A 50,210-nucleotide genomic window follows, 5' to 3' on the forward strand; every position below is an offset into this window, starting at 1 on the left:
ATTCTTCCCTCCAAGAGCTTTCGCAGGAAAATGCGCCTTAACGGAGCCGCCTGATTGTCGGTTGGCGACATCGATACGCGTTTTTTCTCCAATTACAATCACTGTGCATGGCGCTAAATCGATATAACCCCGAGAATTAGAATAACGTTTACGTACACGTAAGAAAGTAGCCTGACAAGACCTCTTCGCAGATGCGGCAACGGTGTTTTTCTCCGGTCGGGAAACGACAATCAACCCTTTGAAATAATAGGAAAACTGCGGTGCGCGCGCTGTCCAGCTGACGATTTCAGGCCGTTGGGCGACCCCACGGCGTCGGCGGTTTGCGCGTTTCGGGCAGGGGTTGTGGCAGGACGACGACGGACTCAACCTTGTGTTCGACGGCGCGCGGCGTGACGATCGTGCGGTCGAACAGGGGCACGCCGCGGCGTCGCAAAACGACCACCAGCGCGAGCCCGGCGACGATGCCGCCGACATGGGCGCTCCAGGAGACGCCACTACCCGGATCGACCACCAGCATGAAGAATTGCTGGCCGATCCAGAAGGCGAGTGGAATGGCCGCCGGCAGGGGCAAGGGAATGCGGAAAAACACCAGAACCCAGACGCGCACCTTCGGATGCAGCAGGAAATAGGCGGCGACCACGCCGGAGATCGCGCCCGAGGCGCCGATCAGCGGCGCTTCCGATGCCGGGTCGAGCAGGCCGTGCGCCAGGGCTCCGGCAGCGGCACAGGCGAAATAGAACACCAGAAAGCGAAAGTGCCCGAGCGCATCCTCGACATTGTCACCGAACACCCAGAGGAACAGCATGTTCATCGCCAGATGCATGAAGTCGCCATGCAGGAAGGAGTAGGTGATGAAGGTGAAGCCATCGGGCACGATGATCAGCGACGGGTCGAGTTGGGCATAGTCGAAGACGAGTGCCGGTATGTAGCCGAAACCCAGGAGCGTCGCATTGGCGAACTCTTCGGTGGCGATCGGGCCGGTTATCAGCCAGACGGCGATGTTGATGACGATCAGGCTGATCGTCACATACTGAACCTTGATGTACTTCAGGGTGTTCTTATCGTGAAGCGGTATGAACATGCGGTCTCCCGAAGCGTGATTCCCTGGACGTTATCGGTTTTTTCCGGGAATCCATAGGACGTCGGCTTGACCCTTGTCGTTGGCCCAGCGGGCGGCCACGAACAGGAAATCCGACAGCCGGTTGATATAGGCGATCGCCTCACGGCTGACGATTTCTGTCTCGATCTGCGCCAGCGCCACCATCTGCCGCTCGGCGCGGCGGGCAACGGTGCGCGCTACATGGAGTGCGGCCGATGCGGCGCTGCCGGCCGGCAACACGAAGGAGCGTAGCGGTTCAAGGTCGGCGTTCAGCCGGTCGATTTCCGTTTCGAGCCAGTCGACCTGGCTTGCGACGATGCGAAGCGGTTCATATTCCGGCTTCTCGCCGGTATCGGGCGTGGCGAGATCGGCGCCGAGGTCGAAGAGATCGTTCTGGATCCGCATCAAGGTGGCATCGAGATCGGGCACGTCGGCGGTGTATTGCCGGGCAGCGCCGACAAAGGCATTTGTCTCGTCGACAGCGCCATAGGCATCGACCCTGAGGTCGCTCTTCAGGCGGCGCGGGCCGGCGACGAGCCCGGTGGTGCCGTTGTCTCCCGTCCGGGTGTAGATCTTGTTGAGCTTGACCATGGTGTCGTCAGGTTCCTTAAGACGGGCGGCCGCCGCCGGTCAGCCACAGCGTCAGCATGATCAGGGCGATGGCGACTGCCTGCAACAGGACGCGCGCCTGCATAAGCTTGTTGGAGGTGTTGCCGCTGCCGCCCTTGGCCATGTTCACGAGGCCACGGATCAGGACGATGACGACCAGGCCCATGACGAGCAGGGTCAGGCCGGTGAAGAAACTGGACATCGAATGCTTCCTTGCGTTTACGATCAGCCTAGGCGGCCGATTATGCGGTAAAACAATGCTGCCGGCAGGAGCTTCTTCAGGAGCGCACCCTGCCTGGCGGGCCTTGTTACAATATAGTGCGGCTTGGGTCTTTTTGCCGTCAGCGCATGCTTGAGCACGGCATAGACCGCCTCCGGGCCGAGCTTGCCGGCGGCCGGCTTGCTTTCGCCTTTCAGCCGTCGCAACTGCCGTTCGTATTCGACCCGGTGCACTGATGTCTTCAGGTCGATGAAGCGCTCGATATAGGTCACGGCATTGGCGGTAAACCTGGAGGCGATCGGTCCCGGTTCGATCAGGCTGACCTCGATGCCGCTGCCTGCGAGCTCCATCTTCAGCGTCAGCGACAGCCCCTCGATCGCGAACTTCGAGGCGTTGTAGGCGCCGCGCCAGCGATAGGGCACGATGCCGAGAATGGAGGAGCATTGCACGATGCGGCCGCTTCCGCGGGCGCGCATGGCGGGGATCACCCGGCGCGTCAGGTCGTGCCAGCCAATGACGTTGGTTTCGAGCTGCAGCCGCAAGGCCTCGGTCGGCAGATCCTCGACGGCACCGGCCTGGCCATAGGCGCCGTTGTTGAACAAAGCATCGATGCGGCCGCCCGAACGCGCCATCACGGCTTCGACCAAGGCAGCGATCGTTTCCGGCTGGGTATAGTCCATCAGGAAGGTTTCGATGCCCTCGTTTTCTAGGGCGCTGCGGTCGTCTTCGCGGCGGACGGTGGCGAACACCCGCCAGCCGTCGGCCTTGAGCGCACGGGCGCAATGGGCGCCGATCCCGGATGAACATCCGGTGACAATGATTGTGGGGCGATCGGACATCCTGTCGATTCCTGTAGAAATCCTGCCCCCGTTTCCCATATTCATCGGCGGGATACAATTGAATTGCGCGAGCCCGAACCCGTGTACGTTGTCGCGGTTGGCCGAGCGCCAAAGCCATGGAACGGCATCGGAGGCCCCGCATGCGAATGCAGGTGACCCTGGTGCCACTCGGCCGGAGTGGAAATGCCATCGTTTATACGCATCACCTGGAAAGTCGTGTTCGATGCGCTATGGCACTTCAGTCTGGACGACGGCTGGGCCATGGCGAGCCATGTGGCGCTCTCCTCGCTGCTTGCCGTCTTTCCGTTCCTGATTTTCGGCACGGCGCTCGGTAGTTTCCTCGGGGCCGATCAGTTTGCCGAGACCGCCGTTCATCTCATTTTCGACGCCTGGCCGGAATCGATCGCCACCCCGATCGCCAACGAGATCGTCCAGGTGCTGACCATTCCGCGTGGTGGCCTGTTGACTGTTTCGGTGCTCGCGGCCGCCTATTTCGCCTCGAATGGCGTCGAGGCGCTGCGGGTGTCGCTCAACCGCGCCTATAGGGTGACGGAAAGCCGCTACTGGTATGTGACGCGCCTGGCGAGCCTCGGCTTCGTGATTGCAGGGGTACTGATCCTGGCAGCGCTCAGCATCCTGCTTGTCGCGGTGCCGCTCGCACTTCGCTATGCCGGCGAATGGCTGCCCTGGCTCGACGGGGTGCTGGCGACCGTCGACAACTGGAGCCTGCCGCTGGCGCTGGTCGTGGTCACGGGCGGGCTCTTCATGTCGCATCTGTGGCTGCCGGACGGGCATCGCAAGGTGATCGACGTGTTGCCCGGCATCTTCTTGACGCTGCTCTGCTGGACGATCGGGGGCTATACCTTCGCCTACTATCTTTCGACCTTTGCGACCTATGTCTCGACCTATGCTGGCCTTGCCTCGATCATGATCGTCTTGGTGTTCCTGTATATGGTCGCGGCGATCTTCATCATCGGCGCCGAGATCAACGCGGCCATCCTCAAGTACCGGGTCAAGCGCATGGTGCGGCGCAGCTTCCAGGGGCAGCGCGCGACCGGGGATTAGGTTCGCCTAGAGGATCAATGCCCTGATGTCCGCCGGTGTGCGGCCAGCCTCGCGGAAGGCCTGGATGCCGGTGTCGCGATTGCTCTTGGAGAGTTTCCGGCCGTCCGCGCCGAGCAAAAGACGGTGATGATGGTAGACCGGCTCCGGCAGGTCGAGGAGCCGCTGCAGCAGGCGATGCACCGCAGTTGCATGATAGAGGTCGCGGCCACGCACCACATGGGTAATGCCTTGCAGCGCGTCGTCGACGACGACGGACAGATGATAGCTTGACGGCGCATCGGAGCGCGACAGGATGACATCGCCCCAGGCCGCCGGATCGGCCGCTATGAGGCCCGTCTCTCCCTCCGGCCCGTGGCCGGTCTCCTGCCAGGTCTGGGGCGTTGCGCCGGCCGCAAGCACGGCCCTTTGCATGTCAAGCCGCCAGGCATGGGGTTTGTTTCCGGCAAGAATGGCGTTGCGCGCGTCGCGGCCCAGATCGCGCTCGCGTCCGGGATAGAGTGGTGCGCCATCCGGATCGCGCCGCCAGACAAGGCCCCGCGTTTCGGCATCGGCAACCGCCGCCTTGATCTCGCCGCGGGACATTGCGGAGGGGTAGACGAGGCCCATATCATTAAGCCGTTTCAAGGCGGATGCATAGACGTCGAGGTGATCCGATTGTCGCCGCGCCGGCTGTTCCCATTCAAGTCCGAGCCATGCGAGGTCGTCGACGATTGCCGTTTCGAACTCGGGGCGGCAGCGCGTCCGGTCGATATCCTCGATGCGCAACAGGAACCGCCCGTTCGACGCTTGCGCCATATCGTGGTTGAGCATCGCCGACAGCGCGTGGCCCAGATGCAAAAGTCCGTTCGGGCTCGGTGCAAAACGGAAAACGGGTTGTGCGGATGACGTGTCTGCCATCGTTTCCCTTTGACATGGAAGCGGTATAAAAATCATCCGCTTTTTGGAGGCGCCATGCGGATCATCCGGACACATGAGGACATCGAGGCGGGTCTTGCCGGCCTGGTGATGCTCGACGCCCGTCTCGAACATGTCGTGGCCAGGGCCGGCCCCGTGCCGCTCAGGCGAACGGATCCCGGCTATCGCGGGCTTGCCAGTATCATCGTGTCGCAGATGGTCTCGAAGGCGAGTGCCGCGGCGATCTGGAAACGCATGGAAGGTTCGCTCGGCGAGATTACCGCGCCTGCCGCGCTCTCGCTCAGCGACGAGGATTGCCGTGCGATCGGGCTTTCCCGCGCCAAGGCCGATACACTGCGGCGGGTAGCGCAGGCGGTCGTTGCCGGCGATATCGACCTCGACGCGATCTGCAATGTCGAAGCGCTGGACGCGATCCGCGAGCTGACGATGATCAAAGGCGTCGGGCGCTGGACGGCGGAGGTCTATCTCTTGTTCTGCGCCGGACATCCGGACGTCTTTCCATCCGGCGACGTCGCGCTGCAGAACGCCATCGGCCACGGGCTCGGCCTCGAGCTTCGCCCGACCGCCCGCGAGATTGATTCGCTGGCCGCGCACTGGGCGCCGTGGCGCAGCGTCGCGGCGCGTCTGTTCTGGGCCTATTACGCGCAGGAAATGCGCCGGGATGCCGTTCCTGTGACACCTTGAAGGAAAAAGCGAATCCAAGGTTCGCTTTTTTCTTTCCTGCTTCACAATCCTGTTGCAACGGGCCTAATATAGAAGGTGCAGATGCCGAATCGATCAGGAGAATACGCTTGACGATTGCAGTCTCACCGCAGGCCTTACCGGCGCTCGTCTTGAACGCTGACTATCGGCCGCTGAGTTATTACCCCTTGTCGCTCTGGTCCTGGCAGGACGCGATCAAGGCGGTCTTCCTTGACCGTGTGATTATCCTTGCGGAGTACGAGCACTCGGTCTCCTCGCCCAGCTTCTCTATGCGGTTGCCGAGCGTGGTTTGCCTCAAGAGCTACGTGCAGCCGTCGCGTCATCCGGCGTTCACCCGGTTCAACGTCTTCCTGCGCGACAAGTTCGAATGCCAGTATTGCGGCACGCCCGACGACCTGACCTTCGACCACGTAGTGCCGCGCGCCCATGGCGGTCAGACGACCTGGGACAACGTCGTTGCGGCCTGCTCGCCCTGCAATCTGCGCAAGGGCAGCAAGTTGCCAAAACAGGCAGGCATGGTCCCGCACCAGAAGCCCTACCAGCCGACGGTGCAGGACCTGCACAACAACGGGCGGCTATTCCCGCCGAACCACCTGCATGAAAGCTGGATGGACTATCTCTACTGGGATGTCGAACTGCAGCCCTGAGGTCTTTCGGCTGTCGGCCTGTGGGCGTAGCGCCTCGAACGCCGGGGCAAAGCCACGCCGCGTGAACCTCTTCACGCGGCCGTCCCTTCAGGCGAAAGGTGATTTTACGTCTCAATCAGGCCTTGGCAGCGCCGCGCAGGGCAATCGCTGCAAAGATCAGGCTGGCAATGACGTTCCAGCCGGCAAAGGAGAGGCCGAGCACCCGAAGCGCTGCTTCCGTGCAAGAGGGACCATGCTTGGAATCGAGGTCACCCAAGAGGTCGCCGACATTGGACGATACGCCCTGCGCCGTTGTCGCGCAGGTCGACGGCCCTTCCCAGAAGCCCCATTCAGCGCCCGAGTGGTAGACGCCCATGCCGGCACCTACGAGCATCAGGATGCCGATCGCCAGAAGCAGCGTGCGCGTCGTCCAGGCCGGCAGCTTCAGGGCGCTGGTGATGACGGCCAGAATGCCGAGCGGGATGCCGTAGTAATAGGGGTCGCGCTGCAAGAGGCAAAGCGCGCAGGGGATATAGCCGCCGATATGCTCGAAGCCGAGTGCGCCGCCAACGGTCGCCGCCATGCCGAGCGTCAGGAGAACGGCGATGACGAGGTGGTGGCGGGAAGCGGTGGAAGCGTCGATCATGCGTACCTCACGCGGGAAAGCATAGGGATCAGGGTCCGTATATGCTGCATTGCAACTGAATGATGGCCTTCTTAGGTGCGACGGCGCGCGCTGTAAATCGTCTCGCCTGCGTCGTCTCTGCACGCTTTCGTGATTGTTGCGGAGCAAGTTGAAAATGATGGTTGACCGCAGCAAAAACCTTCGTGTAAATCCGACCCGCTGATATCTTATATCCCTGAGCCCCATTGGCGGAATTGGTAGACGCGCTCGACTCAAAATCGAGTTCCGAAAGGAGTGCTGGTTCGACCCCGGCATGGGGCACCACTCTTAAAAACAAGTGCTGTTTTTATTGAGCTTTTTCGCTGTTTTTGCCCCACATTTTCGCACCCCGGAACAATCTCGCTGCTTACAATTCCTCACTGGGTCCAGTGGGAGCGCCCGCTAAACAGAACATGAAGAAGCCTAGGCGGCCAACCGGTGCGAGTGCAGACGTGCCGGCGCAGTTGTTTAAGGTTTTCACGGAAACTGGACGACGGCGCGATTGGAGCGCTGTTTCAGTGCCGTGTGGGACTGATAGGCGCATGTAATTCCGGTTCAGGGTTTCGAAAAATCATCGGACATACGGTCCGAATGGAAGCGCAAGTCTGCGGCTGCGGATCAAAGTGGAGGGGTCAATGCCTCATCATCGAATTTGCGGATTTCAACTAGTCCTAGTCCGGACTTAAGCTTAACTCCCCACGGCCCAGTGCGCATTTTTACAATTCGTCCATCGTCATGCGTAATCCAAAAATCCACTTTAGAGACCTGCGGCAACTCATGACGGATAGCTGAATAGTGCTTTGCTGCGAGACCCAGGTGACTCTCATCACCCTCAAATACACAGTCGGTTATTTTCGGGCCAGATTGGTCCGCTGAAACCCACTTTGTCTGTGGGTACCGGATCCATTGCTTTCGCGTTGAGTCTTTCAGATAATTAGTACCTGACTGGGTTCGCAAATCGGCAGTAAACACTAAAGATCCATCGTCCTGCTCGGCATAAACCGTCACGCTCGACCGGGTAGCGTTCATGGTTGCCGCGAATGCTAAGTTGACGATTTCACAAGATTGGTCTTGGCCATTGTCACTGTTGGCTTCCGCCGGTTGAGCTGCGCTAATGACGACCAATGTCGCTCCCGCCAATCCCATCAAAAGTTCAGAGATGCACTTCATGAATCGCCCCTATCTTGACGGCCTCACCATGTAGTCAGATGAGTCTGATGCAAAGCTAGAATGAAGTGCAATTTGAGCGCTGTTCTGCCACTTCACTCCAGATGGTTCATTTCCTTTCTAGGTGGGACATGAGCGAGAGAAAAGATAACAAAACGGCGCTCGCTTGATGTGTCTCACAAACTGGTAAGCCACTGATGCCGCTCGTTTGCTGTGGCATGGGGCACCACCACTCAAGCTTTTCCGCACGGCGTCCCAGCGTGGTTTCCCGTCGTCGACAGCACGCCGATCAAGCGCTTCGTGCGCAGTCTCATCTCATCGCTCACGTCGCCAGGTCGCTGCCGATTTGTCGCAGTGACTTCTGATTCGATTTCGGCAACAAACAGAATGATCTTTCTGTTTTGGATTTGACGATGCTCGATCTGATTCTTCCCTATTATCTCTGGGTCAAGGCGGCGCATGTCGTCTCGGTCGTCGTCTGGCTCGGTGGGCAATGTCTGCTGGTCGTTCTGCTTGGCAGCCATCGGCAGGTGCTGGCGCAGCAGGACAATGCTGACCTGTTGAGTGCGGTGGAGCAACGCTGCCTGCGTCTGGTCGTCAATCCGGCGATGCTTGCGACGCTTCTCTTAGGCGCGACGCTGTTCTTTCTGCGTGGGCCGGAAACGCTCGGCGAGCTCTGGTTCCAGCTCAAGCTTGCCGGCGTCTTCGCGATGACTGGCCTCCACGGCGCCATCGCGGCAACCGTCGCCTCGCTGCGCCACGGCATCGTCCCCGCCACCCGCATCCGTGTGCTGCAATTTGCGGGGCTGGCGCTGACCGTCACCATCGTTTCCCTCGCCGTCATCAAATAGGTATGGCTATGCCCGAACTTAAAACCAATCAAAAAGTCTCCCGTCTGCTGCGTATCGCAGCGATCGCAGAGGGCACGACCTTGCTGCTCCTCGTCTTCGTCGGCGTGCCGCTGAAGCATGGCCTCGGCTACGGCGAGGTGACGCGCTTCCTGGGGCCTTTGCATGGCCTTGCCTTCCTCACCTATATCTGGGCCGTCATCAACGAACTGTCCTTAGGAGATCAGCCGCGCGGTTGGGCCTTCAAGGCGATGCTGTTCAGCTTCGTGCCGGGCGGCACCTTCTGGTTCTTCCGTCGATCGATCGCTTCTGCGAGCTAGGGCATCATGGGCTACGACAAGGGGCTGAAAACGCGCGAAGAAATCCTCGATGCCGCTGGGCGGCTGATTTTCGTTCGTGGTTATGCCGCCTCCTCCTTTTCCGAGATCACCGCCGCGCTCGGGATCTCGCTCGGCAAGATCACTCACCATTTTCCGAGCAAGGCCGCGTTGTTCGAGGCGCTGTTCGAGCAGGCGGTAGCGCATTTCCGAAAGGAGACGCTGCCGATCTTCGAAGCGCCTGAACTGATGCCATTGCAGCGGATCGAGCGGGTGTTTTTCCGCATCGAGACGTTCTACGCAGCGCAAGGGGAAATCATCGGTTGCCCGGTGGGGCAGACGATGGTCGATCCCGTTGCCACAACCGTGGCTATGCGCGAACTGGCGGCGGCGTTGCTTGGTGATATCGAAAGATTGCTGGCGCGCAATCTCGTCGAAGTGGGTTGGTCGCCGGCGCAGGCGGCGTCGCGAGCAGCGATCGTGACGGCTGCATGGCAAGGTGCGGTGGTAATCTCCCGGGGTGGGGGCGGGGTCGATGGTTTCAGGCGTATTCTCGGTCACGTCAGAACGCTTCTCGCCGAAGAGCCGCCGCGCTGACGTGAGGAATGCGTGGAGGCGACGAAAGAGGAAGCTCGTGCCTGTCGGTGGATAGCCCGCGTCGCGCTGGCGATTGAACTGAGGCCGACGAAGATGTTAGGTGCAGTGCAGCAGAAGTCTGTCGCGGCGGGGCCATGTTACCGACAATCGAAAATTACGACGAACTCTACCGCGCGTTTGAGTGGCAGATCCCCAAGAAGTTCAACATCGGTGTCGCCGTCAGCGATGCCTGGGCCGCGCGTGAGCCGGAGCGCATCTGTCTTCAGCATTTCAACCCGGACGGCGATCATCGCACACTGACCTACGGCGCTTTCTCGCGGCAATCCTCCGCCTTCGCGCGCGGGCTTGAGCGCCAGGGGATCAAGCCGTGGGACCGCGTGGCGATCCTGCTGCCGCAGGGGTTCGAGGCCGCCATTGCGCATGCCGCCATCTACAAGCTCGGTGCGATTGCCCTGCCGCTCGCCCTTTTGTTCGGGGTCGAGGCGCTGGAATACCGTCTGCATGACGCCGGTGCCGCTGCGATCGTCACCAATGCCTTCGGCCATGAGCGCGTCGCCGCCATCCGCGGGCGGTTGCCGGGGCTGCGGCTGGTCGTGTTGAGCGGTGCCGAGCCCCGGCCAGGGACGCTCGACTTCACTGAGCTTGCCTCTGGGGGCGCCGACGGCTTCGTCGCCGCCGACACCAGGCCCGACGATGCAGCACTGATGATCTACACTTCGGGAACGACAGGGCCGCCCAAGGGCGCGCTGCATGGCCATCGGGTGCTGCTCGGCCATCTTCCGGGGTTCCAGTTTCACCACCATTTCCTGCCGCAGCCTGATGACCGGATGTGGACGCCCGCCGACTGGGCCTGGGCTGGCGGCTTGCTGAACGCGCTCCTGCCCTCGTTGCTGCTCGGCGTTCCCGTGGTTTCGTCGCCGGCGCAAAAATTCGACCCGCATACCGCCTTCCGGATTCTGGAAGAGATGGACGTGCGCAATGCCTTCATTCCGCCGACGGCGCTGCGGCTGATGAAGGCGATCGACAGGCCGCGCGAGCGGTACCGTCTCAATCTCAGAACCATCGGTTCTGCCGGCGAGGCGCTCGGGCGGGAAACCTTCGAATGGGCCAAGGCAGCCCTCGGCCTCGAGGTCAGCGAGTTCTACGGCCAGACGGAGTGCAACATCGTCATTTCGTCGGCCGCCGATCTCGGCGTGGTCAAGCCGGGCTCGATGGGCAAGGCGGCTCCAGGCCACCGGGTGGCGATCATCGACGGTGACGGCCAGGAATTGCCGGCCGGAACTGTCGGCCAGGTGGCGATCCGCAGACCGGATCCCGTGATGTTTCTCGGCTACTGGAAGAACGAGAAGGCGACGGACGCAAAGTTTATCGGCGACTGGATGACGACCGGCGACCAGGGCGTGATGGATGGCGAAGGCTACTTCACTTTCTTCGGGCGCGATGACGACGTGATCACCTCATCAGGCTACCGCATCGGTCCTGGAGAGATCGAGGACTGCCTTGCCGGACATCCGGACGTCCAGCTTGCCGCGGCCGTCGGAAAGCCAGACGCGCTGCGCACGGAAATCGTCAAGGCCTATGTCGTCCTGAGGCCCGGCGTGGCTGGCGACGAAGAAACCGCACAATCGATCCGCGACTGGGTGAAGACGCGTCTGTCGATGCATGAATATCCGCGGGAGATCGCGTTCGTCGACAGCCTGCCGCTGACGACATCGGGCAAGGTTATCAGGCGGTTCCTGCGCGAGCAGGCGGCGGCGGAGCCGCCGCACGCGCCCATCTGAGGACGCCGGTCAACGGCCGGCGAGCGCCTTGATCTTTTCCCGCAGCATCCGCGCCATGTTGCGGGTGTTGCGATAGAGGTGCAACTGGGCTGCGACCTGGCGAACGTCGCGGTCGCGGGTCTGCTGCAGGCCGATGACGAGCGTGCCCATTTCTTCCCGCTGTTGCCAGAACCGGCTCATGATCGGGTGGTCGGGAACGGCGCAGGAATCCGAACGGGCGATGTTGGCGTCGTCGAGGTGCCATTCGGTCAGTTCCGCCAAAAGCAGCTTGCCCGGAGAGAACTTCGCGTATTGCTCATTGTAGGCCGTCTTCCACGTATAGGCTTCGCCCGACATCAGGAAAACGACCATGGAGGCAATGGCCTTTCCGTCGAGGTCGAGTGTGTGGATACGAACGCTGTCGGCTTCGGCGAGGTTGGTGATCGCCTCGCGCGCGAAGGCCGCGCGGAAGCGGTCGAGCACCATGGCGCTGCGTTCGCGGCCCTTCCAGCCGGACGCTTCCAGCGCAAGGAACTCTTCCATGCGAATGCGGATCTCGCTCGGCTGGCGCGCGACGGAATAGGCGAGTTTCCCGCGCTTTTCCAGCTGATTCCATTGGCGCCGCAATTCGCGGAAATGCGCCGGGCTGATCGCCTTCTTCAGATAGGTCGGGCCATCGAGCAGGCTTTCGAGCATCGGCCGGCTGAACGTGTCAGTCACTGTCAGCGGTAGGTTTCGGCCGATGGCGACGGCACGTGCCAGTTGCGCGAACTTGCCCTTGAGGCGCACATCCGGCAGCACCAGAACCGGAGGAAGGCTTGCCGACGGATTGGTCAGGGCTTCAAGCAGGTTGTCGATTGTTTCGGCCGCATCCTCGGCATCGAGCAGCGGCACGCCAAGCGGGCCGAAGGGATTGGACCAGGCGCGGATAATCGGTGCGCCGATCGAAAAGCCGGGCTTCTCGATCGAAAATGGCATCAGGAAGCGCATGCGGCTGCGGCGCTCGTTGTTGTCCCTGATGATGGCGAGCCGGATCACGCGTTCCTCGAGCCTGGGCATCGCCGGCGCCAGGAAACGGCCGGTGAAGAAGACGTTCGGCTCAAGCGCCCGGTTCGACAGGAAGTCGAGTTCGCCCTGCAATTCATAGCCGGCCTTGGCCGGGTAGATAGCGAGATGTCGTCCGGGGCGTCCGACCGCAAGCATGTGCTCCGCCTGGGGATGGGAATGGCCCATCGGTGCCAGCCCGCCAAGGATGCGGGCAGCTCTGTCGTCTGCGTCACCGGGAAGATTGGTATTGCCGATCATGGATGGATCGCCCCGTTGTTGTCATGGTTCGAACGCCCGCTTGCGAAAGCGAACAGCGCGAAGCCGAAGGTGCGCCTTACGGCGAAGTGAAGCAGCATTGCCTCGACGAACATAGCACCGGCGGTTGCAAATGCAGCACCAATCAATCCGAAAAGAGGAATGAGGCTCAAGTTCAGCGCGAGGTTTGCCACCAGAGCGCCGCCGTACAGGATCACGCACAGCGTCTGTTGGCCGGCCATCGTCAGCAGGATTTCGGCGGGCCCGATGAAGGCCTTGGCCATGATGCCGGCAAACAGGATCGCCATCAAAGGCCAGCCGCCGACGAAGGCAGGGCCGAACAGCGAGAGCAGGATCGGGCCGGCCGCCAGGACGACTGCACCGAGCACCAGCGACGGCCAGAACGCCCAGCGGGCGCTTTCGATGGCGATCTCGGCCAATTGCCTGCGGTCTTTTGCGGCCATGGCTCCGGCAATCCGCGGACCTGCTGCCGCCTTGACGGAGAACATGACGAAGTGAACCAGCGCCATCGTCTTGGCGGCGGCGAAGTACACGGCGACATCGTCCGGCTTCAGGTAGAAGCCGACAATGACAACGTCGGAGTTGGTCAGCAGGAATCCGAAGCCGTCGATCAGGAAGATCGGCACCGCGACCGTGAGCCAGCGTCCCATTTCGATGCGCAGCGGTCCTTTGACGTAGCGCGAACGCAACCGCCAGGTGAGTACGAGGAACTGGCTGATGGTCGTCGCATAGACGGCGGCCATGGCTGCGGCCATGGCGGTGGGCGCCGTGTGCGGCGCGCCCATCGTCGTTGCCAGCACCATGAAGGCGAGCACCAGCAGAGGGCGGATGATGAAGGTGGGGCTCATGGCCGAAAGCGGCCAACCATGGGCGCGGGCGGTGCCGTCCATCACGTCGCCGAGCGCGATCATCGGCAGAATGAACAGGCCGAGATAAAGCGGCACGAGGTAGTAACCCTCGATCCGTTCCGCAAACAGCCACAGGCCCGCAAACCCGACGAGCGCGAGCGTGCTTGCCGACACGAGGGCAAAGATGCGCGCGGTGGTCGTCAGGCCGCGAATTTCGTCCAGCGCCGCTGTTGCCTGGTATTCCGGCAGGAAACGGATCACGGCCGAATGGAAGCCGACGCAGGACAGGTTGCCGAACAGGATCACCAGCACCCAAACGAAGACGAAGATGCCGTACTCGAACTCGCCCATCAGGCGCGCGAGAATGATCTGCGACAGGAAGGCGATTGCGGCGCTGAGGATGCGGATGGCGAAGGCGACCAGCGCCATGCGCCGTGCCGTGTTTTTGGGGTCGGGTTCGGTCAGGGCGGCGACCAGCATGCCCCCCAGCGGAGACAAGCGGTGACGAAGCGCTGACGGCAGCATTCGTCCGGCTGTTTGACACACCGCCATGAACACGAGAACACCCTGAGATTACGCAATACAGGGTTTGGTTGTGCCAGATCAGCGTTAACAAACGGTTCAGTCGGCGGGTTTGCCTTGGGGAGGGAGCCGAGCGGATGGACCCCGTCCGGCGCCGAAAAGACGCTCTTTGGATCGCAACTGGCCAACGCCAGATCGTTCGGCCCCGCCACTGGACGTCGGGAGGCGAGGCGGTGTTCGCCTTTCCCGCCTCGCAAACAAAAATGCCGCCCGGAGGCGGCATTTTCAGATCAGGCTTCGTAAATTCCGTGGCAGTGCTTGTACTTCTTGCCGGAGCCGCATGGGCAGGCCTCGTTGCGCGAGACCTTGCCCCAGGTCGACGGATCGGCCGGGTTGCGGTTTTCCGGAGCGACGGCCAGCAGCGAACCGGAGCCACCGCCAAAATCGTCTTCGCCGGTCAGCGGGTCGATATGGTGACCTTCCATCATCGGCGGAACCGGCTGCGGTGCTTCGGCCGCCTCGCGCACCAGTTCGACGCGCATCAGCTGGGCCGTCACTGCCTGGCGCAGGTTGCCGAGCAGCGCCTGAAACAGCTCGAAGGCTTCGGACTTGTATTCCTGCAACGGATCGCGCTGCGCATAACCACGGAAACCGATGACCGAACGCAGGTGGTCGAGGTTGACGATGTGTTCGCGCCAGAGATGGTCGAGTGTCTGCAGGATCACCGAGCGCTCGACATACTGCATGATCTCCGGTCCGAAACGCTCGGCACGGTCGGCAACGGCCTTTTCGGTGGCTGTCGTGACGCGCTCGAGAATATCGGCCTCGTCGATGCCTTCCTCGGCGGCCCATTCGACGATCGGCAGGTCGAGGTTGAGGTACTGCTGCACGTCGGCCTTGAGGCCGGCGACGTCCCACTGCTCGGCATAGGCGCGCTCAGGGATGCGCTTGGACACGATGTCCTCGATGACCTCGGTGCGCATGTCGGTCACGGTTTCGGTGACGCTGACGGCATCCATCAGCTCGATGCGCTGCTCGAAGATCACTTTGCGCTGGTCGTTGAGCACGTCGTCGTATTTCAGAAGGTTCTTGCGGATATCGAAGTTGCGGGCTTCGACCTTCTTCTGCGCGCGCTCGAGCGCCTTGTTGATCCAGGGGTGGATGATCGACTCGCCTTCCTTCAGGCCGAGCTTCTGCAGCATGCCGTCCATGCGGTCGGAGCCGAAGATGCGCATCAGGTCGTCCTGGAGCGACAGGTAGAACTTGGACCGGCCCGGGTCACCCTGACGGCCGGAGCGGCCGCGCAGCTGGTTGTCGATACGGCGGCTTTCGTGGCGTTCGGTGGCGAGGACGTAAAGTCCGCCGGCGGCAAGCGCCTTTTCCTTCAGTTGCTGCACCTCGGCACGGATCGCCTGTTCGCGTTGGTCGCGCTCAGGGCCGGGCTCGACTTCCGAGAGTTCCTGCTGGATGCGCATGTCGACGTTGCCGCCGAGCTGAATGTCGGTACCGCGGCCGGCCATGTTGGTGGCGATCGTGACGGCACCGGGAACGCCGGCCTGGGCCACGATGAAGGCTTCCTGCTCGTGGTAACGCGCGTTCAGCACCTGGAAGTTGTCGAAGCCCGACTTCTTCAGGAGGTCGGCAAGCTGTTCGGACTTTTCGATCGACGTCGTGCCGACCAGCATCGGCTGGCCGCGCTCGTGCGCCGACTTGATCTCGTCGATGATGGCTTTCAGCTTTTCGCCCTGCGTCCGATAGACCTCGTCGTCCTCGTCGATACGCTTGATCGGCAGGTTGGTCGGGACCTCGATGACTTCCAGGCCGTAGATGTTGCCGAATTCTTCCGCTTCGGTGGAAGCCGTGCCGGTCATGCCGCCGAGTTTGGAATACATGCGGAAATAGTTCTGGAAGGTGATCGAGGCGAGTGTCTGGTTCTCGGGCTGGATCTGCACCTTTTCCTTGGCTTCGAGCGCCTGGTGCTGGCCTTCGGAATAGCGGCGGCCCGGCATCATGCGGCCGGTGAATTCGTCGATGATGACGATCTCGCCGTTGCGTACGATGTAGTCCTTGTCGCGCTGGAACAGCTTGTGGGCCTTGAGCGCGTTGTTGACGTGGTGGACGATCGCGACGTTCTCGATGTCGTAGAGCGATTCACCCTTGAGCAGGTCTGCCTGTCTCAGAAGGTTTTCGAGCTTCTCGGTGCCTTCTTCGGAGAAGTTGGCCGAGCGTTGCTTTTCGTCGATCTCGTAGTCTTCCGGCGAAAGCATCGGAATGAACTCGTTGATCGTGTTGTAGAGGTCCGAGCGATCGTCGAGCGGGCCGGAGATGATCAGCGGCGTGCGCGCTTCGTCGACGAGGATCGAGTCGACTTCGTCGACGATGGCGAAGAAGTGGCCGCGCTGAACCATCTGCGCGCGCTCGTACTTCATGTTGTCGCGCAGATAGTCGAAGCCGAGCTCGTTGTTGGTCGCGTAGGTGATGTCGCAGCCATAGGCGGCCTTGCGCTGGTCATCCGTCAGGCCATGAACGATGACGCCGGTCGTCAGCCCGAGGAAGCTGTAGATGCGGTTCATCGTGGCGGCGTCGCGCTGTGCCAGGTAGTCGTTGACGGTGACGACGTGCACGCCCTTGCTGGCGAGCGCGTTGAGGTAGACCGGCAGGGTCGCGACGAGCGTCTTGCCTTCGCCGGTCTTCATTTCGGCGATGGCGCGCTCATGCAGGATCATGCCGCCGATCAGCTGGACGTCGAAGGGGCGCAGGCCAAGCACGCGGCGTGCGGCTTCCCGGGCAACCGCGAAAGCCGGCACCAGAAGGTCGTCCAGCGTCTTGCCGTCTGCGAATTCCTTGCGGAATTCCACGGTCTTGGCGGCGAGTGCCTCATCCGACAAAGCCTTCATGTCGGCTTCAAGAGCGTTGATGGCATCGACCCTCGCCTTGTAGCCACGCACGCGGCGATCGTTGGAGGAGCCAAACAACTTGCGGGCTAGGCCGCCGAGACTGACCATATGAATGGTCCTTTCTTTTTTGTTGCCTTGGGTTCCACTGGCCGCACTGTCCAAAACCGCGCAATGCCGTGAAACGCCCGGAAACTGTTCTGGACGCGAGGTTGCGTGACAGATAAGAGGGGGGTCGAATTATGTCAACGCACTTGCGTGGCCGGACGGCTACAGAACCGCCACATTCTGGTGGTGTTCAGCCGCCACGAGGCCGACGCAATCGCGTTGATGGCCAAAGGTGAAAGGTTACGAGCATGTCGAAGTTGAAGACCCTGGCCGCTGCGGCCCTGGTTGCGGCGATCGCCGTTCATGGTGTCGCGCGCGCCGAAGATGCGGACCCGGTCATCGCCACGGTCGGTGGCGAAGAAGTGCGCCAGTCCGAGCTCAATCTCGCCCTTGGCGGTCTCGACCCTCAGCTCCAGCAGATGCCGGAAGAGCAGAAGCGCGCAGCCGCGCTGTCGGCCGTCATCGACGTCAAGCTTCTGTCGAAGACCGCAGAGGCGGAAGGCCTTCAGGACGACGCGACGTTCAAGCAGCGTGTCGCCTACCTGACCGAACGCGAACTGCACAATGCCTTCTTCAAGAAGCACGTCGTCGATGCCATCACCAAGGAAGAGGTGAAGGCGCGCTACGACAAGGAAATCGCGGCCGTTCCGGTCCAGGAAGAAGTCAAGGCACGCCATATCCTCGTCAAGACCGAGGAAGAAGCCAAGGAAATCATCAAGGAACTCGACGCCGGCAAGAGCTTCGTCGAGCTGGCCAAGGCCAAGTCTTCCGACCCGAACAAGGACGACGGCGGCGACCTCGGCTATTTCACCAAGGGCCGGATGGTTCCTGAATTCGAAGCCGTCGTGTTCACGCTCGACAAGGGCGCCTACACCAAGACGCCGGTGAAGACGCAGTTCGGCTTCCACGTCATTCTGGTAGAAGACAAGCGCCCGCAGGCTCCGCCGACGCTGGAGCAGGTCGAACCGCAGGTTCGTCAGCTTGTCATGCGCGACAAATACGTTGAGCTGCTTGCTGCTGCCAAGAAGGATACCGGTGTCGAGATTTCCGATCCGGCTCTGAAGAAGGCCTATGACGAGGCCAACAAGGCGCAGGAAGCCAAGTAATCTCTCGACTGACGGGCCCGTCCAAGGGCAGGGCCCGTCGATCAACGTTTCTTGTCGATGCCCGACGGCTGAAGGCCGTTCGGGCATTTGTCGCAACTTCACCTTGATCCCACGTTCTTCAGGCAGGTTTCCCATGTCCGGTTCCGTCTCTCCGCTTGCTCCAAAAACCTTTGTCGACATGCCCGCCCTGCGCGGCGTTCGCATGGCAACGGCCGCGGCCGGCATCAAGTACAAGAACCGTACCGACGTGCTGATGATGGTTTTCGACGAGCCTGCTGCCGTTGCCGGCGTGTTCACGCGCTCCAAGTGCCCGTCGGCGCCTGTCGATTTCTGCCGCCAGAACCTGGGCGGCGGTGTTGCACGCGCGGTGGTCGTCAATTCCGGCAACGCGAATGCCTTTACGGGCAAGAAGGGCCGCGAAGCGACGGAGCTGACGGCAAAATCGGCAGCGAAAGCCGTCGGTTGCGCCGAGAGCGAGGTGTTCCTGGCTTCGACCGGCGTGATCGGTGAACCGTTGGACGCGACGAAATTTTCTGGCGTGCTCGACGATCTCGCCGCTGCCGGCACGGAAGCGTTCTGGTTCGAGGCCGCCAAGGCGATCATGACGACGGACACCTATCCGAAGGTCGCCACCCGCAGCGCCGAGATCGGTGGCGTCAAGGTCACGATCAACGGTATCGCCAAGGGTGCCGGCATGATCGCGCCTGACATGGCGACCATGCTCTCCTTCGTCGTCACCGACGCGGACATCGCTCCGGCAGCACTTCAGGCGCTGCTTTCGGCCGGCGTCGGCCCGACGTTCAATTCGGTCACGGTCGACAGCGACACCTCGACGTCCGATACGCTGATGCTGTTTGCGACCGGTGCTGCCGCTGTCGACGGCCAGCAGAAGGTGACGGACGCGTCCGACGCGAAGCTCGACGCCTTCCGCGCGGCGCTCAACGACCTGCTGCGCGATCTGGCACTCCAGGTCGTTCGCGACGGCGAGGGCGCTCGCAAGATGGTTGCCGTCACGGTGGAAGGTGCCGAGAACGATGCGGCTGCCAAGCGGATCGCGCTTTCGATCGCCAATTCGCCGCTGGTCAAGACGGCGGTCGCCGGCGAGGACGCCAATTGGGGACGCGTCGTCATGGCCGTCGGCAAATCAGGCGAAATGGCCGAGCGCGACCGCTTGGCGATCTGGTTCGGCGATGTGCGCGTCGCCGTCGAGGGCGAGCGCGATCCGACCTATTCGGAAGCGGCCGCAACGGCGGTCATGAAGGCGCAGGACATCCCGATCCGCGTCGAAATCGGCCTTGGTTCCGGGCGCGCGACGGTCTTTACCTGTGACCTCACCAAGGAATATGTCGAGATCAACGGCGACTACAGAAGCTGATGCCTTCGTGAAGCGGTCTTGTCGGGGCCTGCGGCTCCGAAAGCGCTCGCATTGACGGTATCCGGATTTGGCCGGTTGGGGGTAAGCAGATGACATCGAACGAGACACAGCCCGGCACAGGTGATGCCGCGGCTGGAGGCAAGGACAAGCGGATGGTTGATCTTCCGAGCGTGCGACGGCTTGAGGCAGTCGGTTTTCGCGCCTGGCCGGCAGCGTCGGTCCACTATGACGGCAGCTGGCTGATCCGGCTGAACGCCGGTCACGATTCCAAGCGCCTCAATTCGGTCAACCCGCTCGATCCCTCGGATTACCGCGACATCCCGGTTCGGCTGGAAAAGGCCGCCAGGCGCTTTGCCGATTACGGGCGGCCGCTGACCGTGCGCCAGACGCCGTTGACGCCGCCGCAACTGATCGCCCACATGGACGGCGAAGGCTGGACTGCCTTTTCCCACAGCACAGTGATGATGGCTGACATTGCCGAGCGTGATTTCGGCGAAGGTATCGACCATCTGCCGATCAAGGATGTCGGCCGCTTCGTCGATGCGCGCATCCGCATCGGCAAGGACGACCCCAAGACCAAGGCCGCACTTGCCGAGATCATCAACGCCATCAAGCCGGAAAGCGGTCTGTTCCTATTCGAGGATGTGGAGAGCGGCCCCACCGCGGTTTCGCTGGTCGTCCAGGACAATGATCTCGCTGGTATCATGCTGTTTGCGGTCGATGAGCATTTCCGCAGGCAGGGGCTGGGCAAGGCCATGCTCGACGTGTCGCTGCGCTGGGCCCGCCTGCGCGGCGCCAAGAAGGCCTGGCTGCAGGTCGAGGCAGACAACGAGGCAGCGCTGGCGCTTTATCGCAGTGCGGGCTTTTCGGACGTCTACAACTATCTCTACCGTACGCCGAAGGCCTGACGCATGGATGCCACCGGAAAGAAGATCGTTCTCGTCGCCGCCTGCGCATTGGTCGATTCCGATGGGCGGATCCTTCTCGCACAGCGTCCTGAAGGCAAGTCGCTGGCCGGCCTGTGGGAGTTTCCCGGTGGCAAGGTTGAGCCCGGCGAGACGCCAGAGGAAACGCTGATCCGCGAACTGGATGAAGAGCTCGGCATCCAGACCAAGGTCGCCTGCCTGGCGCCGCTGACCTTTGCCAGCCACACCTACGACGATTTCCACCTGCTCATGCCGCTGTATGTCTGCCGTCGCTATGAAGGTGTGGCGATCGGCCGGGAAGGCCAGGCGATCAAATGGGTGCGTTCCAAGGCCCTGCGCGACTATCCGATGCCTCCTGCCGACGAGCCGCTCATCCCATTTCTGATGGATTTGCTCTGAACCTACCCAAAAACCGGCCGATTATTAATCGATCGTTTATCTCCCTCCCGCAAAGATAGCTGCAATTCAGTTTCGGTACGTGGCGTTCAGCGAACGGCGTATCGGTTTCGGGCAATGTGGCAGGACGAAGCTTGGGAAGGATGCTCCCGTTCGCCGCACCTTATGCGTTTGTGAGGCTGGGATGGTTGACGACGATTTCTGGAGGACGGTTCAGGAGAAGGACATGGTGACGAGCCAGTCCCGCCGGACGGGTGTGCTCAATCTGTCGCTGCTGTTTGGAACAGCCGTGATTGCGCTGACGCTTATCCTGACCCCGATGCTGTCTTCGAAGGCGGACAAGCGCATGCTCGCGAACACGCCGATGGACTACGACAATATTTCGACCGGCTCTATTCCCTCGAACGGCACCACCAAGCGCTATACCGTGCGCCGCAGCGTGCTGCAGGAAATGCCGGGGGCTGTCTGCATCATCGATGCCGACGGCAGCAAGAGTGGCTGCTGATCTGGGCGGCGCGTCGGACTGGTTCCTTGCGTGTCTGCCGGTCGGGAGGCGAGTTCCAACCGGGCTGGGTACCTATGAACACGTTGAAGCGCCTTATTCGCGATAAAAATGCGGCCACTGCGGTTGAGTACGGACTTATCGCGGGCCTGATTTGCCTCAGCCTGATTCTCGGCCTGGAGCAACTACGAGACGCGCTGCTGTCTCTTTTCAATCTGCTGACAACGACGTTCCTGGATTCGCGGAACTGACGACCCGAACATCCGGTTTTCAGACCGGTCGTTCCTTTGTCCCCAACGCCTCCGACAACCGTTGTTTCGCAGAACCCGGTTTCAGCGGTTTCTGCTGGCTTTCGTGCGGCGCCCAGCCTGAGAGATAGACGACCGAGAAGGTCGCACGGATGCGACCGTCCGGGTCGGAAAAGCGTTCCGCGTAGATTTCCGCCGCCCTCAGGAAAAAGCGTCGGGAGACGGGTGTCCGGCTGCGGGCTGCCAGCGGGCTGGTCATGCCCATTGCCCGCAAATCCCTGATAAGCGCGAAGAGAGAATCATAACGCACCGTATAGGTTTCCGCGTCTGCCACCGGCAGGGCAAAGCCGGCCCGCTGCAGCAATGCGCCCATGTCGCGAACGTCGGCAAAGGGAATGACGCGTGGACTTGCGCCACCGGTCAGCTCGGCTTCTGCCGCAAGCAACGCCTCGCGCAACTCGTTCAGCGTTCCATTGCCGGGGATCGCCGCCAGGAACAGTCCATCGGGCTTCAGTGCCCGGCGCGCCTGAATGAAGGCGCCGGGCGTGTCGTTGGTCAGGTGGAGGGAAAGCGGAGAGACGAGAAGATTGAGCGTCTCGGGCTCTGCGGGGACGCGCTCGAGCGGCGCAATCGCAACCGGCATCGCGGCGGTGCCGAAACCGGCATCCGTTTCCACCCGCTCGACCGTTCCGACCTTGCCGGTTTCCAGAAGTCGGAGTGCGGTTGCGCCGGTGTAGCCGTGCAGCTCCATCGCCTTGTCGAACTGGCGCTCGACCACGCTGACGCGGTCGGCCAGTTCCTGTGCGACGATATCGAGGAGGAAGGCTGCTTTCGGGTCGGCATTGTTGAGTGCCCGGCGGCGGTGCGCCTCGACGAGGCTCTGGTCAAAGATGATTTCCACGGTACTCTGCTCCGGCAGCATGATGGCCTCCCCGGATCGGAACCGATTCAAAAGAGAAATCATGCCGAAATTCAAAGTGCTGCGGCGACATCAGCGCATCCGAAATGGCGCGTGGCGCTGCAGCGTGTTCCAGCGTCCTGCAAAGAAACCCACGCGACGGTAAAGTCAACCATATGAACCGGGAAGAGCGGCAATTTGGACTGGCGGGTGGCCTCGCCCTTCTGCGACAGGTCGGCAACGATCTCATCGACCTCGTCTACCCTCCCGTATGTTGCGGCTGTGGCCGGCTGATGGGCCGCCACCGGGCCGTCTGTGCGCCCTGCTGGTCGACACTCCAACTGATCGAGCGGCCCTATTGCGAAATCCTTGGCCTGCCGTTTGCCCATGATCATGGGGAGGGAACGGTATCGCCCGAGGCGATCGCCGATCCGCCGGTCTTCGACCGTCTGCGCTCCGTTGCCATCCACGACGGCATCGCACGCGATCTCGTGCATGGATTGAAGTATCGTGACCGGACCGATCTCGCGCCAATGATGGCGGAATGGATGGTCCGGGCAAGCGATGGCGCGGTCGCTTCCGCCGATGCCATCATCCCGGTTCCGTTGCATGCCTTCCGGCTCTGGGGGCGCAAATACAACCAGGCGGCGGAGCTTGCCCGTGCCGTGGCAGCGCTGTCAGGCCGCCCCTATCTGTCGTCAACGCTTCGCCGCATCAGGCGCACGACCAAACAGGTCGGGCTTGGCGCCAAGGCACGCGAGGACAATGTTCGCGGCGCCTTTGCCGTTGCCGAAAGCGGCAGGCAAGGTCTCATCGGAAAACGCATCGTTCTCGTCGACGATGTATATACGACTGGCGCCACCGTCTCGGCCGCGGCTCGCGCGCTGAAGCGGGCGGGGGCCGGACACGTCACGGTTTTAACCTTTGCAAGAGCCATGTCCGGTCTTATATGACAAATGAAAGTCCGGCATCGTTGCCGGTGAAGGAGCGGTTAGGAAACATGGCTTCGATCGTTATTTATACGCGTCAGTTCTGCGGCTATTGCTCGGCTGCCAAAAAGCTTCTGGAAACCAAGGGCGTCTCGTTCCTCGAACACGATGCGACTTACGATCCGCAGGTGCGCCAGAAGATGATCGAGAAATCGCATGGCGGCACCACATTCCCGCAGATCTTCATCAACGACATCCATGTTGGCGGTTGCGACGATCTGCATGCGCTGGAGCGGGCCGGAAAGCTCGACGAGATGCTGGCCGCCTAGACCTTCTCCGCCCTGAATGGAGCGACAGAAACGCTCCTTTGCCGTATCTTCAAGAATTCCCTGATGGAAAGCCGGTTCGGACTTTCCCGGGAATGCTCGCAGGAGCCCGACTGCCATGACCTTCAAGGCCGCCGCCATCCAGATGTGTTCCGGCGTCGATCCGGCAAGAAATGTCGAGACGATGGCACGGCTGGTGCGCGAGGCGGCAGGTCATGGCGCGACCTATGTCCAGACGCCGGAAATGACCGGAGCGCTGCAGCGCGATCGCGCCGGCTTACGGGCCGTGCTCCGGGACGAGGCCAACGACATTATCGTGCGCGAAGCGGCGGCCCTTGCGCGTGAACTCGGCATTCATCTGCATGTGGGGTCGACCGCCATCGCCCTTGCCGACGGCAAGATCGCCAATCGCGGGTTCCTGTTCGGCCCGGATGGCTCCAAGATCTGCGACTACGACAAGATCCACATGTTCGACGTCGATCTCGACAATGGCGAGAGCTGGCGCGAAAGCGCGGCCTACACGCCGGGCGCGACGGCGCGTTTGGCGGACCTCGATTTCGGCAAGCTCGGCTTTGCCATCTGCTACGACGTCCGCTTCCCGGAACTGTTCCGCCAGCAGGCGGTCGCAGGCGCCGAGGTGATGTCGGTGCCGGCGGCCTTTACCCGCCAGACCGGCGAAGCGCATTGGGAGATCCTGCTGCGCGCCCGCGCCATCGAGAACGGCTTCTTCGTCATTGCCGCAGCCCAGGGCGGCGTGCATGAGGACGGGCGCGAGACCTTCGGCCATTCGATGATCGTCGACCCCTGGGGCAAGGTGCTGGCCGCAGCCGGTGCTGCCGGCGAGGGGATCGTGTTGGCGGATATCGATGTTGCCGCCGTGCATGCGGCCCGCGCCAAGATCCCGAACCTCAGGAATGCCCGCAGCTTTGCGCTGGATCAGGTCCTGCCGACCGGCAAGGGAGGCGTTGCCGCTTGATCCGCTATACGCTTTCCTGCGATCAGGGCCACGCTTTCGAGGGCTGGTTCTCGTCGAGTGACGATTTTGATGGCCAGATGGAGCGCAAGCTCGTTTCCTGCCCCACCTGCAATTCCACAACGGTTGCCAAGCAACTGATGGCACCTTCGGTCGCAACCGCGCGCAAGAAGGAAGCGACGCGGGCGCTGGTGATGGACCAGGCGCAGAAGGAAACCGTCGCCAAGATCCGCGAACTCGTCAAAGCGGTGCGCGAGAATGCCGAGGATGTCGGCGACCGCTTTCCGGAAGAGGCGCGCAAGATCCACTATGGTGAGGCGGACGAACGCGGTCTCATCGGCCAGGCGACGGTGGAAGAGGCCGTCGCACTTCTCGAAGAAGGCATCGCGATCGCGCCGCTGCCGGTATTGCCCGACGAGGTCAACTGACCGCCGGCGCGGCATCGTTCCCCACGCCAGCCGTTTTGCCTGTCGTTTCATAAAATCCGAAAACGCTCTTTAAAAACAGATTGTTGGTTCCCATTTCCGGATCTTTGCAATCCGGGATTTTGAGAGCAATGGATCTTGCTGACCTTCGTATTTCCACCGACCGCCTGACGATCCGGCATTTTGCGCCTGAGGACTTCGATGGGTTCCATGCCTATCACCGGCTACCGGATGTTTATCGCTATCTCTATGCCGATCCGCTGGACGAGGACGGCGCACGCACCAAATTTGCGAAGGCGCGCGACCCGCGCCTCGATGAGGATGGGGATGTCGCGGTCTTTGCCGTGGAGCGACGGGAGGATGGCGCGCTCGTTGGCGAAGTGCTGTTGAAGCTTGCGAGCAAGGCGGCGCGGCAGGCAGAAACCGGCTACATCTTCAACCCGGCGTTTGCCGGCAAGGGCTATGCGACCGAAGCGATGCGGGTGGCACTCGATCTCGGTTTCTCTCTCCTCAATTTTCACCGGATTTTCGCGCGGCTCGATCCGCTCAATACCGGCTCTGTCGGCGTCGTCGAGCGTCTCGGCATGCGCCGCGAGGCGCATCTTATCCAGAACGACCTGTTCAACGGCACCTGGGGCGACGAGTACATCTACGCCCTGCTGCAGCACGAATGGAACGCGCGGCCAAAGGCTGCCCGAGGCAACTAGGGGTCAAAATGCAAAACCCTACGGCGAAAGACATCGCCGGAGGGTTTCAAATGTTCAGTCCATATCCCGCAGGCTCGGCCGGTTTGCCGTCAAAGCGGGCGCTTGGCGACGATCATGTAGTTGACGTCCATGTCTTTCGACAGGTTCCACTGGTTGGAGAGCGGGTTGAAGAACACGCCGGTGCGTTCGGTCAGTTCCAGACCGCTTGCGACAAGCGGCTTTTCCAGCTCCTCGGGGCGCACCAGCTTTTCATATTGATGGGTGCCGCGCGGCAGCCAGCGCAGCACGTTTTCGGCGGCGAAGATCGCCAGCGCCGCCGCCTTCATCGTGCGGTTGATGGTGGCGACGAACATCAGGCCACCCGGGCGAACCATATGGGCGCAGGTGCTCATGAAGAAGTCGACATCGGCGACGTGCTCGACCACTTCCATGTTGAGAACGATGTCGAAGCTTTCGCCCGCTTCGGCAAGCGCTTCAGCCGTTACCGCACGATAATCGACGGCAACGCCGCTACCGGCGGCATGGGTCTTGGCGATGCCGATGTTCTTTTCCGACGCATCGGCGCCGACGACGTCAGCCCCCATGCGGGCCATCGGCTCCGACAGCAGCCCGCCGCCGCAGCCGATATCGAGCAGGCGCAAGCCTTTCAGTGGCTGCAGGCTCTTCGGGTCACGGCCGAAATGCTCGGAAACCCGGTCGCGGATATAGGCGAGGCGGACCGGGTTGAACTTGTGCAGCGGCCGGAACTTCCCCGTCGGGTCCCACCATTCGGCGGCCATGGCCGAAAAGCGGTCTACCTCGCTCTGGTCGATCGTCGTGCGCGCTGTCTCGCTCATGCTGCCGTCTCCTTCATTCTGCCTGATGAAGTCGGACGATCGGGCAGGGATGTCAAGAGGCGGGCCGCGGCCACAACAGCGCATCCAAGGCAGCTACAGCGGGTTCTGCCGATGGCACCCCAGCTGACAAGCGTTCGGTCAAGCCTCCGGCTGCGGTTGGTAATGCAGGATGACGACACCGGACTTGAGCGGCCGCGCGTGGGTGAGCTTTAGAGTGGTGCGCTTTGGCAGGGATTTGAAGAGCGGGACGCCGCCGCCAAGCAACACCGGGTTGATGCCGAGGCGATACTCGTCGACGAGGCCTCTTTCCACCAGCCCCGCGGCAAAATCCGCGCTGCCGAAGATGAAGATGGTGCCGCCGTCCAGCGCCTTCAGGCGTTCGACTTCGGCGACGGCATCGCCGGAAACCAACGTGGTGTTGTGCCAATCGGCACGCGTCAATGAACGGGAGAAGACGTATTTCTCGACACCGTTCATGAAGGTGGCGATATCGCCCTCGGCCGCTGGCCAATAGGATGCCATCATTTCGTAGGTCACTCGGCCGAACAGCAGCGTATCGCCTTCACGCTGGGTCTCACCGATGTAGGCGGCGAGCTCGTCCTCGAAGACGAACCAGCTGATGTCATGGCCCGGGGCCTCGAAGAAACCATCGACACTGACCATGTCCCACATGATGACCTTGCGCATTGTCATTGCTCCCGTTTTCGCTCGCCGCCGGTTGCGGACCATTTGCCGATAATTAATCCTCGCAATACTGGTTCAATTTTGCAAGTGGTTTTGTTATTGTATCGGATATCGCCCGCCGTCGACGGGCCTTTCATGTATCGGCTGGCAGGGAAGCAAAGTGCGCGGGAAGCAGATTTTGGGCGATCGAAACCGTCGCCCCCGCAGCCTTCGCAACGCTTGCTGGAAATCGGTTGCGTGATCGCACGGCCGGACAGATCTGAAAGCGGCCATCCCGGATGACGTGCGCGACGGGGTGGGACGAAGCCCGGGCGGTCCAGCCCGAGCTTCAATCTGTCCTATCTCTGCGCGTCGACGATCAGGATCATCGGCCGTTCCATCTCTTCTGCAAGAGCTGGATTGGCGTCGATCTGGCCTGGCGTCGGGTGCCACTCCTCGACGTGGCGGATGGAAAAACCGCCGCGCACCAGGGCGTTAAGCGTGGTGCCGATCGTGCGGTGGTACTTGATCACGCCCTTGGCCAGCCAGTCCGTCGTGCGCCGACCCTCGACGGAATAGTGATCCACCGGCCAGCGCTTCTGCCCGTCTTCGCCGACCTGCCAGCCAGGGTTCAGCGATGCCATGTAGATCGGGTGTTCGATGGTGAAGACCAGGTGGGACCCGGGGATCAGCGCATCGTGGATCGCCCGGACCAGCCGGTCGAAATCCTCGACATAGTGGAAGGCGAGCGAGCTATAGGCGACGTCGAAGGCGCCGGCCTCGAGCGCCAGTTGGTCGAGATCGGCGATGCCGTATTCAATTGCCGGATCGGACGTGTCGCGCCGGGCGCGGGCAATCATATTTTCCGACAGGTCGAGGCCGAGAACGCGATCGGCCCCCTGCTCGCCGGCGAAGCGCGAGAACCAGCCGAAGCCACAGCCGAGATCGACCACGCGCTTGCCCGCCAGATCCGGCAGGGCGGCGCGGATCGCGGGCCATTCGGCGGCGCCATCCAGACCATGCACGGATCGACCGAGCTGGCTGTAGCCTTCGAAAAATTCCGGTTTGTCGTAGATATTCTGTGCCATTTCATTCTCCATCAAAAAATGCCGATGGACGGCGCACCCGTCAAAAGAAGAACCCCGTCCGTTTCCGGCGAGGCTGCAGGTGCGCGAACGCTCTTTCGTCAGCGTGCTCTATCGCCCCCGCATCCCGCCTGTTGGGATGCCGGCCGAACGCGCAACGATATGGACGTCATGTTCGCACATGGGCCCGATATCGCCCGATCCGGCAATCCAGTCAAGGTTCGCATCTGCCGCAAAGAGCTTAACGCCGGGGCGAGGGTATCAATCGAGATATTCCAACGGATATAACGCTGTGCCATAGTCGCGCCGAACCATCGTCCGCACCTCGAACAAGAGGCTTCACCATGATCAGTTACTTCGCCGGCGCCGTCGGCGCCTTTCTTGCCCTGATACCGCTTGCGGCTGAAGCGAAACCCTTCACGGATGCTGCCGGACGCACGGTCGAGCTTCCCGATCATATCGGCAAGGTGCTGGCGGCCGGTCCGCCGGCATCGGTGCTGATCTATGCGATTGCTCCGGAAAAACTGGCGGGCTGGGTGCGCGAGCCGAAGGAGGACGAAAAGCCCTACCTGATCGAGGCGGCGCGCGGCTTGCCGACCTATGGCCGGCTGACCGGCAAGGGAGGGACGGCGAACATCGAGGCGGTGCTAGCCGCCAAGCCCGACGTCATCATCGATGTCGGCACGGTGGACGCGACCTATGCCTCGCTTGCCGACAAGGTGCAGAGCCAGACCGGAATTCCCTATGTCCTGATCGACGGTTCCTTCGGCAAGAGCGCCGAGACCCTGCGCAGTCTCGGCGTCATGCTCGGCGCTGAAGAGCGGGGCGACAAGTTGGCCGACTATGCCGACGAGACACTGACGGAACTCGCAGCGACCATGGCGGCGGTGCCCGCCGACAAGCGCCCGCGGGTCTATTATGGCCGCGGTCCCGATGGTTTGGAGACCGGTCTTGCCGGCTCGATCAATCTGGAAATTCTCGAATCTGCCGGTGCCGTCAACGTCGCTGCCGCCGCCGGAAAAGGCAGTCTGACCCAAGTTTCGTCGGAACAGGTGCTCGCTTGGAACCCGGAGGTGATCATCGCGGCAAGCCCGAAGTTTGCCGCGTCGGTTGCAGCCGATCCGGTGTGGAGCAAGGTCCAGGCGGTCGGGAAGGGGCAGGTGTTCAGCGCGCCGTCGCTGCCGTTCGGCTGGTTCGATTCACCGCCCGGCATCAATCGCCTGATCGGTATCCGCTGGCTCGAGGCACTGCTTTACGGCGATATCTACCAGGGGGACCTGAAAGCCGAGACGCGCGAATTCTACAAGCTGTTCTACCAGGTGGATCTTGATGATGCGCAATTGGCGACGCTGCTCAAAGGCGCTCTGCCGGAAGCGGAATGACAGGAAAAGCAATGACAAGGCGAATGCTGTCGAGGCGCCGATTGGCCGGCTCGGGATTTCTGCTTGCGTTCGCCGGCCTGCTGGCGCTCGCCGTCCTGTCCATGACAGTCGGCAAGTTCGACGCCGGGCTGGCGGATCTGCTCGCCCAGATCAGTGCAATGCTTGGCGGTGCGCCGGCGGATGAAACGGTGGCAACGGTCTTCTGGAACATCCGCCTGCCGCGGGTGGTCGCCGGTCTTGCCGTCGGTGCGGCTCTTGCGGCGGCCGGTGCAACCTACCAGGGCTTGTTTCGCAATCCGCTGGTCTCGCCCGATATCCTCGGCGTTTCCGCCGGCGCCAGTTTCGGCGCGGTGATCGGCATCTTCCTGTCTCTGCCTGTCGGCATCATCCAGTTGATGAGTTTTGCCGGCGGGCTGATTGCCGTGTTCTCGGTCTATGCGGTTGCCGCAGCGATCCGCAACCGCGATCCGGTGCTGGTTCTCGTGCTTGCGGGCATCGCGGTCGGTGCGCTTGTCGGTGCCGGCATATCGCTGATCAAGATCCTCGCCGATCCCTACGATCAGCTGCCGGCCATCACCTATTGGCTGCTCGGCAGCCTGGCATCGGTCACGTCGGGCAATATCATCTCCATCCTACCGGCGCTTGTCGTCGGCATCGTCACGCTCTTTCTCCTGCGCTGGCGAATGAATGTCATGACGCTGGGCGAAGAGGAGGCGAAGGCGCTGGGTATCGATACCGGCCGCCTGCGCGTGGTGCTGGTGCTTGCGGCAACGCTCATCACGGCTGCAGCCGTTTCGATCACCGGCATCATCGGGTGGATCGGTCTCGTTATTCCGCATGTGGCGCGCCTCATCGTCGGTCCGGATTTCGTCCGGCTCCTGCCGATTTCGATGGCGCTCGGCGCCGCCTACCTGCTCGTTGCCGACATCTTGGCGCGCAGCATCGCGCTGATCGAGGTGCCGCTCGGTATCCTGACGGCGACCGTCGGTGCCCCGTTCTTTCTCTTCCTGCTCGCGTCAGGGCGAAGGGGCTGGCAATGAGGCTCGAGGTCGACCGGATCGCCTTTGGCTATGGCAGCCGCCTTGTCGGCCAGGACATCAGCTTCACGCTCGAAGAAAACGAAGTCTTGGTGCTGTTCGGACCGAACGGCGCCGGCAAGACGACGCTGTTCAAGACCTTGCTCGGGTTTGTTCCCTTAAGGGCCGGAACGATCCGGCTGGACGGCCAGCCGATCGGCGCCTGGTCCGGCCGCGAGCGGGCATCGCGCATCGCCTATGTGCCGCAGGCCCATGCAGCGCTTTTTCCCTTCACGGTGGAAGATCTGGTGCTGATGGGCCGCGCGCCGCATGTCGGCCTGTTTGCAACGCCCGGCCTCCGTGACCGCGACGTGGCCGCCGCCACTCTGGAGCGGCTCGGCATCGGCCACCTGGCAGGCCGCGCCTATACCGAAATCAGCGGCGGCGAGCGCCAGATCGCGCTGATCGCCCGGGCGCTGGCACAGGAACCGTCGATCCTGGTGATGGATGAGCCGACGGCGAGCCTCGACTACGGCCACCAGATGCGGGTGCTCGACCGGGTGCGCGAGCTTGCGGGCGAGGGCGTCTCGATCGTCCTGTCGACCCACAATCCCGACCACGCCTTTCGGGTGGCCGACCGGGTGGCGCTGGTGTTCCAATCGAGGCTTGCGGCACTCGGAACACCGGAAGCCGTGCTGACGGCAGAAGCGCTCAAGCAGCTCTATGACATCGATGTGGTGATCGGCACGCTTGCCGGCAGCGACGCCCGCCTCTGCGCACCACGAAACAAGACTTGACGAAAGGAAGGCCACATGGTTCGCGAAAATGAAATCCGGGAAAACGAAGTCTCGATCACGCCGCCCGAGGTAAACGATGCGGGCCTGACCTTCATCGGCCGCATTTCGACGCCGTGGGTCTCACGGCTTGGCTGCCCGCGACAGGGGCGCCATGACGGGCCGATTTGCCGGATCGAGATCTTTGCGCCCTGGGTCGAGGCGCTGAAAGGCGTCGAACGCTTCGAACGGCTGGAGATCCTCTATTGGCTCGACCGGTCTCGCCGCGACCTCGTGTTGCAGAGCCCGGCCAACAATGGCGAGACGCACGGCACCTTTGCCCTGCGTTCGCCGGTGCGGCCGAACCCGATCGGCACCTCGATCGTCCAGCTGGAAGCGGTCGAAGGCAATGTGCTGCTGGTGCGCGGGCTCGACTGCCTCGACGGCACGCCGCTCATCGACCTGAAGCCCGACCGCACGCTGTTCAAGCCGATCGCGCCGCCGCAGCCGGGAGACTTCGAGACCGGTGACAATGGCACCGCACACTACTGCAAGAAGGCGTGAGCGTTCAGTCGATCGCGACCATAACGTCGGACGCCTTGATGACGGCATAGGCGTCACCGCCGGCCTTGAGGCCGAGTTCATCGACGGCCTCGTTGGTGATCGAAGCCGTCACGATGGCCCCGGCGCCGAGATCGATGCGCACATGCGCGGTGGTCGCCCCTTTGACGACGTCGACGATCTTGCCCTTGAAGCGATTGCGCGCGCTGATTTTCATGCCGGCTTCCTCCGCTTGGAGGGGGGAAGTTAGGCGGCGCAGGCGCATCGGTCAAATGGTGGTGCGCGACGATTGTCGCGCACCACGTATCGATCAGGCCAGGTCTGCCTGCGCGGCCGCAGCGAAGAAATCTTCGGGATCTTCGACCTCGACGAGCTTGCGTTTCTCGATCAGCCAGAAGCGGTCGCCGACGTTGCGCACGAAGCTGCGGTCGTGCGACACCAACAGGCAGCTGACCTCGTTCTTCATCAACTCGTCTTCGAGCGCCTCCTGACCCTCGATGTCGAGATGGTTGGTCGGCTCGTCGAGCAGGTAGAAGTTCGGCTCGCGCAGACGCAGCACCAGCATCGCCAGGCGCGCCTTTTGGCCACCGGAGAGCCGACCGACTGGCTTGTCCTGCATGTCGATGCCGACACCGGCGCCGGCAAGCAGCGAGCGCACTTTCGGGTCGCTCAGCGAGAAACGGCGGGAGAGGGCTGCAAGCGGCGTCTCCTTGTCCGAAAGACCCGCAAGCGCCTGGTCGCTGTAACCGAGCACCAGGGAAGGCGTGACCTTCAGTGTTTCGGGCGCACGCGCCGGCTCTTCGATCGCTGTGCGGATCAAGTTGACCAGCCGTGTCTTGCCGGCGCCGTTCTCGCCGAGCAGGACGATGCGGTCGCCCTGGCAGATCCAGCGCTTTCCCGTGCGGAAAAGCGGGGTACCGTCGGGCGTTTCCACCTGGACATCGTCGAGCGTCACCAGGATTTTCGCGTGCGTGCCGCGATTGGTGAGCCGGATTCCTCCGGCGGAACGTTCCTGATGGGCTGGCTTGGCGGCGTCTTCCAGCCGGTCGGCGCGCTGGCGCAGCTGCTTGGTCTTGATCGTCAGGAGATCGCTGCCGGAATTGATGCCGATATTGTTGAGCTTGGCCGCCTGCCGCCTGAGTTGCTGCGCCACCTTCATGTCGCGCTGGTAGCGCCGCTCTTCCGAGGCGTCGAGTTCGTCGATCGCATCGCGCGCTCGCGAATAGGGCAGCGCAAAAACAGGCGATTGCTCCGGGCGCAGGAACAGCGTGCGGTTGGTAGTAGCGTCGAGGAAGGCGCGGTCGTGGCTAGCGATCAGCACCGGCACGTCGCGCGGCAGAGCGTTCAACCAGGCTTCGAGCCTTGCAATCTTGGCGAGATCGAGGTGGTTTGTCGGCTCGTCGAGCAGCAGCGCATCGGGATCGGTCACCCAGACGCGCGCCAGCAGCGCCAGCCGCTGCCAGCCGCCGCTCAACTCGGCGACCGCACGCTCACGAAGGGCTTCGGGCACGTCGAGCTGGTCGAGCACGATATCGACGCGCCAGCTCTCGCTGTCCGCCTGTTCGGCCGACAGCGCCGACAGCACCGCCTCGTGGAACGACAGCGGCAAAAGCTCTGCCGGCACGTTCTGCTCGACATGGCCGACGGTCAGGCCGCGCGAGCGGGTGATCTCGCCCGCCGTCGGTTCGAAGCTGCCGCCGATCGCCCGGAGCAGGGTGGATTTGCCGCGGCCGTTTGCGGCGACGATGCCGACACGATCGCCGGCAGCGACCGAAAGGTTGAGGTTGGAGAAGAGCGACGTGCTGAGGGTGACGTCGAGGTTGCGGATGTTGATCAAGGCCATGGTCGTTCTCTGGACTGCGCGAGCGACGGCGGACATCCACGGGCGGCAAGACTTCTGCCGGGTTGGGCGGAATGTCGGACCCGATGCACGATATGGTGCAGTGTTCGGGCCGCGTCGGCTCGGTATGGAAAACGGCGCGGGCGTTCAAACCGAAACGGTTTTCAGCCGCACCACACTGGGGCAGACCAGGGATAAGGTTCGCGAAGACGCGAAGCGATTGTACCGGTCAGCCCTGCAAACGCATCTGCAGGGCGTTGACGGGGCCACGCTGGCGGTGGTGCCGGAAAAATGTCATCACAACGCAGCCCTCCTTTCACAATCGAGTTGCAGCGCGTGTTTACCATCGGTGCGAGCAGCATTCAAGGGGACGCGTCGGTCCTGCCGACCTGAAGCGCGCGCCGATTGCAAACCGGCAACCCCCTACATATCCACGCCGAGGAACTTGAACGGTTCGGCTTGCTTGAAATCGCCGGTCGCATCGCCCGAGTAGGTATGGTCCTGGTTTTCTCCGAGATCGAGTTTCATGACCTTGCCGGTCGCTTCCGAGAAGTCGATCTTGTTCAGGTCGACCCAGAAGGTGTTCGGGGTCAGCGCAGACTCGAAGAAATAGAGCTTGCGCTTGTGATCGACCACCGTCCGCCAGCGGGTGGAGGAGATGTTCGGCTCTTCCGGAGTGTTGAGGCCGTAGGGCACGGAGACGTTGCGGATGACGCTGAAGACGCTGGCAAGCGCCCGGTTGGCATCCTCTTCCTTCGGGATGGCGTTGACGTAGAAGGACGCCCGGGCGAAGCGGTCGGCAGCGCGGTTCGTTCCCGGCAGCATGACGGTGCCGCCGATCTGCTTCCAGTAGCTGTTGAGCGCGAGCTGCTGGTCGAAGGTCGGCGAGTTGGTCATGACCTGGTACTTGCGGTCGTGATGGATCACCTGCTTGCCGCCGATATATTCGACGATCGCGCTGTCGCCGCTGCGATCGGAGATCGACAGGTGCAACGTCGCCAGCCGGTTTTCGCCGGGCACGTTGTCGGTGACGATGGTGAAGGGCTCTTTTTCGAGCGCGGCCACGGCCTCTTCCACCGTCGCAAAGCTATCGAGCACATATTGTGCCCAGGCGGCGATCGTCAGACCCGGCTTGTTATCGTCCAGTTTCGGATATTCGGATTCCACCAGCCAGAGAAGGTTGGCGTTGAGGCCCGCTTCGTTGACGCCGTCGGTTGTCGAAACGTCGTATCCCGTTGCGACGACGCTGCCAAATTTCGCCGTCCACTTGAAGGAGTTGGGACCGGTCTGACCGTTGCGCTTGATGCCACGGGGCAGCACCCAGAGATTGGTCGCGACGTCGCTCTTCCAGTCCATCGAGCGCGCGGTGATGATGGTATCATCAGGGCCGAGATAGACGAGCCGCGTGCATGCCTCTGCTGGCACCTGGGCAAGGACAAGCAACGACGCGAGGAGGGTAGAACTCAGTGCCCGTGCGGTGCGAATTGCCTTAATGGTCATGGCTTCACTCCTTGTGCGGATAGCGATCGGTCTAGAACACCATCGAGAAACCGAGCACGGGGCCATGCTCATTGACATCCCAGCGGAACGTGTTGGCGCCGGTGAAGTCGTCGTTCTCGTAGTCCTGATAGAGCATGCGATAGCCTCCGCGCAGGATCGTCGGGTGTCCGAGTATTTCGGTTCTATAGCCGAGATAGGTCTGGGCTTGCGAGAAAGACCCGGCGCGCGTGTCGCGCGGCGGCATGGCTAAGCGATGGCGGCATCAGCGGACCCTCTCCGAAGATGGTGGCAGCCTAGCGGGTGATGCTGCAATTTCAAGTCGCAAATGCGCGTCGGCCGCTTGATCATCGACCATCCGGCGTTGCTGACCTTACGTGCCCGTCCGGCCTTATTCCTGCCTTCTTGCCATTGCGCCCCGCCCCCCGATCCGCTAAGAGACGCCGCGACTTTCCGCTCCCCGAAGCGGTGATTGGCCGATGTCCGAGAAGTCTCCCAAGCTTTTTGACCGTCGGGCGCCGACGGGGGCGCTTTCCTGTCACGCGCTCACGCGCAAACATTCGGTACCGGTAGAGGCGAAATGGCACGCATCGTGATGAAATTCGGCGGAACTTCCGTCGCTGATTTGGACCGCATTCACAATGTTGCCCGTCATGTGAAACGCGAAGTCGATGCCGGCCATGAGGTCGCAGTCGTCGTTTCCGCCATGTCCGGCAAGACCAACGAACTGGTCGGCTGGGTGCAGAACATGCCCAAGGTCGCCGGCAGCAACGCGCCGTTCTACGATGCGCGCGAATATGATGCCATCGTTGCCTCGGGCGAACAGGTGACCTCGGGGCTTCTCGCGATCGCGCTGCAGTCGATGGGCATCAATGCGCGCTCCTGGCAGGGCTGGCAGATCCCGATCCGCACCGACAACGCCCACGGCGCCGCGCGCATCCTCGACATCGAGGGTGCCGAAATCATCCGCCGCATGGGCGAGGGCCAGGTGGCCGTGGTCGCCGGCTTCCAGGGGCTTGGCCCGGACAACCGGCTGGCGACGCTCGGTCGCGGCGGCTCCGATACGTCGGCGGTTGCAATTGCGGCAGCCGTCAAGGCCGACCGTTGTGACATCTATACCGACGTCGATGGTGTCTACACGACCGACCCGCGCATCGAGCCGAAGGCGCGGCGTCTGAAAAAGATCGCGTTCGAGGAAATGCTGGAAATGGCATCGCTCGGCGCCAAGGTGCTGCAGGTGCGCTCGGTCGAGCTTGCCATGGTGCACAAGGTCCGCACCTTCGTGCGTTCGTCTTTCGAGGATCCCGATGCGCCGGGCATGGGTGACCTTCTCAATCCGCCCGGCACGCTGATTTGTGATGAGGAAGAAATCGTGGAACAGGAAGTCGTAACCGGCATTGCCTATGCCAAGGATGAAGCCCAGATTTCGCTGCGCCGTCTTGCCGACAGGCCGGGCGTTTCCGCGGCGATCTTCGGGCCGCTGGCCGAAGCCCATATCAATGTCGACATGATCGTCCAGAACATCTCGGAAGATGGTTCGAAGACCGATATGACCTTCACGGTTCCTTCCGGCGACGTCGACAAGGCGCTGCGCGTGCTCGGCGACAACAAGGACAAGATCGGCTACGACGTGATCCAGTCGGAAGCAGGCCTGGTCAAGGTCTCGGTCATCGGCATCGGCATGCGCAGCCACGCCGGCGTTGCCGCCTCGGCCTTCCGGGCGCTCGCCGACAAGGGCATCAACATCAAGGCGATCACCACGTCGGAAATCAAGATCTCGATCCTGATCGACGGACCCTATGCCGAATTGGCAGTTCGCACTTTGCATTCCGCCTACGGTCTCGATAAGAGTTAATTCTGAGATGACTGATTTGGGATTCGCAGCGGTTTTGGCTGCGAATTCTTCCGCCGTCGTCGTCTACTCTTTTTCGGGGGACCCCACGCGATGAGAGACCTTTCCGCAGGTCCGCGCGTTCTCCTCAAGCGGTTGCGCGAACTGATGGCGGAACCGCTCGAGCCACAGGAGCGCCTTGACCGGATCGTGCGCCAGATCGCACAGAACATGGTCGCGGAAGTGTGTTCGGTCTATGTGCTGCGTTCCGACGGGGTGCTCGAACTCTACGCGACCGAAGGTCTGAACAAGACCGCCGTCCACCTGGCGCAATTGAAGATGGGCCAAGGCCTCGTCGGCACCATTGCCGCGTCCGCCCGACCGCTCAACCTCTCCGACGCCCAGGCGCATCCAGCCTTTACCTACCTGCCGGAGACCGGCGAAGAGATCTACCACTCGTTCCTCGGTGTGCCGATCCTGCGCACCGGCCGCGCGCTCGGCGTTCTCGTCGTGCAGAACAAGGCGCAGCGCAACTACCGGGAAGACGAGGTCGAGGCGCTCGAAACGACCGCCATGGTTCTGGCCGAAATGGTCGCGACCGGCGAGTTGAAGAAGATCACCAAGCCCGGCCTCGAACTCGACCTGTCCCGCCCTGTCTCCATCGACGGCAACAGCTACGGCGAAGGCATCGGCCTTGGCTATGTCGTGCTGCACGAGCCGAGGATCGTGGTCACCAATCTTCTGAACGAGGATACGGACCAGGAACTGCAACGGCTGGCCGAAGCTCTGGGGTCGCTCAGGATCTCGATCGACGACATGCTGTCGCGTCGCGAAGTGTCGATGGAGGGCGAGCACCGCGCGGTGCTCGAGACCTACCGCATGTTTGCCCATGACCGCGGCTGGGTGCGGAAGCTCGAAGAGGCGATTCGCAACGGCCTGACGGCCGAAGCTGCCGTCGAGCGGGTCCAGAGCGAGACGAAGGCGCGGATGATTCGGCTGACGGATCCCTATTTGCGCGAGCGCATGCACGATTTCGACGATCTCGCCAACCGGTTGCTGCGCCAGCTTTCGGGCTATGGTGCGAAGCTTTCGGCGAGCGATTTCCCGACCGATGCAGTGGTCGTCGCTCGTGCGATGGGGGCTGCCGAACTTCTTGACTATCCGCGCGAAAACGTCCGCGGCCTGGTGCTAGAAGAAGGTGCCGTCACCAGCCACGTGGTCATCGTTGCCCGCGCCATGGGCATCCCTGTGGTCGGTCAGGCGGCGGGCGCCGTCGCGCTTGCGGAAAATCGCGACGCCGTCATCATCGATGGCGACGATGCCAAGGTACATCTGCGGCCGCTGGCCGACTTGCAGCGCGCCTACGAGGAAAAGGTGCGCTTCCGCGCTCGCCGCCAGGCGCAGTTCCGGGCGCTTCGGGATGTCGAGCCGCTCACCAAGGACGGCAAGCGCATCACGTTGCAGATGAATGCCGGGCTTCTGGTCGACCTGCCGCATCTCAACGAAGCGGGGGCGGAGGGCATCGGCCTCTTCCGCACCGAACTGCAGTTCATGATCGCCTCGACCATGCCGAAGGCGGAAGAACAGGAAGCCTTCTATCGCAGCGTCCTGAAGCAAACCGGCGGCAAGCCGGTAACGTTCCGCACGCTCGATATCGGCGGCGACAAGGTGGTTCCGTATTTCCGCGCGGCGGAAGAGGAAAATCCGGCGCTCGGATGGCGGGCGATCCGTCTTTCGCTTGACCGGCCAGGCCTGTTGCGCACCCAGCTTCGCGCCATGCTGCGTGCGGCGGCCGGCCTTGAGCTGAAATTGATGCTGCCGATGGTGACCGAGGTCTCGGAGCTGAAGGAAGCCCGCGAACTCCTGCAAAAGGAAATCGAGCGCCAGTCGAAACTTGGCGAACAGCTTCCGCGCAAGCTGCAGTTCGGCGCCATGCTGGAAGTGCCGGCGCTGTTGTGGCAGCTCGACGAGTTGATGAGCGAAGTCGACTTCGTTTCGGTCGGTTCGAACGATCTGTTCCAGTTCGCCATGGCGGTCGATCGCGGCAATGCCCGCGTCTCCGACCGTTTCGACGTGCTGGGCCGCCCCTTCCTCCGCATCCTGCGCGATATCGTGCGCGGCGGCGAGCGCCATCAGACGCCGGTGACCCTGTGTGGCGAAATGGCAAGCAAGCCGTTGTCTGCAATGGCGCTGCTCGGCCTCGGCTACCGCTCGGTGTCGATGTCGCCGACGGCAGTCGGTCCGATCAAGGCGATGCTCCTGGCCCTCGACGCGACCAAGCTCGGCGAGGTGCTGAACGCGGCGCTCGACGATACGCGCGACCATACGCCGGTTCGCCAGATCCTCATCGATTTTGCTGCGACAAACGGCATCCCGGTTTAGATAGATTTGAAGCGCTTTTGTCCTCGTCCGAGCTATGATCCGGGCGAGGCGAAGTGCATTTGGAGTGACACTTGGCAAAGCTTCCCATTGAGAAAATGCGCGAACTGGAACGACGGTTCGGCGAGATCGAGGCCCGCATGTCAGCGGGACCGGCAGCCGACGTCTATGTGAAGCTGGCGTCGGAATATTCCGAACTGCAGCCGGTGGTGACAAAGATTCGCGCCTACGAGAAGGCGACCGGCGAGCTTGCCGATATCAACGCGATGTTGGCCGACAGGACGACCGACAAGGACATGCGCGACCTGGCGGAAATGGAAAGGCCCGACGTCCTGGAGGCGATCGAACAGTTGGAGCAGGAGATCCAGATCCTGCTCTTGCCGAAGGATGCTGCGGACGAAAAGAGCGCGATCCTCGAAATCCGTGCGGGAACCGGCGGTTCCGAGGCGGCGCTGTTTGCCGGCGACCTGTTCCGGATGTACGAGCGCTACGCGGCAGGCAAGGGATGGAAGGTCGAAGTGCTCTCGTCGAGCGAAGGCGAAGCGGGCGGTTTCAAGGAAATCATCGCCACCGTTTCCGGGCGTGGTGTGTTCGCGCGGCTGAAGTTCGAGTCCGGCGTTCACCGCGTTCAGCGCGTGCCGGAAACCGAGGCGAGCGGTCGCATCCACACATCGGCGGCGACCGTTGCCGTGTTGCCGGAAGCCGAGGAGATCGACATCGAGGTTCGCCCCGAAGACATCCGCATCGATACCATGCGCTCGTCGGGCGCCGGCGGGCAGCACGTCAACACGACGGACTCTGCGGTGCGCATCACCCATCTTCCGACCGGCCTCGTCGTCACGAGCTCGGAAAAGTCGCAGCACCAGAACCGCGCCAAGGCGATGCAGGTCCTGCGGTCCCGGCTCTATGACATGGAGCGCCAGCGCGCCGATAGCGAGCGTTCGGCTGATCGTAAGAGCCAGGTGGGCTCCGGCGACCGCTCGGAGCGTATCCGCACCTACAACTTTCCGCAGGGCCGCATCACCGATCACCGCATCAACCTGACGCTCTACAAGCTCGACCGGATGATGATGGGCGAGATCGACGAGGTGGTCGATGCGTTGCTGGCCGACTACCAGGCGAGCCAGCTGGCGCTGCTTGGCGAGCAGCGGGGCTGATCGCGATGACGGCCACGCTCGCGCGCCTCGTGTCGGAAAGCCGGGACCGCCTGACGGCGGCCGGCATCGAGCATGCGGCGCTCGATGCGCGCCATCTGGTCTCGGGCCTGCTCGGACTGTCGCTGACGGATGTCGTGACCCGCGGCCGGGATACGGTTTCCGAGGCCGATGCCGTCAGGGTGCGGGCGGCCGTGGAGCGACGGGCGGCCCGTGAACCGGTCTACCGCATTCTCGGGGAACGGGAGTTCTTTGGCCTGCCGCTCAAACTGTCGCGGGAAACGCTGGAGCCGCGGCCGGATACGGAAACGCTCGTTGATCGCATGATCCCGTATCTGCGCCAATCCGTTGCGGCGAAGGGGAGCTGCCGGCTCCTCGATCTCGGCACGGGCACCGGGGCGATCTGCCTGGCCTTGCTGGCGAGCGTTCTTGAAGCCCGAGGCACGGCGACCGATATATCGCGGGACGCGTTGGCGACGGCGAGCGCAAATGCCGAGGCGCTTGGGCTTTCAGATCGCTTCGAGGCCCTGCGCAGCAATTGGTTCGAACATGTGGAGGGCCGGTTCGACGCAATCGTCTCAAATCCGCCTTATATACGGTCCAGTGTGGTCGCAGAGCTTGAGCCGGAAGTGCGATTGCACGATCCAGCCGCAGCGCTCGATGGCGGAGACGACGGCCTTGATGCCTATCGTGCCATCGCCCTTCAGGCCGGTCATCATCTTGAGACAAACGGCGTGATAGGCTTGGAAATCGGTTTCGATCAGAAAGAGGCGGTTACGGCGTTGTTTAATGCCGAGAACTTCCGTTTGCGCGAAGAAGCCAAGGATCTGGGCGGCAACGACCGGGTGCTGATCTTCGGGCGTAGCTTCGACCGTTGAAAAAATGCTGCACTGGCGCATCTTCTTTCTTGCAGACGCAAAGAAAGGGCTTGGAATCCCAGAGGAAGCGGGCTAGTTTGCCCGCGCACTGGGCAGATGGTCATGGACCTAAGATTCGTTCCGGTATGACCTGGCCACGGGGATTGCTCTCAAGAAAGAGTTGCTAGGGTTCAACAGTGCCTTGTGCAGGTACCTGTTAATTTGACGCCAGTCGGCGCCGAAGCCGCCAATGTGCGGGCTCACCGGCGCGCGGCCTGTCGGGCGCGGACTTATCCGGCCGGAAGACGAAACCACATGATCATCATTATCAAGAGAATTCGGGTGAATGTACTATGAGGCCAGGACAGCAAAACAAGCGCGGCCGCGGGCGGAATAACAATAATAACAACAACAATAACAACAACGGAAATAACAACAATCATAACCGCAAGGGATCCAATCCCCTGACACGGACCTATGATAGTTCGGGTCCGGACGTGAAGATTCGCGGCACCGCGCAGCATATCGCCGAGAAATACTCGGCACTGGCTCGTGACGCGCAGAGTTCCGGCGACCGTGTCATCGCCGAAAACTATCTCCAGCACGCCGAGCATTACAACCGCATCATCGCAGCCGCGCAGGCGCAAATGCAGGACCGCTTCCAGCGCGAAGAGCGCCAGGACTTCCGCGGACAGGATGGCAACGACCAGGACCAGGATCAGGATCAGGACGATCTGGATCAGGGCTATGTCGACGAAGCGCCGGCCCAGGTTGCAGCCGCTCCGGCTCCCGTGGTGGTCGTCGAGCAGCAGCCGGTGATCGACGGTTCGGGCCCGCAGCCCGTCATCGAAGGTACGCCGGCCGAAGTCGCCATGGAAGAAGAGACGCCAGCGGCGTCCGGTCGTGCGGCCTCGCGTCGCCGCAGCGCACCGCGCCCGCGTCGTCCGCGCCGCAGTGCAACGGATGAAGCTGCCGGCGAAGGCGAAGCTTCAGGCGAAGCGCCTCCGGAAGCTCCGGCACTGGCCGCGTCCGAGTAAGTTTTCGCAGGGCCGCATGCGGCCCGGAAAAAGCAGATATCAAAAGCCCGGTCCGCCTTGCGGCCGGGTTTTTTGTTGCCCGGGTTATCGGGCGGCGGCTGAAGCCTGCTGGAGCCGCCCGCTTTCAAGTGGCATCACCGAAGGCGGACAAGATGCTTTGGAATGAGAGTGCGAGAGCGTTGTTCCGAACGCCCGGCGCTCTCGCATCAGGCACCCTCGTGATCGCTCAAACGCCGCTTCAGGGTGCCGTCATCAGGCGCTGATCCCGTTGACGAGCAAGGCTGCAAGATTGGCCGCTGCATTCTCCTCGGTCGCTCGGCCACGGACAAATTCGCGGGCAATCGTTTCCGCAGCACCGGCAAGGCCTGCGCAGCGCAGGCGCAGGTCATCCTTGGAAAGATTGGAGAAGGGGCCGACGGCGGCGCCGATGAGCGCGACATAGTCGTCGGCGAGTTCCTGCTGCACGCGGTCCATCTCGGCGTTGCCACGCAGCGCGCTCGACATTGCCTGCCATTCCGCGCCATTTTCCGCGGCGCAGCCGATGTAAACGGAGCCAATGGTGCGGGCGACGGATGACAGATCGGATGGTGTCTCCTGCAACGCCTTCGTCAACTTTTCGGTATGGCGCTCCTCGATCTCGCGCGAAAGCGCGATCAGCAGCCCCTCGCGGGTGCCGAAGTGCTCGTAGGCGATCGGTTTGCTGACGCCGGCGCGCTCGGCAAGGTGGCCCAGGGTGAGGGCGTCGGCGCCGCATTCCCGCAGGATCTCCTTGGACGTTTCAAGGAGCTGGGCACGCCGTTCGGGCTTGGCAAGTTTCCTGATTGCCGTCTTTGGCATCGGCTGCTCTCCTCGGGTCGTACACGCTGCTGCATGTTTCCTTAAATCCTATTCGATTCAAGGATAAAACATGCAGCAATTCAAAGTGCTGCAGCGGCCTTTGCGCGTCTGATAAGACGCGCGGCGCTGTAGGCGATAAAATATCCAGATCCCTTGACGCAGTGGATTCGCTACTTATCTACCAATAGTAACTTACTAATGGTAGGTTGGCAAAATGCCGACCTCGTTCCCGTCTAGGAGATATGAACATGTCGAGCAAGTTCTCACCCGTGCTGATCATTGGCGGTTCGGGCGTCGTCGGATCGCAGGCGGCCAGGGCGATCCACAAGCTGCACCCCGATCTGCCGCTGGCAATCGGCGGTCGAGATCTTGTCCGGGCGCAAGCGGTGGCCAGCGAGCTCAGTGGAGCAACCGGTGTGCGGATCGATCTCGAGCGCGCCGATCTCGGTCTCCCCGACAATGCCGGTTTCAGCGCCGTGGTCATCTTCGTCAAGGACGAGAGGCTGACTTCGATGCGTTACGCGCAGCAGAAGGGCATCCCCTATGTCAGCGTCTCCAGCGGAACGTTCGAGATCGGGCCGGAGGTTGCGCAATATATCCATGCGCCGGACAAGGCGCCGATCCTGCTTGCCAGTCATTGGCTGGCCGGAGCCGCGATCTTCCCCGTGCTTGACGCTCTCTCGTCTTACAGGACCGTCGATGCGATCCGCATCGGCGTGCTTCTCGACGAGGAGGATATGGGCGGGCCGGCGGCTCTTGCCGACTACAATCGCATCACCGGGACTGCGCCGGCCTCGCTCACGGTCAAGGACGGCAAGCTGCATTGGGTGAGCGGCCAGGAGGCGAGTGCGCGTTACACCAGCGTCGATGGCGTCGAACTTGATGCGGCCGCCTACTCGCCCTTCGACGTCATGGCGCTGGCTGCCAAGACCGGTGCAAAGGAGATCCGCCTGGACCTCGCCTACAGCGTTTCCGCCAGCCGGAGGCGCGGCGAACCTTTTTCGACGGAGATCATGCTCGAAATCGAAGGGACGTCGAAAGACGGAGAGCGCCTCGCCCGCAAGCATGAGATTGTCCACCCCCAAGGACAGGCGCCGCTGACGGCGCTTGGCGTCGCACTTGCGGTCGAGCGCATGCTCGGCCTTGATGGCGGCGCGGCGCCCAAGGCGGGTCTCTACCTTCCGGAGGTCCTGATCGAGCCGGCATACTACGTCTCTCGCATGAAGGAGTTCGGCACGTCGTTCGTTGATCGCTGATCCGTCTGTCACTGCCGAGGCGCGTTCGTTCGACGCGTCGAGGTAACGCGTGACCTCCATCTGCAAACGACCACGCATCGCAAAGATGCGTGGTTGTTTTCGTCACGGACGAGATTTCCTAATTGCGACATGCAATCAGCCCTTTAATTTCCAAAACCGCTGCCCCATATTCGCTTCGGACGTGTTGATCCCGCGCAAGGTGTGGATCGATGCCCAATGACAGGTTCGCCGAATGCGGGAGCCTGATCCTGAAACACCAGCGGGTGCCGCGTGACGGGCCCGATGGGCTATGGAGGTAAAGTATGAATATCGAGAAATACTCCGAACGTGTGCGCGGTTTCCTGCAATCGGCGCAGACCTATGCGCTGGCTCAGGGACACCAGCAATTCACACCCGAGCATGTGCTGAAAGTGCTGCTCGACGACGACCAGGGCATGGCCGCTTCGCTGATCGAGCGGGCGGGTGGTGATGTGCGCGAGGCGCGCGCCGGCAATGATGCAGCGCTTGCAAAACTGCCGAAGGTTTCCGGCGGCAACGGTTCCGTCTATCTGTCGCAACCGCTCGCGCGCGTGTTTTCGAGCGCTGAAGAGGCGGCCAAGAAGGCCGGCGACAGCTTCGTCACCGTCGAGCGCCTGCTGCTGGCACTGGCGATCGAAAGCACGGCCGCCACCGCCGATATCCTGAAGAAGGCCGGCGTGACACCGACCAAGCTCAACCAGGTCATCAACGACATTCGCAAGGGCCGCACCGCCGACAGCGCCAATGCCGAGCAGGGCTTCGACAGCCTGAAGAAGTATGCCCGAGACCTGACGGCCGATGCGCGCGAAGGCAAGCTCGACCCGGTGATCGGCCGTGACGACGAAATCCGTCGCACGATCCAGGTGCTTTCGCGCCGGACCAAGAACAATCCTGTCCTGATCGGTGAGCCCGGCGTCGGCAAGACGGCGATCGCCGAGGGCCTGGCGCTGCGCATCGTCAATGGCGACGTGCCGGAAAGCCTCAAGGACAAGCAGTTGATGGCGCTCGATATGGGCGCGCTGATCGCAGGCGCGAAGTTCCGGGGTGAGTTCGAAGAGCGGCTGAAGGCAGTGCTCAACGAAGTGCAGGCGGAAAACGGCGAGATCATCCTGTTCATCGACGAAATGCACACGCTGGTCGGTGCCGGCAAGGCGGAAGGGGCGATGGACGCCTCCAACCTCCTGAAGCCCGCGCTCGCGCGTGGCGAGCTGCATTGCGTCGGCGCGACGACGCTCGACGAATACCGCAAGCATGTCGAAAAGGACGCAGCCCTTGCCCGGCGCTTCCAGCCTGTCATGGTCGAGGAGCCGACGGTCGAGGACACGATCTCGATCCTGCGTGGCCTTAAGGAAAAATACGAGCAGCATCACAAGGTGCGGATCTCCGATTCCGCGCTGGTTGCTGCCGCGACGCTGTCCAACCGCTACATCACCGATCGGTTCCTGCCGGACAAGGCGATCGACCTGATGGACGAAGCTGCCTCGCGGCTGCGCATGCAGGTGGATTCCAAACCCGAGGAGCTTGACGAACTCGACCGGCGCATCATGCAGCTGAAGATCGAGCGGGAAGCCCTGAAGAAGGAAACGGACGCTTCGTCTAAGGACCGGCTGGAGAAGCTCGAGCTTGATGTCGTCTCGCTCGAAGAGCAGGCATCGGCGCTGACGGCCCGCTGGCAGTCGGAAAAGCAGAAGCTTGGCCGCGCCGCCGACCTCAAGAAGCAGCTGGAAGACGCCCGCAACGAGCTGGCGATCGTCCAGCGCAAGGGCGAGTTCCAGCGTGCCGGCGAGTTGACCTATGGTCTCATCCCGAAGCTCGAGAAGGAGCTTTCCGACGCCGAAAGCCAGGAAAACGCCAACGCCAATCCGATGGTGCAGGAGGTCGTGACCCCCGACAACATCGCCCATATCGTTTCGCGCTGGACCGGCATCCCGGTCGACAAGATGCTGGAAGGCGAACGCGACAAGCTGCTTCGTATGGAAGACGAGCTTGCGAAATGGGTCGTTGGTCAGGGCGATGCCGTCCAGGCGGTATCGCGTGCCGTTCGCCGCGCCCGTGCCGGCCTGCAGGATCCGAACCGGCCGATCGGCTCGTTCATCTTCCTCGGTCCGACCGGGGTCGGCAAGACCGAGTTGACCAAGGCGCTTGCGCGCTTCCTGTTCGACGACGAGACCGCGCTTCTGCGTATCGACATGTCGGAATACATGGAGAAGCACTCGGTCGCTCGATTGATCGGTGCACCTCCGGGTTATGTCGGTTACGAGGAAGGTGGCGCGCTGACCGAATCCGTCCGCCGCCGGCCCTATCAGGTCGTGCTGTTCGACGAAATCGAGAAGGCGCATCCGGATGTCTTCAACGTGCTGCTGCAGGTGCTCGATGACGGCCGCCTGACCGATGGCCAGGGCCGCACCGTCGACTTCCGCAACACGATGATCATCATGACCTCGAACCTCGGTGCCGAGTATCTGGTCGGTCTGGGTGAAAACGAAGACAGCGATGTGGTTCGCGACCAGGTGATGGATGTCGTCAAGTCGGCCTTCCGGCCGGAGTTCCTGAACCGCGTCGACGAGATCATCCTGTTCCACAGGCTTCGTCGCTCTGAAATGGGCGCGATCGTCGATATCCAGCTGGCACGGCTGCTCAAGCTCTTGTCCGAGCGCAAGATCTCGCTGGAGCTGGAGGACGATGCAAGGGCGTTTCTGGCCGACAAGGGTTACGATCCGGCCTACGGCGCTCGCCCGCTGAAGCGAGCGATCCAGAAGTATCTTCAGGACCCGCTCGCCGAGAAGATCCTGCAGGGCGAGTTCCCGGATGGATCGACCATCAAGGTTCTGGCCGGCTCCGACCGGCTGAACTTCAAGGGCGGGGCGCGTTCGGAAAAAGAAGCCGCCTAACCGTAGAAACTGGAAAAGGCCGCCTTTCGGGGCGGCCTTTTGCGTTCATGCATCGTAAACGGAAGCATCAGCCGCCAACCGGCATAAGTTACCGCCAGATTGTGCGGGCTACTTGCTGGCGACTTCGCTGCCGTTGCCGTCCTTGTTCAGCAACTCGTCGATGCGGTCCCGTTCCTTTTCGAACTTCGCAAGTGCATCGCCGTCGAGCGATTTGCCGCCCGGCAGGCGGATGCGCAGCGGATCGACCTTGTTGCCGTTGACGATCAACTCGTAATGCAGGTGCGGACCGGTCGAAAGGCCTGTTGTTCCGACCCAGCCGATCACCTGACCCTGGACGACTTTTGCGCCGGCCTTGACGGTCTTGGCGATCGCGCTCTGGTGGTTGTAGGACGAGACATAACCGTTGGCGTGGCGGATCAGCGTCTGGTTACCGTATCCGCCGGAATCCCAGCCGGCTTTCTCCACCGTGCCGTTACCGGCAGCGATGATCGGCGTGCCGCGGGGGGCTGCCCAATCGACGCCGGTGTGCATACGCGAGAAGCCGAGGATCGGGTGGCGGCGCATGCCGAAGCCGGAGCGGAAATGGCCGTTCGGCACGGGGTTGCGCAGCAGGAACTGCCGGATGCTCTTGCCTTCGCTGTTGAAGTAGTCGATCGAATTGTCGTCCGGATCCTGGAAGCGATAGAAAGTCGTTTCAGCGTCACCGAACTTCGCCTTGACGTAAAGCAGTTCCGACTCCGCCGTCGCCATGCCGCGATCGTCGGTGACCGAGAAGAAGGCTTCGAGCGAATCCGTCGGCTTCAGCTGCGCCTGGAAGTCGACGTTGCTGGCGAGCAGCTTGACGACGAGCCCGACCATGTCGGCGTTCATGCCGTAGGACAGGGCTGCGCGGTAGATACCATCATAGACGCGCGGCAGATCGTGGGTGCTGGTGATCGTCGGCGTGCCGTTGTCGTCGAAGGCGGTCGCAACCGCATCGAGCCTTGGCGGTTCGGCGCCGGGAACGAAGCGGCCGCCATCATCGACGGCCATCGTCAGCACATGGCGATTGCGCGAATAGATGGTGGCGCGAACGATGCGGGCTTCTTCGCCCTTCTGGATGATGCCGATGCGCAGCACGTCGCCGTCGTTCAATTCCTTGGCGCCGAGCGCGTCGCCGATATAGGAGGCGGCGTCTTCGGCCTGCGCCTTGGCGTAGCCGGCATTGACCATGGCGGTCGCGATACCGGTCTTGCGGCGCACCGGAATGATATCGTCGGCGTATTCGGTGCTTTGTTCGTTGATGCTCTCGTAGGCAGCATCACTCTTGTTCTGTTCGACGATGCGTGCCGTCAGGCCCTGCAAAAGGTCGAGGCCGTCGCTATCGGAAGCGAAACGCTGCGGATCGACATAGAAGAGCGACGCGACCTGGGTGCTGCCTTCGGTCAAGACCGAACCGTTGGTGCGGACGTTCTCTTCGACCTCGTCGAGCGACATAGAACTGTCGAAAGTGAGGCTCGAGCCGTTGATCGGGAAATCCACCGTCTTCAGCGCCACCTCGGAATCGACGTTCGAGCCGTAGAGCGTGCCGGTGCGCGCGACCTGCGGTTCGGCATCGGCGTCGTCGGCGGAGAAGATCGCCAGCGGATCGAAGTCCGGATAGCTGTCGGAAACCTGGTGGTTGGCGGCAAGCGCCATCTTCACGTGAACGAAGGGCTGCTTGCGTACCACTTCCTTCTCGCCGTCATGGATCATCGTCGAGACTTCCATGACGGTCTTGTCGGCCGGCTTGGCAACGATGTTGGGAGAAAGGATACGGTCGCCGCGCTTGGCGGTGACGGGGGCGTTGCCGCCGTTCGATGCGTCGAGTGCGGCATAGGCTTCGGCCGGGATTGCCAGCTGCTGGCGACCGTCGAGCGCTGCGAAAAGGGCGACGCCCATAAGAAGACTGGAGGTGATACCTGTCAGGAAGGTGCCGGAAAGCCAGCGCAACGAAATCTCGCGCCTGTCCGGCGCGCGCCGGCCATCCGCAAGGATCGGCGGTTGGTCGCCGAGCGACCGGACCATTTTCTTGTCGGTGATCATTCCGAGCTGGGGGCCCCTGATTTCTCTTGCCGTATTCTTGCAGGCGATACGTTGCGCGAAGATGTGCATCTTTCGCACACGGGAGTCAAATCCATGGGGAGGATAGGGGAGGGCAGTGCACACCCCTATATGCGTGCCCCCGCGTACCCCGTGCGCCCCGTGTGACGCGCCGATAATCTCGCTTAGATCGGTGGATTGTGAAGAAGTAAGGGCCAAAATGTGTCTCCACAGGCCGTTCGGAGGCGTTCGAAAGTTTTTTTGAGGGAAAAAGCCCGCATTTGCTCGCTTTGTCAGAAATC

General features: G+C 62.2%; 49 protein-coding genes and 1 tRNA gene. 30 read left to right on the plus strand and 20 right to left on the minus strand.

The window, feature by feature from the left end:
- Nucleotides 1-286: 286 nt before the first annotated feature.
- From AC1Q80_RS30230 to AC1Q80_RS30245, 4 genes are read right to left on the minus strand one after another with little or no spacing between them, the layout of a single operon-like run.
- Nucleotides 287-1,081: a rhomboid family intramembrane serine protease gene (locus AC1Q80_RS30230; protein ID WP_173423505.1), complete on the minus strand. Its 795-nt coding sequence runs from the start codon at nt 1,079-1,081 to the stop codon at nt 287-289.
- Between the two features lie 30 nt (nt 1,082-1,111).
- Nucleotides 1,112-1,690 carry a cob(I)yrinic acid a,c-diamide adenosyltransferase gene (locus AC1Q80_RS30235; RefSeq protein WP_492362875.1) on the minus strand — a complete coding sequence of 193 codons (579 nt, stop codon included), beginning with the start codon at nt 1,688-1,690 and terminating at the stop codon, nt 1,112-1,114.
- A 16-nt stretch (nt 1,691-1,706) separates the two neighbouring features.
- The gene (locus tag AC1Q80_RS30240) at nt 1,707-1,910 is read right to left on the minus strand and encodes a twin transmembrane helix small protein (protein ID WP_077500997.1); all 204 of its coding nucleotides are present in this window, start codon (nt 1,908-1,910) and stop codon (nt 1,707-1,709) included.
- A gap of 23 nt (nt 1,911-1,933) precedes the next feature.
- A complete protein-coding gene (locus AC1Q80_RS30245; protein ID WP_173423503.1) occupies nt 1,934-2,767 on the minus strand; it encodes an SDR family oxidoreductase in 834 nt (277 codons plus the stop codon).
- Nucleotides 2,768-2,950: 183 nt separating this feature from the next.
- On the opposite strand from AC1Q80_RS30245, the gene AC1Q80_RS30250 reads away from it, so the two are divergent.
- Complete coding sequence (locus AC1Q80_RS30250) at nt 2,951-3,832, plus strand: YihY/virulence factor BrkB family protein (RefSeq protein ID WP_173423502.1); 882 nt, start codon at nt 2,951-2,953, stop codon at nt 3,830-3,832.
- 6 nt (nt 3,833-3,838) lie between these two features.
- On the opposite strand, the gene gluQRS is transcribed toward AC1Q80_RS30250, so the two are convergent.
- Nucleotides 3,839-4,729 (minus strand): tRNA glutamyl-Q(34) synthetase GluQRS, encoded by an 891-nt coding sequence (gene gluQRS / locus AC1Q80_RS30255; RefSeq protein WP_492362876.1) that lies wholly within the window; start codon nt 4,727-4,729, stop codon nt 3,839-3,841.
- Between the two features lie 54 nt (nt 4,730-4,783).
- On the opposite strand from gluQRS, the gene AC1Q80_RS30260 reads away from it, so the two are divergent.
- Both AC1Q80_RS30260 and AC1Q80_RS30265 read left to right on the plus strand, forming a co-directional pair.
- Nucleotides 4,784-5,431 carry a DNA-3-methyladenine glycosylase family protein gene (locus tag AC1Q80_RS30260; protein WP_173423500.1) on the plus strand — a complete coding sequence of 216 codons (648 nt, stop codon included), beginning with the start codon at nt 4,784-4,786 and terminating at the stop codon, nt 5,429-5,431.
- A gap of 107 nt (nt 5,432-5,538) precedes the next feature.
- Nucleotides 5,539-6,096: an HNH endonuclease gene (locus AC1Q80_RS30265; protein ID WP_173423499.1), complete on the plus strand. Its 558-nt coding sequence runs from the start codon at nt 5,539-5,541 to the stop codon at nt 6,094-6,096.
- A gap of 115 nt (nt 6,097-6,211) precedes the next feature.
- On the opposite strand, the gene AC1Q80_RS30270 is transcribed toward AC1Q80_RS30265, so the two are convergent.
- Complete coding sequence (locus AC1Q80_RS30270; protein ID WP_173423498.1) at nt 6,212-6,721, minus strand: disulfide bond formation protein B; 510 nt, start codon at nt 6,719-6,721, stop codon at nt 6,212-6,214.
- A gap of 218 nt (nt 6,722-6,939) precedes the next feature.
- On the opposite strand from AC1Q80_RS30270, the gene AC1Q80_RS30275 reads away from it, so the two are divergent.
- Nucleotides 6,940-7,024 (plus strand) — tRNA-Leu (locus AC1Q80_RS30275).
- A gap of 333 nt (nt 7,025-7,357) precedes the next feature.
- Here the strand turns inward: AC1Q80_RS30275 and AC1Q80_RS30280 are convergent.
- On the minus strand, nt 7,358-7,909 hold the full coding sequence (locus AC1Q80_RS30280; RefSeq protein WP_492362877.1) for a hypothetical protein: 552 nt from the start codon (nt 7,907-7,909) through the stop codon (nt 7,358-7,360).
- A 410-nt stretch (nt 7,910-8,319) separates the two neighbouring features.
- On the opposite strand from AC1Q80_RS30280, the gene AC1Q80_RS30285 reads away from it, so the two are divergent.
- From AC1Q80_RS30285 to AC1Q80_RS30300, 4 genes are all read left to right on the plus strand, one after another.
- Entirely contained in the window at nt 8,320-8,757 is a 438-nt protein-coding gene (locus tag AC1Q80_RS30285) for a CopD family protein (protein ID WP_492362878.1), read from the plus strand.
- Between the two features lie 8 nt (nt 8,758-8,765).
- Complete coding sequence (locus tag AC1Q80_RS30290) at nt 8,766-9,074, plus strand: DUF3817 domain-containing protein (RefSeq protein WP_492362879.1); 309 nt, start codon at nt 8,766-8,768, stop codon at nt 9,072-9,074.
- 6 nt (nt 9,075-9,080) lie between these two features.
- Nucleotides 9,081-9,668: a TetR/AcrR family transcriptional regulator gene (locus AC1Q80_RS30295; RefSeq protein WP_173423496.1), complete on the plus strand. Its 588-nt coding sequence runs from the start codon at nt 9,081-9,083 to the stop codon at nt 9,666-9,668.
- Between the two features lie 134 nt (nt 9,669-9,802).
- Nucleotides 9,803-11,449: an AMP-binding protein gene (locus AC1Q80_RS30300; protein ID WP_492362880.1), complete on the plus strand. Its 1,647-nt coding sequence runs from the start codon at nt 9,803-9,805 to the stop codon at nt 11,447-11,449.
- 9 nt (nt 11,450-11,458) lie between these two features.
- Here the strand turns inward: AC1Q80_RS30300 and AC1Q80_RS30305 are convergent, their stop codons facing one another.
- The 3 genes from AC1Q80_RS30305 to secA form a co-directional block, all read right to left on the minus strand.
- Nucleotides 11,459-12,733 carry a GNAT family N-acetyltransferase gene (locus AC1Q80_RS30305; RefSeq protein ID WP_173423494.1) on the minus strand — a complete coding sequence of 425 codons (1,275 nt, stop codon included), beginning with the start codon at nt 12,731-12,733 and terminating at the stop codon, nt 11,459-11,461.
- Nucleotides 12,730-14,124 (minus strand): lipopolysaccharide biosynthesis protein, encoded by a 1,395-nt coding sequence (locus AC1Q80_RS30310; RefSeq protein WP_492362881.1) that lies wholly within the window; start codon nt 14,122-14,124, stop codon nt 12,730-12,732. The genes AC1Q80_RS30305 and AC1Q80_RS30310 overlap by 4 nt, the downstream gene beginning before the upstream one ends.
- 287 nt (nt 14,125-14,411) lie before the next feature.
- Nucleotides 14,412-17,126: a preprotein translocase subunit SecA gene (gene secA / locus AC1Q80_RS30315; RefSeq protein ID WP_492362882.1), complete on the minus strand. Its 2,715-nt coding sequence runs from the start codon at nt 17,124-17,126 to the stop codon at nt 14,412-14,414.
- A gap of 245 nt (nt 17,127-17,371) precedes the next feature.
- On the opposite strand from secA, the gene AC1Q80_RS30320 reads away from it, so the two are divergent.
- From AC1Q80_RS30320 to AC1Q80_RS30345, 6 genes are all read left to right on the plus strand, one after another.
- Nucleotides 17,372-18,229, plus strand: a complete 858-nt coding sequence (locus tag AC1Q80_RS30320; protein WP_173423491.1) for a peptidylprolyl isomerase — start codon at nt 17,372-17,374, stop codon at nt 18,227-18,229.
- A gap of 133 nt (nt 18,230-18,362) precedes the next feature.
- Complete coding sequence (gene argJ, locus AC1Q80_RS30325) at nt 18,363-19,604, plus strand: bifunctional glutamate N-acetyltransferase/amino-acid acetyltransferase ArgJ (RefSeq protein ID WP_492362883.1); 1,242 nt, start codon at nt 18,363-18,365, stop codon at nt 19,602-19,604.
- 89 nt (nt 19,605-19,693) lie between these two features.
- On the plus strand, nt 19,694-20,512 hold the full coding sequence (locus AC1Q80_RS30330) for a GNAT family N-acetyltransferase (RefSeq protein ID WP_173423489.1): 819 nt from the start codon (nt 19,694-19,696) through the stop codon (nt 20,510-20,512).
- 3 nt (nt 20,513-20,515) lie between these two features.
- A complete protein-coding gene (gene mutT, locus AC1Q80_RS30335; RefSeq protein ID WP_173423488.1) occupies nt 20,516-20,929 on the plus strand; it encodes an 8-oxo-dGTP diphosphatase MutT in 414 nt (137 codons plus the stop codon).
- Nucleotides 20,930-21,110: 181 nt separating this feature from the next.
- On the plus strand, nt 21,111-21,431 hold the full coding sequence (locus tag AC1Q80_RS30340) for a hypothetical protein (RefSeq protein WP_077500981.1): 321 nt from the start codon (nt 21,111-21,113) through the stop codon (nt 21,429-21,431).
- A 74-nt stretch (nt 21,432-21,505) separates the two neighbouring features.
- A complete protein-coding gene (locus AC1Q80_RS30345; protein WP_173423487.1) occupies nt 21,506-21,679 on the plus strand; it encodes a Flp family type IVb pilin in 174 nt (57 codons plus the stop codon).
- Between the two features lie 19 nt (nt 21,680-21,698).
- Here the strand turns inward: AC1Q80_RS30345 and AC1Q80_RS30350 are convergent, their stop codons facing one another.
- A complete protein-coding gene (locus AC1Q80_RS30350; RefSeq protein WP_173423795.1) occupies nt 21,699-22,577 on the minus strand; it encodes a methyltransferase domain-containing protein in 879 nt (292 codons plus the stop codon).
- A gap of 173 nt (nt 22,578-22,750) precedes the next feature.
- On the opposite strand from AC1Q80_RS30350, the gene AC1Q80_RS30355 reads away from it, so the two are divergent.
- The 5 genes from AC1Q80_RS30355 (at nt 22,751) to AC1Q80_RS30375 (ending at nt 25,934) form a co-directional block, all read left to right on the plus strand.
- Nucleotides 22,751-23,527 carry a ComF family protein gene (locus AC1Q80_RS30355; RefSeq protein ID WP_209793128.1) on the plus strand — a complete coding sequence of 259 codons (777 nt, stop codon included), beginning with the start codon at nt 22,751-22,753 and terminating at the stop codon, nt 23,525-23,527.
- A gap of 47 nt (nt 23,528-23,574) precedes the next feature.
- On the plus strand, nt 23,575-23,832 hold the full coding sequence (gene grxC, locus AC1Q80_RS30360; protein WP_173423485.1) for a glutaredoxin 3: 258 nt from the start codon (nt 23,575-23,577) through the stop codon (nt 23,830-23,832).
- Nucleotides 23,833-23,947: 115 nt separating this feature from the next.
- Nucleotides 23,948-24,805, plus strand: coding sequence for a carbon-nitrogen hydrolase family protein (locus tag AC1Q80_RS30365; protein ID WP_492362884.1), 858 nt, complete (start codon nt 23,948-23,950; stop codon nt 24,803-24,805).
- Nucleotides 24,802-25,230 carry a DUF1178 family protein gene (locus AC1Q80_RS30370; protein WP_492362885.1) on the plus strand — a complete coding sequence of 143 codons (429 nt, stop codon included), beginning with the start codon at nt 24,802-24,804 and terminating at the stop codon, nt 25,228-25,230. The genes AC1Q80_RS30365 and AC1Q80_RS30370 overlap by 4 nt, the downstream gene beginning before the upstream one ends.
- A gap of 128 nt (nt 25,231-25,358) precedes the next feature.
- On the plus strand, nt 25,359-25,934 hold the full coding sequence (locus tag AC1Q80_RS30375; RefSeq protein WP_492362886.1) for a GNAT family N-acetyltransferase: 576 nt from the start codon (nt 25,359-25,361) through the stop codon (nt 25,932-25,934).
- Nucleotides 25,935-26,023: 89 nt separating this feature from the next.
- Here the strand turns inward: AC1Q80_RS30375 and ubiG are convergent, their stop codons facing one another.
- From ubiG to AC1Q80_RS30390, 3 genes are all read right to left on the minus strand, one after another.
- Nucleotides 26,024-26,770 (minus strand): bifunctional 2-polyprenyl-6-hydroxyphenol methylase/3-demethylubiquinol 3-O-methyltransferase UbiG, encoded by a 747-nt coding sequence (ubiG, locus tag AC1Q80_RS30380; protein WP_492362887.1) that lies wholly within the window; start codon nt 26,768-26,770, stop codon nt 26,024-26,026.
- A 138-nt stretch (nt 26,771-26,908) separates the two neighbouring features.
- Nucleotides 26,909-27,457, minus strand: coding sequence for a dihydrofolate reductase family protein (locus AC1Q80_RS30385; RefSeq protein ID WP_209793119.1), 549 nt, complete (start codon nt 27,455-27,457; stop codon nt 26,909-26,911).
- A 335-nt stretch (nt 27,458-27,792) separates the two neighbouring features.
- Complete coding sequence (locus AC1Q80_RS30390) at nt 27,793-28,521, minus strand: class I SAM-dependent methyltransferase (RefSeq protein ID WP_492362888.1); 729 nt, start codon at nt 28,519-28,521, stop codon at nt 27,793-27,795.
- A gap of 341 nt (nt 28,522-28,862) precedes the next feature.
- Here AC1Q80_RS30390 and AC1Q80_RS30395 point away from each other — a divergent pair, with 341 nt between their 5' ends.
- From AC1Q80_RS30395 to tsaA, 4 genes are read left to right on the plus strand one after another with little or no spacing between them, the layout of a single operon-like run.
- On the plus strand, nt 28,863-29,900 hold the full coding sequence (locus AC1Q80_RS30395; RefSeq protein WP_492362889.1) for an iron ABC transporter substrate-binding protein: 1,038 nt from the start codon (nt 28,863-28,865) through the stop codon (nt 29,898-29,900).
- 11 nt (nt 29,901-29,911) lie between these two features.
- Nucleotides 29,912-30,940 carry a FecCD family ABC transporter permease gene (locus AC1Q80_RS30400; protein ID WP_492362890.1) on the plus strand — a complete coding sequence of 343 codons (1,029 nt, stop codon included), beginning with the start codon at nt 29,912-29,914 and terminating at the stop codon, nt 30,938-30,940.
- A complete protein-coding gene (locus AC1Q80_RS30405; RefSeq protein WP_492362891.1) occupies nt 30,937-31,713 on the plus strand; it encodes an ABC transporter ATP-binding protein in 777 nt (258 codons plus the stop codon). The genes AC1Q80_RS30400 and AC1Q80_RS30405 overlap by 4 nt, the downstream gene beginning before the upstream one ends.
- A gap of 15 nt (nt 31,714-31,728) precedes the next feature.
- Entirely contained in the window at nt 31,729-32,253 is a 525-nt protein-coding gene (gene tsaA, locus AC1Q80_RS30410; protein WP_173423475.1) for a tRNA (N6-threonylcarbamoyladenosine(37)-N6)-methyltransferase TrmO, read from the plus strand.
- A gap of 4 nt (nt 32,254-32,257) precedes the next feature.
- Here the strand turns inward: tsaA and AC1Q80_RS30415 are convergent, their stop codons facing one another.
- From AC1Q80_RS30415 to AC1Q80_RS30430, 4 genes are all read right to left on the minus strand, one after another.
- Complete coding sequence (locus tag AC1Q80_RS30415; protein WP_209793113.1) at nt 32,258-32,467, minus strand: TOBE domain-containing protein; 210 nt, start codon at nt 32,465-32,467, stop codon at nt 32,258-32,260.
- 93 nt (nt 32,468-32,560) lie between these two features.
- Nucleotides 32,561-34,093 (minus strand): ABC-F family ATP-binding cassette domain-containing protein, encoded by a 1,533-nt coding sequence (locus tag AC1Q80_RS30420; RefSeq protein ID WP_492362892.1) that lies wholly within the window; start codon nt 34,091-34,093, stop codon nt 32,561-32,563.
- Nucleotides 34,094-34,513: 420 nt separating this feature from the next.
- The gene (locus tag AC1Q80_RS30425; protein ID WP_492362893.1) at nt 34,514-35,590 is read right to left on the minus strand and encodes a linear amide C-N hydrolase; all 1,077 of its coding nucleotides are present in this window, start codon (nt 35,588-35,590) and stop codon (nt 34,514-34,516) included.
- A gap of 31 nt (nt 35,591-35,621) precedes the next feature.
- A complete protein-coding gene (locus tag AC1Q80_RS30430) occupies nt 35,622-35,834 on the minus strand; it encodes a hypothetical protein (RefSeq protein WP_492362894.1) in 213 nt (70 codons plus the stop codon).
- 333 nt (nt 35,835-36,167) lie between these two features.
- Here AC1Q80_RS30430 and AC1Q80_RS30435 point away from each other — a divergent pair, with 333 nt between their 5' ends.
- From AC1Q80_RS30435 to AC1Q80_RS30455, 5 genes are all read left to right on the plus strand, one after another.
- Nucleotides 36,168-37,442: an aspartate kinase gene (locus AC1Q80_RS30435; protein WP_173423470.1), complete on the plus strand. Its 1,275-nt coding sequence runs from the start codon at nt 36,168-36,170 to the stop codon at nt 37,440-37,442.
- A gap of 90 nt (nt 37,443-37,532) precedes the next feature.
- The gene (gene ptsP / locus AC1Q80_RS30440) at nt 37,533-39,800 is read left to right on the plus strand and encodes a phosphoenolpyruvate--protein phosphotransferase (protein WP_173423469.1); all 2,268 of its coding nucleotides are present in this window, start codon (nt 37,533-37,535) and stop codon (nt 39,798-39,800) included.
- A gap of 71 nt (nt 39,801-39,871) precedes the next feature.
- The gene (prfA, locus tag AC1Q80_RS30445; RefSeq protein WP_173423468.1) at nt 39,872-40,954 is read left to right on the plus strand and encodes a peptide chain release factor 1; all 1,083 of its coding nucleotides are present in this window, start codon (nt 39,872-39,874) and stop codon (nt 40,952-40,954) included.
- A gap of 5 nt (nt 40,955-40,959) precedes the next feature.
- Nucleotides 40,960-41,829 carry a peptide chain release factor N(5)-glutamine methyltransferase gene (gene prmC / locus AC1Q80_RS30450; protein WP_173423467.1) on the plus strand — a complete coding sequence of 290 codons (870 nt, stop codon included), beginning with the start codon at nt 40,960-40,962 and terminating at the stop codon, nt 41,827-41,829.
- Nucleotides 41,830-42,161: 332 nt separating this feature from the next.
- Nucleotides 42,162-42,845 (plus strand): DUF4167 domain-containing protein, encoded by a 684-nt coding sequence (locus tag AC1Q80_RS30455; protein WP_492362895.1) that lies wholly within the window; start codon nt 42,162-42,164, stop codon nt 42,843-42,845.
- A 252-nt stretch (nt 42,846-43,097) separates the two neighbouring features.
- Here the strand turns inward: AC1Q80_RS30455 and AC1Q80_RS30460 are convergent, their stop codons facing one another.
- Nucleotides 43,098-43,682: a TetR/AcrR family transcriptional regulator gene (locus tag AC1Q80_RS30460; RefSeq protein ID WP_492362896.1), complete on the minus strand. Its 585-nt coding sequence runs from the start codon at nt 43,680-43,682 to the stop codon at nt 43,098-43,100.
- A 248-nt stretch (nt 43,683-43,930) separates the two neighbouring features.
- Here AC1Q80_RS30460 and AC1Q80_RS30465 point away from each other — a divergent pair, with 248 nt between their 5' ends.
- Together AC1Q80_RS30465 and clpB are read left to right on the plus strand one after the other, a co-directional pair.
- On the plus strand, nt 43,931-44,938 hold the full coding sequence (locus AC1Q80_RS30465) for an NAD(P)-dependent oxidoreductase (RefSeq protein ID WP_492362897.1): 1,008 nt from the start codon (nt 43,931-43,933) through the stop codon (nt 44,936-44,938).
- Nucleotides 44,939-45,240: 302 nt separating this feature from the next.
- The gene (gene clpB, locus AC1Q80_RS30470; RefSeq protein WP_492362898.1) at nt 45,241-47,847 is read left to right on the plus strand and encodes an ATP-dependent chaperone ClpB; all 2,607 of its coding nucleotides are present in this window, start codon (nt 45,241-45,243) and stop codon (nt 47,845-47,847) included.
- Between the two features lie 108 nt (nt 47,848-47,955).
- On the opposite strand, the gene AC1Q80_RS30475 is transcribed toward clpB, so the two are convergent.
- Nucleotides 47,956-49,911 (minus strand): M23 family metallopeptidase, encoded by a 1,956-nt coding sequence (locus AC1Q80_RS30475; RefSeq protein WP_492362899.1) that lies wholly within the window; start codon nt 49,909-49,911, stop codon nt 47,956-47,958.
- Nucleotides 49,912-50,210 lie beyond the last annotated feature (299 nt).

It is taken from the genome of Ensifer sp. GW823-FHT05D09 (assembly GCF_058795755.1).

What these genes read in the sequence shown, in the direction of transcription:
- AC1Q80_RS30230 (WP_173423505.1), bottom strand. Translation starts at nt 1,081, where the DNA reads ATGTTCATACCGCTTCACGATAAGAACACCCTGAAGTACATCAAGGTT.
- AC1Q80_RS30235 (WP_492362875.1), bottom strand. Translation starts at nt 1,690, where the DNA reads ATGGTCAAGCTCAACAAGATCTACACCCGGACGGGAGACAACGGCACC.
- AC1Q80_RS30240 (WP_077500997.1), bottom strand. Translation starts at nt 1,910, where the DNA reads ATGTCCAGTTTCTTCACCGGCCTGACCCTGCTCGTCATGGGCCTGGTC.
- AC1Q80_RS30245 (WP_173423503.1), bottom strand. Translation starts at nt 2,767, where the DNA reads ATGTCCGATCGCCCCACAATCATTGTCACCGGATGTTCATCCGGGATC.
- AC1Q80_RS30250 (WP_173423502.1), top strand. Translation starts at nt 2,951, where the DNA reads ATGCCATCGTTTATACGCATCACCTGGAAAGTCGTGTTCGATGCGCTA.
- gluQRS (WP_492362876.1), bottom strand. Translation starts at nt 4,729, where the DNA reads ATGGCAGACACGTCATCCGCACAACCCGTTTTCCGTTTTGCACCGAGC.
- AC1Q80_RS30260 (WP_173423500.1), top strand. Translation starts at nt 4,784, where the DNA reads ATGCGGATCATCCGGACACATGAGGACATCGAGGCGGGTCTTGCCGGC.
- AC1Q80_RS30270 (WP_173423498.1), bottom strand. Translation starts at nt 6,721, where the DNA reads ATGATCGACGCTTCCACCGCTTCCCGCCACCACCTCGTCATCGCCGTT.
- AC1Q80_RS30280 (WP_492362877.1), bottom strand. Translation starts at nt 7,909, where the DNA reads ATGAAGTGCATCTCTGAACTTTTGATGGGATTGGCGGGAGCGACATTG.
- AC1Q80_RS30285 (WP_492362878.1), top strand. Translation starts at nt 8,320, where the DNA reads ATGCTCGATCTGATTCTTCCCTATTATCTCTGGGTCAAGGCGGCGCAT.
- AC1Q80_RS30290 (WP_492362879.1), top strand. Translation starts at nt 8,766, where the DNA reads ATGCCCGAACTTAAAACCAATCAAAAAGTCTCCCGTCTGCTGCGTATC.
- AC1Q80_RS30295 (WP_173423496.1), top strand. Translation starts at nt 9,081, where the DNA reads ATGGGCTACGACAAGGGGCTGAAAACGCGCGAAGAAATCCTCGATGCC.
- AC1Q80_RS30300 (WP_492362880.1), top strand. Translation starts at nt 9,803, where the DNA reads ATGTTACCGACAATCGAAAATTACGACGAACTCTACCGCGCGTTTGAG.
- AC1Q80_RS30305 (WP_173423494.1), bottom strand. Translation starts at nt 12,733, where the DNA reads ATGATCGGCAATACCAATCTTCCCGGTGACGCAGACGACAGAGCTGCC.
- AC1Q80_RS30310 (WP_492362881.1), bottom strand. Translation starts at nt 14,124, where the DNA reads ATGCTGCCGTCAGCGCTTCGTCACCGCTTGTCTCCGCTGGGGGGCATG.
- secA (WP_492362882.1), bottom strand. Translation starts at nt 17,126, where the DNA reads ATGGTCAGTCTCGGCGGCCTAGCCCGCAAGTTGTTTGGCTCCTCCAAC.
- AC1Q80_RS30320 (WP_173423491.1), top strand. Translation starts at nt 17,372, where the DNA reads ATGTCGAAGTTGAAGACCCTGGCCGCTGCGGCCCTGGTTGCGGCGATC.
- argJ (WP_492362883.1), top strand. Translation starts at nt 18,363, where the DNA reads ATGTCCGGTTCCGTCTCTCCGCTTGCTCCAAAAACCTTTGTCGACATG.
- AC1Q80_RS30330 (WP_173423489.1), top strand. Translation starts at nt 19,694, where the DNA reads ATGACATCGAACGAGACACAGCCCGGCACAGGTGATGCCGCGGCTGGA.
- mutT (WP_173423488.1), top strand. Translation starts at nt 20,516, where the DNA reads ATGGATGCCACCGGAAAGAAGATCGTTCTCGTCGCCGCCTGCGCATTG.
- AC1Q80_RS30340 (WP_077500981.1), top strand. Translation starts at nt 21,111, where the DNA reads ATGGTTGACGACGATTTCTGGAGGACGGTTCAGGAGAAGGACATGGTG.
- AC1Q80_RS30345 (WP_173423487.1), top strand. Translation starts at nt 21,506, where the DNA reads ATGAACACGTTGAAGCGCCTTATTCGCGATAAAAATGCGGCCACTGCG.
- AC1Q80_RS30355 (WP_209793128.1), top strand. Translation starts at nt 22,751, where the DNA reads ATGAACCGGGAAGAGCGGCAATTTGGACTGGCGGGTGGCCTCGCCCTT.
- grxC (WP_173423485.1), top strand. Translation starts at nt 23,575, where the DNA reads ATGGCTTCGATCGTTATTTATACGCGTCAGTTCTGCGGCTATTGCTCG.
- AC1Q80_RS30365 (WP_492362884.1), top strand. Translation starts at nt 23,948, where the DNA reads ATGACCTTCAAGGCCGCCGCCATCCAGATGTGTTCCGGCGTCGATCCG.
- AC1Q80_RS30375 (WP_492362886.1), top strand. Translation starts at nt 25,359, where the DNA reads ATGGATCTTGCTGACCTTCGTATTTCCACCGACCGCCTGACGATCCGG.
- ubiG (WP_492362887.1), bottom strand. Translation starts at nt 26,770, where the DNA reads ATGAGCGAGACAGCGCGCACGACGATCGACCAGAGCGAGGTAGACCGC.
- AC1Q80_RS30385 (WP_209793119.1), bottom strand. Translation starts at nt 27,457, where the DNA reads ATGCGCAAGGTCATCATGTGGGACATGGTCAGTGTCGATGGTTTCTTC.
- AC1Q80_RS30390 (WP_492362888.1), bottom strand. Translation starts at nt 28,521, where the DNA reads ATGGCACAGAATATCTACGACAAACCGGAATTTTTCGAAGGCTACAGC.
- AC1Q80_RS30395 (WP_492362889.1), top strand. Translation starts at nt 28,863, where the DNA reads ATGATCAGTTACTTCGCCGGCGCCGTCGGCGCCTTTCTTGCCCTGATA.
- AC1Q80_RS30400 (WP_492362890.1), top strand. Translation starts at nt 29,912, where the DNA reads ATGACAAGGCGAATGCTGTCGAGGCGCCGATTGGCCGGCTCGGGATTT.
- AC1Q80_RS30405 (WP_492362891.1), top strand. Translation starts at nt 30,937, where the DNA reads ATGAGGCTCGAGGTCGACCGGATCGCCTTTGGCTATGGCAGCCGCCTT.
- tsaA (WP_173423475.1), top strand. Translation starts at nt 31,729, where the DNA reads ATGGTTCGCGAAAATGAAATCCGGGAAAACGAAGTCTCGATCACGCCG.
- AC1Q80_RS30415 (WP_209793113.1), bottom strand. Translation starts at nt 32,467, where the DNA reads ATGAAAATCAGCGCGCGCAATCGCTTCAAGGGCAAGATCGTCGACGTC.
- AC1Q80_RS30420 (WP_492362892.1), bottom strand. Translation starts at nt 34,093, where the DNA reads ATGGCCTTGATCAACATCCGCAACCTCGACGTCACCCTCAGCACGTCG.
- AC1Q80_RS30425 (WP_492362893.1), bottom strand. Translation starts at nt 35,590, where the DNA reads ATGACCATTAAGGCAATTCGCACCGCACGGGCACTGAGTTCTACCCTC.
- AC1Q80_RS30430 (WP_492362894.1), bottom strand. Translation starts at nt 35,834, where the DNA reads ATGCCGCCGCGCGACACGCGCGCCGGGTCTTTCTCGCAAGCCCAGACC.
- AC1Q80_RS30435 (WP_173423470.1), top strand. Translation starts at nt 36,168, where the DNA reads ATGGCACGCATCGTGATGAAATTCGGCGGAACTTCCGTCGCTGATTTG.
- ptsP (WP_173423469.1), top strand. Translation starts at nt 37,533, where the DNA reads ATGAGAGACCTTTCCGCAGGTCCGCGCGTTCTCCTCAAGCGGTTGCGC.
- prmC (WP_173423467.1), top strand. Translation starts at nt 40,960, where the DNA reads ATGACGGCCACGCTCGCGCGCCTCGTGTCGGAAAGCCGGGACCGCCTG.
- AC1Q80_RS30455 (WP_492362895.1), top strand. Translation starts at nt 42,162, where the DNA reads ATGAGGCCAGGACAGCAAAACAAGCGCGGCCGCGGGCGGAATAACAAT.
- AC1Q80_RS30460 (WP_492362896.1), bottom strand. Translation starts at nt 43,682, where the DNA reads ATGCCAAAGACGGCAATCAGGAAACTTGCCAAGCCCGAACGGCGTGCC.
- AC1Q80_RS30465 (WP_492362897.1), top strand. Translation starts at nt 43,931, where the DNA reads ATGTCGAGCAAGTTCTCACCCGTGCTGATCATTGGCGGTTCGGGCGTC.
- clpB (WP_492362898.1), top strand. Translation starts at nt 45,241, where the DNA reads ATGAATATCGAGAAATACTCCGAACGTGTGCGCGGTTTCCTGCAATCG.
- AC1Q80_RS30475 (WP_492362899.1), bottom strand. Translation starts at nt 49,911, where the DNA reads ATGATCACCGACAAGAAAATGGTCCGGTCGCTCGGCGACCAACCGCCG.